This window comes from Mycoplasma todarodis (assembly GCF_004335995.1).
Taxonomy (GTDB): Bacteria; Bacillota_I; Bacilli_A; order Mycoplasmatales; family Metamycoplasmataceae; genus Mycoplasma_K; species Mycoplasma_K todarodis.
Window position 1 is genome coordinate 1 of record NZ_PSZP01000001.1, and the last position, 57,671, is coordinate 57,671.

A 57,671-nucleotide genomic window follows, 5' to 3' on the forward strand; every position below is an offset into this window, starting at 1 on the left:
ATAAAGGAACACTTGATGATAAGCTTAAAAACCTTAAAAAATGAGGTAATATTAATCTACCTTCAAAAATCGGTATAACAAATATCACAGGTATTAAGGCTATTGCCGACCCTAAAAAAGGAACAATTTCTCTTGAAGTTACAACCGATACTCCAGGCGCGACACCAAGCACTAAAATTCTTAAAGGAAGTTTAATTGGTAAATCCGATGACCAAATCGCAAAAGAAATTGCGACAAAAAAAGCGAATGACAACAATAATTCATTCAATACGTTAATTCAGAATAAAAAGATTGTTAATCAGGGGACTAACTCAGTTTCAACCATTGCTGATGAATTAAATAAAGGAACACTTGGTGATAAACTTAAAAGCTTTAAAAAATGAGGTAATATTAATCTACCTTCAAAAATTGGCATAACAAATATCACAGGTATTAAGGCTATTGCCGATCCTAAAAAAGGAACAATTTCTCTTGAGGTTACAACCAATACTCCAGGTGCGACACCAAGCACTAGAATTCTTAAAGGAAGTTTAATCGGTAAAGCTGATCTTAAATTGGAAAAATCAGGAGATAAAAAAACTCCCAAAACAAAGAATCTAAAAAATAATAACAATAAAGTTGCAGGGACAACAAATCCAAAGAGTAGGAATATCGCAATATTATTAATAGTAACTATAATTGCTGGTTTAACTGCTATAGGAGCTGGGATTGCTAACTTTATTAAGAAATAAAAAAAATACGCTTCAAATGGCGTTTTTTTATCACCGTCATAGTTCTTCATATTGAAACTAGCACTTTGAATCCATGTAAAAAAAGCACCTCGTGGAGCGCTTTTTATTTTTATATCTTTTGTATTATTTTAAAATGATGAAACCTAACATTATTGTTAATGCAACCACTATTGCAATTAAAGAAATTGCAAATATTCAAACTGTTGATATTGATTGAGATAAAAATCCCTTCGATTCCATTAATGAATTATCAATACCTCAATTAACTGTATATGAATATGTCTTAAACTGTGTTTTATCTTTAGGGACGTTTTCTTCACTCGCTCAAGTATAACCATCTCTTGGCTTAACTTTGACGCTAATGTTTTTCCCGTCTTTTAAGTTAGTTAGTTTTAAACCATATTCACTTGAATCATTAACAAAAGTTTGTTTTTTAGAATCATATAAAACAACAACTTCAAACTTATCCATTATTTCTTTTTTAACATAGAAATATTGTTGCTCAGTTTTATTAAACCCAAACTCAAAGAAGTCTGAAGGTTCAAAAGTAACTGTTTGCTCTTTTGTTTGAACACTTGATTGTTCTTGCATTCTTAGTGATGTACTTATTTGTGAATTTTTAATATCCGCAGAAGGAATATTTTTAAAATTAAAAATAAATAAATTGATAACAATAAAAGTTATTAGCGATAGAACTATTGCTGATATTTTCTTAATTTTCATTTTTCCTCCTCTATTATATTTTTATTTTATTATTCTGCAGATACTGCGACTGGTTTTTCAACGTTAGTGTTAACATCAATTTCCTTCGCTTGATTATTTTTTTCGTTATTATCATCTTCCAAATTTATGTTGAATATTTTTGAAGCGATAATACCAACTAAGAAATAAATCTTCTTGTCAAATTCTGTAAATTTTCTTTCTGAAAATTCCATCTCTTTAACTACAAAGTTTTTTTCTCCAATACTTATATCCTCTGTTATTACTTTCGATCTAATTTCAGGACTTAATATTTCTGATAATCAAAATCTCAATGAAGTATTATTCAATTGACTTTTTTGTTGTTTGTCATATGAAATAGCAATCATTGATTTCTTAGTTCATATTTTGTGACTTATACAAAAGTTTAAGTCATCTATCTTTACTGAAACTGTTTCTTCATGAATCAGTTTTTGTTGTTTGACATTGTTTTCTTTAAATAAAGTTGTCATTGTTGCAGCTTTTGAACTAGGTTCTTCATTTTCGTTTTCAGTATTTAATATCTTTAAATCTTTCAAGTCAACAACATGTGAAAAGATATTGATGTTCTTTTGTAAGATATTTTTTGATTTCTCTTTTGCTACTTGGAATTGAATTAAATAAGTATATAAATCAAAAAGAAGTTGTGCAACGAGAATTGATATAGGTAATCATTGGAATAAATAGAATATTGTTCCCCTCATAAAGATGTTAATAAGAACTATAGCAACGATACATGCTGCTTTTAAGCTTATATTAAGAGCAATATACTTAATTGTGAATCTTTTCACATTATTCATCTCTTTACCTGTGTAATTAGGGTTAATGGTTGTTATAAGTTGAATTATGTTGTTTTCATTCTTACGTGTACCACTATTCATTCAATCTTCTCTGTTTTGTTTAATTAATGACATCTTCATCGTTTCGAATAAAACAATTACTGAAGATAATAGAACTACGACATCGAAAGTTAATAGTAATATAACTTTCATTCAATTTTCATATCATAGTTTATTGAAATACATTGAGTTATAGTTTACTGCATCACCTTTAGAAATTATTACAAATCCCAATAAGTTAGGGATCATACCTAACAGTAATGACATTCAAAATAATAAGAATGCAATCTTTAAGGTTGACTTATATTTCAAAAGAATATTTTTACCTTTTAATATTGTTATCCATACCAAGAATGATGTAGCCAAAATTATGGATACAATATTACAAATCATTAAAGAAAGTATTAATGTATGCTCAGTTTTAAGTATGTTAATTGAACTAGCTAATATACTTAAAACAATTGTAGTAATCGCAATGAAGAAGAATGCTAACAATGCCATTATTAAGAATCTCTTTTTTAAGCTGAGTAATAATATATATTGATTTTGATTAGCTTTTAATTTCTTTTCATTTTTGTTGCTTTTATTCATTTATGTTTCCCATTCCTATAACAACAGTTTTAGTTAGACTGACATCAAGTTGAGCAATTTCATCAAGTGTTCCTTTATACATGAATAATGAAGGATCAAGATCATCGAATTCACCTGAAACGATTCTACTAAAGTCATCAACAACTCTTTCAATTGGAACTCTAACTCCTTTTACACCAGTAAATACTTGTGTAACGTTGAATGGTTGAGTAAGGAACGCTTTAATGATATTCCCTCTCTTAAATAGATTTCTTTCCTCAGGAGAAAGTGCATCAATACCCATCATGTCACAAATACTTTGTAAGTCTTCGTGTAATTTTAGGATTCTAATAACTTCATTAGCTGTGTTGTAATGTTTTTCACCAATATACTTTTTATCAAATAGTCTTGATGTAGAAGCTAGAGGGTTTATAGCAGGGTAATAACCTTGCGCCGCTTTATTTCTATCTAGGACAATCTTTGAATCAAGGTGTGTGAATATTGAAATTGCTGATGGGTCAGTAATATCATCCGCAGGTAAGAATACAGATTGGAATGATGTGATTGAACCATTTTTTGTTGAATTAATACGTGATTGAATAGAACCCATTTCTTTTGAAAGTGTTGGTTGATATCCACCTAATGATGCAGTTTTACCTAATTGACCAGATAATTCCATACCAGCTTGTACGAAACGGAAAATACTATCTATAAAGACAAATGAATTAACCTTATTAATATCCCTTACACATTCAGCCATTGTAATACCAACTTTAGCAATATTGAATCTTGCCCCTGGTAAATCTGACATTTGTGCAAATACTAATGCAGTCTTTTCTAGAACTCCAGTCATTTCCATCTCTTGAACTAGTTCTAGACCTTCTCTTGTTCTTTCTCCAACACCAATGAATATAGCTTGTTCTTCTTTTGGTGTGTTGTTAATCAATTCTTGAATAAGAACTGTTTTACCAACTCCAGCTCCACCGAATAATCCGGCTTTACCACCAGTTAATATAGGACAAATTAAGTCGATTATCTTAATTCCAGTTTCATGAAGTTTATATTCAGTATTTATAGCGTGTATATCTGATTCTTTTTTATCGATACTAATATATTTTGTTTTTGCTGGTAGTGCACCTTTACCGTCAACAGGAATACCCATTGCGTTAAATACACGTCCATTGAATGATGTTGTTGGAACTTTAATGTTTGAATTAGAAGTGTTAACAATATCATTTAATTCGATTGTTGTCATTGTATTTGCATAAACAACGAAAGCTAGAGCATTACCAGACTCATCGAATGAATCTATTTGTAAGAAGATCTGTTTGTTTTTGATGATTAAGATATCGTTCAATCCAGCTTTCGCTTTAGGATCAATCTTAATAGTACAAACATATCCATCAACCTTAATGATTGAACCTAACTTTTTAAATGTGTAACCATTAATGTCGAATTCTTCAGGCACAAAAATCTTTGCAAGTTTTGAAGCATGATTTTTAGATGTAGAGCTTGTTGGTCTTTTTGCTACAGTAGGTCTTACTGCGGGTCTTTTAGCCACGGGTCTTTTAGCTACAGGTTTTTTTGCTGCTGCTTTTTTAGTTGTTGCTTTTTTAGTTGTTGCTTTTTTAGCTACAGGTTTTTTTGCTGCTGCTTTTTTTGTCGTTGTTTTTTTAGCAGTTGTTTTTTTAGCCGCTGTTTTTTTAGTTGTACTATTTGCCATCTTCATCATCTCCTTTCTCTTTTATATATCCATTTTTGAAATCATTGAATATTGATTTAATTAGATATTCTATTGATAAGAAATCAACATCTTCTTGTGCTAACTTACCTTTTAATACTTCAGTTTCTTCACCTTTTAAAATAAAGTCTTTTAGTTTATCAACAAACTCAACTGTTTGTTGTTTTGAAATCCCTTCGAAATAATCACTTTCTAATAGGAAAACAATTATTGCAATTTCTTCTTTTGAATAAATTACTTCTTCTGGTTGTTTCATCATTAATTCTAAAATACCATTCTTGTGGAATAATACTTTATTTTCAGCAGATAAATCATCCTCACCCATGAATAGTAATTGTTTTTGTTTTTGTTTAAAGATTGAGTAATTAATCTTAACCTTCGAAACACCTAAATGCTTAAGTAACTCTGTTTGAGCTGCAGAACCAACCCTTGAAACAGATAGACCAATATTAATAGCTGGTTTAAGACCCTCTAAGAATAATTGATTTGATGTAATTATTTGACCATCTGTAATTGAAATTAAGTTAGTTGGAATATAACTTGAAACTTCTTCTTTTTGTGTTTCAACAATTGGTAAAGCAGTAATAGTTCAATCCACTCCATTTTTACTAAAACTACCAGCTCTTTCTAATAATCAAGAGTGAGCATAGAATACATCTTGTGGGTAAGCCTCCCTACCAGCTCTTTTACCTAATAATAATGAAAGTGATCTATATGCATCGGCATGTTTTGTTAAATCATCAAAGATAACTAATACATCATTACCGAATGAACCGATTAGTTCAGAAATTGAAATAGCTGTATATGGTGTTAGGTATTGAGTACCAATATAATCATCAGAATTTGAATGAACGATAACAACTTTGTCTTCTATTCCATTTTCACGGAATTTTTCCATAATTTTAAGTGCATTTGTTTCAGATTGACCTATTGATGCGTAAACAATCTTTACACCTTTCTTAGCTGCTGAAATAGCAGTTGAAAGAGCAATACTTGTTTTACCTGTTTGTCTATCTCCAACAATCAGTTCTCTTTGTCCCTTACCAATTGGAATCATTGTATCTATAGAGAAGATACCAGTTGATAAGTTTTTATTAACTGGTGTTCTATCGAATATAGGTAACGCAGGGTTGAATAATGGTAATTCAATTGCAGCTTCTTTTAATGATTTAGCTCCATCAATGATTACAGGTTTTTCTGTATCAAGGATTGTATCCCCGATAGGTGAGATGATTGTTCCTAATAGATTTTCTGGCAGCGTTATACTTGTTTGTTGCTTAACAACAGTTCCTTTAAGTCCTGGTGTTAGTTTAGGACCTGAAATAACATATGCCTTTATTGTGTTTTTGTCAAAACCAAAAACAATTAATCTTGTTTCTTCTTTTGCACTATTCTTAAAAGATAGTATTGAGTTTTGCGAAATCTTCCCTTTGTGGCTGATGTACGCAACATCCTCAGTTATTTTAATTACTTCCATTGTTACCCTCCAATATTTTTTTGAGATTCTTTATTTTTGAGAACTCAATTATTTTTTTATTTTCAATTGCTGATATATTTCATTCTGTTTTACCAAAGAATGAATCGTTATTCTTTTTAAGTTTCATTTTCTTAAGATCTTTTTTGTTCTTAATTTTTTCTAAGACTATTTCTTTATTAACTTCATTACCTGTAATCGTTATCTTCCCTTCTTCAGAGAAAATATCTAAATCAGATACTAATAATTGTTCTTCTGCCTTACTTTTGATTTTAAATATTAAAATTGCTACTTGACCAAATGAATAAATATTATTTGCTACTCTCATTACATCTATTTTTTGTTTCCTACGAATAACACGAATGTATTCAACGTTTTCTAAGGAAATATATTTAGTGCTTAATAGTAGTTCTATTGTTTTATTTTTCATAAATTAACGACATTTCTTGAAATTCTTTTTCACGTTTGTTACTTGATATCTTAATTTTTTCATTTGCAATTTCTTCTTTGATTTCATCAATCTTTTTTGTATATCTGAATATAGCTAATTTACATTCAACAATCTTACTTTCAAGCAAGAATGTTTTTAATTCCATTGAAATGTAAAGTTTGAATAATGAAGCCATTGACTTTTGTCAACTTCTTTCAAATCTTACTTTCCCAAATCTCTTTTTATATTTTTTAGCTTCTTGATATTCTTCTTTTGATTTAAACATAGGGAATACTGATATATTTTTAACTCCCGTTGCTGTCGAACCGAATAGGAATTTAATTTTTCCTATCTTTTCTTTATAAATAAGATTAATAATTGAGTTGGTCAATATCTCAATATCTATTAATGATTCCTCTGCGAATAATTCACTTGATATTGAATCATCATTAAATTTATTTATTTTAATACCGTTTTCTTTACAGTATTTTTCTAATTTTGCATTATCCCCAAATGAGATAACACTTCATTGCTTCCCGTATTCTGAAACAAATTTTTCATAGATTGAATAATTTCATGTTCTATCTTTTTCATTCTTTTCATTAAGGATAACAACGATGTTATTGCCTCTCTTATTATCATTAGAGTAAGCAAATCCTTTATTTAATAAGGAAGACTTAACTGATTCATGTACTTTATATCTTAAGAAGTTGTGGATATTCTCAACACCTTCTAAGAATTTTTTATACTTCATTAATTCACTGTGTATTTTCATTTTTTTCATATGAATAGTATTCAGTATCATTTGAAGTTGTTCTATTTTTTTCATTTAGTTCCTCCTTTTAATAAATTTCGAACGTTAAAGCTAATTTCTCGTTTTTTGAAGAATTCTCTATGAAGAATAAATTCAAGAAATTGATATTAACCTTCTCTTGTAATTTCTTTTCTATATATTCCATTAACTTAGTTCAATAATCACCAACAATTGGTTCTTCTTTTTCTCAAGTTAATGTTTTTGGTTTTAGAAGAAGTGTTTTCTTAACTTCTCTACCTTGGATTTTCACTCCGTTACCAAAGATGTTGATAGCTTTCTTTTTGATTAATAAGATCTTTTGTATTCTTTTAATAATTGAATAATGGATTTTGATAAAATCATCAACTCCATATTCTTTATCAGTTTCTTTTTTATTTTGTTTATATAACGAATAATAAAGCGCTGGAAAAATATCTAAATTTTCTTTCATATTAATCACCTACCTTTTCTTTTGGTTTATTTTGTTTAGCAAGTCACCTTAAATCAAGAACTGTTAATATAGTTACTATCAATGAAGTTGAAAAACCAAATATTATTGTAGTTATTAAATCAACGTTAATACCTATAGCTAAATAGATTTCTTGAGGTGTGTAGAATCCCAATACTAACACTAATACGAATAAGTGTATTCATACAAGTAATATAAGTAATAAAACTCTTTTCTGAATTGTTTTGTATGCAATCTTTGAGAAGTGTAAGAATAAGTAGAAAATCATGAATAAACTATATGCTATAAATTTGATTTTCTTAACTTCCAATATGTCACCATGTAAATAAAATATTATTAAACATATAAGTGGCATGAATATTAATGGAGAGAAACTTATTACCTGATTATATTTACCAAGTTTCTTAAAGATTAAAGTTGCTATTAGTGGAACAACAAATAATAGTAATACAAGAGTAATTCAAGAAGATGTTTTTGTATCTAAAAGATGTGATCATTTAAGTGGTACTTGTGTTTGTGCCCCAATTACACCAACCATTAATAAGATTGATAATTCTGTTCAAATATACCCCTCGTCATAAATGGTATTAGTTACAAAGAATTGCAACAATACGAATGCAAGAGAGATTATAAATAAAGGAATCATTGCATATTTAGAATTAAATAAGTTTGAGATTAATGATATTACAATTAAGAATCCAAGGTCAAGACCAATGAATACTGCACCTATTTTCTTCTTGTGAGTATTTATAAATGTAAATACCACTACTATTACTGTTTGGAATGAAAGGAATAATAGATTAAAGAAGTTGGACTTCTCCATATTCATTATTTTTTCAGCACCAATAAATAATTCAGTTATAGGAATAGCAGAGCCTAGTGTTGAGAGTATAACCACTCAAATAAATCTAGGGCTGTTATTGTATAAGAATTGCAGTCTAATTGTTAATCATAAAACAATAATTACCGAAGCATAGAAATTCATTTTATGAATTATTTCATTCGGATTTCTAAAGTAGGATAATCTCATAAAATGTGAGTTTATTACAATACTTATCATTCAAACAAGTAATGCAAATCCAACAGATAGTCTTCATTTAAGTGAAACCGTTAAAATGTTTTCATTTCTAGATTGTTCACTATATAAGTTCTTTTTAAACATTTGAATTATCCTTTCTTATTCTTTTTCCTCTTCTTGAATATTGTCAATCCAGCTCCAGCACCAAATAGAGTTATTAATCCTAGTGATACAGAAACACTGACTCATGGGAATTTACTATATTGTTCAGCTCCATCATCTTGTTTCAATCCTGAAATCTTCAATGATTTTGTAAATGTTTGTGCTGAATTAGATTTAAATTTATTTCCTTGTTTAAGAACTACTTCGACAGTGATGACATCACCATTTTTAATACCCTTGTAATTCTTAACGTTGTTTATAACTTTTCCATTAATACATACTTTTACGTATTTAATTTTTTCTTTGTTTATACCTAAAATAATATGCTTATTAATAATATGTTTTTCATTTCTTTCACCAACAATGATTAATTTAGAAAATGTTGGTTTATTTAAGAAGTCAATCTTATCTAAAAGGTTAACTTTGAAGATAGCATCATCATTTGCATCTGTTATAAAGAATTTATCCTTATCTGCTTTATTGATGTACCTTGGAACAAATTTATATTCGAATCCTGCTTCAAGTTTAATTTCTCTATTGAAATCAGATGGAAGAACTTCCATAACTTCTTCTCACTTACCATTCTTGTTGTTACGTCTCATAACTCCAATTTTGATAGTTGAATAAGGTTTCTTAGGATCATTAGATTTGAATACTTTTGATAAGTTAATTGTTCCAGTAGAAGTTTTCTTATTAAATCTAAGAGCTCCTTTTGTGCTATCTAGTTTTTCTTGATCTGGTGTATGTATATTTCCACCAAATACAAATTCACTTGAACTAGCTTCATCACCCAATACATTACCATTTGCATCAACTAATGCATCTGTTGTTTTGTTTATTGGAATTATTTTATATTTAATTTTTGCGATATCTGTTGGTGAAACATTACTATTTAATGCATCTAGGAATTCTTTCTTAGAATGGAATTCTTTAACTGTACCGTCATTCATTGTTGCAATGATTAATACATTACTTTTACTTGCAGATCCAATATTAACATCAACAATCTTTCCATTTTTCTTATGGAAGACTAAGTTTTTAGGGAATTTCGGAGCAATGATTGGTTGTTTCAATCCACTTATTTTAATTCTCTTAACTATTGTGTTTTTAATACTTTGTCCACTTCTAAAGACATTTCCATCTTTAGCGATAAGTTCAACTTGGATCACTTCATTATTCTTAAGAACAATTCCGTTTTCTCAGTTAAGAACTTCTTGTTTTTTCTCTTTACCGTTAATTGATACGATTTTATATACTTTAATATTAAATCTTTCTCTAACATCTTGAGATATACCTTTTAAGTCAATAGTTCCTTTTGCGAATCCACTAACTCCATTTTTAGGAGTTGCTATATTAACTTGTCCTTCATTAACTTTTACTAAGTGTTTTAATCCTCTAACAAAGAATTGTTTTGAGAAACTTTCCGTTGGGTCTTGGCCATCAATTGAGAAACTCTTAGAAATGTTTTGTCCAATATCAATTGAAACACCGATTGCATCTTTATTATTAAGACCTTTTCTATTAATTTCATCAACGAATTTCTTCCAGTCATTAACTGCAACAACTTTTGTTCCGTCCACTCTATTTATAATTAGTGAAACTGTTAGTCCATTTTTAACTGCTTTGTCAAAAATAGCTTTTATTTTCTGAAGAACTGCTGGATCTATTTTACCTTCACCATCAACACCTGTGATTCCTAAGTTTTCTGGAATTTTATCTATACCATTTATTAGAACTGGGTTTGTTTTTACAACATGGTGGAAAGCATTGATTTTAAATTCAATTGTTTTCTTAAGTAGGGTTGTACCTTTTTTAAGGAATGAAACACCCTTTTCTGCAACAACTCTAATTACGATTTCACTTTTTGATCTATCCCCAATAATTGATATTTTGCTATTTACATCAGCTAATGTATCACCATAATTAATTCTTACTGTGTGTTTCTTACCATCAGGACCTATGAATTCAACATCTATGTGTAGGTGTTGTTTCTCATCTGTGTTTAAAGGAATTAAATCAAATGGGTTTTGTGCAAATTTGAAGTGATTTCCATTTTTCTTATCAACAATAAAGTTGAATCCAAGTTTATTAAATATATCTTGTTTAAATTCATCAATAATTTGATCTGAATCTGGAACATTTACTTCAGCATTATCACCTCAGTTTGTAGCTCCACCAGATACTTCAGCAACGCCTGGTTGTCCATTACCATCGATAATGTCTTTGAAGATAACTCATGATGAACCATTTTGATTTAAGTATTTTTTCTTAACCAATACTCTTCAAGCTAATTTATCACCATTACTTAATTTCTTATTGTAGATATCATCACCATTAACAATTTCAGATGTACCATCCGCATGTATTATTTTTCATTCGAATGCTACTTTTTCTCTCTCTGAAGGAGGGAAGAAGTTTTCAAGTGGGTTATTCTTATCTAATATTTTATGTCCAGGAGAAGAAGAGAATGATTTTGATCAATCAAACGCTTTTGACTCAGCTAAGTTTGGAACTCTAATTGCATCTTTTAATGAATTTGCAACTACTTTTGAAATTATAACTTTTTCAAATAAGTTACCATGTGATGTTTCGAAAGCGAATCCATCATCTGCAACAAGTTTTAGGTATAACTTATCACCATTGTGTCATTTACGATTTTTATCCAATGAAGATATTTCTTTTCAACCTTTATCGTTAGCACTAGGAGCAGCCCCTGTGTTCTTAACCATGAAGTAAAGTTTTTGATGTGGTCTTGGTTTTCATAGATTAGTTAACTTATCATCTATGATTCCTTTTCCATTAAATCTATGGTTTACATTTTTGAATTTTAAATCTCTTGGTAAATCAGGTTGAGGTAATTTAGTCAATAGTTGTGGAACATCTTTGTGCTCATCACCATTTACTTCAACAACTTTTATTTTAAATTGCATTGTTTTACCGTGATGTTTTACGTTTTGATCATCAAAGTATTTAAACTCTCTTTTGTCTGTTGGTGGAATAACTACTTCTAATGAAATTTGATCCCCTACTTCTAAGTGACTACCTGCAACATTTGCATTCAATAAGTCACCTATTTTAACAAGAACATCTTCATTATCATTCATGATATCCATTGCTTTTAAAATGTCTAATTTTTTGTATTTTTGTTTTCCGTTTTTATCAGTAACAATTAAGTTTACAAGAGCATGTTCCGTTGGTAATACACCATTGTGTTCATCAAGGTATTTTTTATACATGTTACGGATCATTTTCTTAATGTTTTGAATATTAAGTTTTTGATGGTCAACAAAAGGAGAAGTTAATTTTGCTTTTGTATTATCCATTTCACTTCTTGGTACGTCAATAATTGGAATGATTTCTTTACCATTAACTTTTATATCTTTAATAGATACATCTTTGTAGTTTAGTTGTTCAACGAAATCTTCTTTTGTTGCTTTTGCATTGAATTGTTTTTCAACATTAAACGCATGGTTTGAAAGTATTCTTATACTTAATGTTAATGTATCATCAGAACTGTCTAGTTTATTTCTGTGAATTCTAACTTCTTTAATAGTTCCATCTTTGTTATAAACCACTTCTAGTGTTTCTTCAGATGTGATACCTTTTGCTTTATTGAATTTTTTCAATAGAAGTTCAAACTTAAAGTCTTTATGTTTTCTTATTATCTTATTAATAGCTTCTATAAATTTAGGTGCTACTTTTAATTCAACTTCATCAATGTAGTTCTTAGGATTTTTTGTTGTTTTAACAACTGTTAGACCTGTGTTGTTGAATTGTGGATTTGAATCTTTTAATAAACTTGGGTCAGGTGTTTCAACTTCTTTTTTAAGGTTTGAAACTTCTTGACCAATTACTATAAAGTCATCCGCTGGTTTTGGTTTACCAATCATATATAGTCTTTGACCATTTGGTGATTTGTAGTTTGGATCGATTGAAATCTTAGCAAGAACAAATTGTCCATTTTTAAAGTTAGTTGGTAATTTATCAACTCACCTTGCTGGATCTATATTTGGTTTAAGAACCTTAACCCCATTAACTTCTTCAAAGAAATCTTCATATTCTTTTTTAGAATTTGCTATTAGGTAACGTTTTATAACACGTTTATCATTTACTATTTTTGCGAATTCTCCTGTTGGAGAAAGAGTTCCTTTTCCATCAACACCAACAATTTCGATTTCTCTAACTTTAAACTCTGCTTCTTTAGCAAGAATTTTAGGGAAGTATTCAGGTTTTAATTCTAAGTTTTTGATTAGTTCTTTACTCTTTACAATAGTTTTTTGATTTTTCATGAACTGTGAATCTTTATCCGGCATAACTATGACCGAAATTGATGCACCAGGTTTAACATCATTCATAACTATGCTAGCACCCTTAATTAACTCTAAAAGAGATGCTTTAACTTGTTTACCGTTATACCTTGCGAAGAATTTAATCTTCTTCAATATCTCTTGTTGTTCTGGTGTTAATTTACTTATGTCTTTAATAACATCTGAAAGTGAAAGTTCTAAACTAAATTTCTGACTGTTTACATCATAATGAATAGCAGCTTTTAATTTTTTGATTAGTTTAGGTAAGTCAATGAAATCATCTGTAACTTTATCTACATCAATATCATCTAATTTATCTTTTAGGTTATCAATCTTTTTGTGGAATGAAACAGTTTGATTCTTCAATGGAATTCCATCTTGATCAAAGAATGCAAATCCTTTTTTAGGTGTAACTTCAACTAATAAATTATCTCCATTCTTTAAATTTGTTAATCCTGGATCAGTTGGGTCATTATACACTTTTCCATTTAGTGTTATTTTGACATTAATCTTAGATAAATCTCATAGAGAACCAACAATGAATCCACGACCATTAGTTCCACGAACAAACATTTTATCGGCTGTATTTGGGAAGTCAGTTAAAGGAACTTCTTTCATTAGTTCGCCAATTTTTTTCATTTGAACAAATCAACTTCTATCATTGATTGCTGTTCTCTTAGGATCTGCTGTTTCTGCAGCGATAGCAAGTCAATCCCCATTCTTCATACTTCTGAAGTTTCTATCGATAGCTCCGAATAATCATTTCTTTTGAATTATGAAATCATTGTCTAAGAAATCAAGTCTTATTAAACTACCCGGAGTTGAATACGCACCAACACCACTGATTAAATCTTTTTGATTGATTACAACTTTTTTCTTTTTAGTATCAGGAGTTAGGAAACTTGGGTGTTTACCATTTCTAGAAATTCATGAACTGGAATCTCAAACCATCATTTTGTCTCACTTCTCATTAAACACTTCTTCTTTATTTTTATCTTTTAAAGAAATTGTTAAGTTTGAAATTGCAAGAAGATCGTTGTATCCATTATCATTGTTCATTTCTATTCTTAAATTAATTTTTGGTTTACCTGAAGAAAAATCTAATTTGTTGATTTTAAATAAGAAACCTCAATGGTTATTAGTATTAAAGTTTTTCTTTAGTTTTTCTTTATCAGGGATATCCAAGTGCATTGAAGTTGCCATAGCTAAGAAGTCAGCTCATGTAAACATTGAATAATCAAATTTGTATTCTCAGAAACCATTCTTTTTCGCATTAATTGCATCTTTAATTTCTTGAATTGAAACATTTTCAAGTTTAGTTCCGAAATCTTTCATCAAGTTTTTCATTCTTTCATAACGACTTGCACTAGTAAATAACGCTTGTGCAACCGCTCCATATATCGAATCATCATGAACACCATTAAAGGCTTTAATTCCACCTTTTAATTGCATACTGAAAGCTCTACCTGTAATAGATAAGGTAGTTGCAGTCCTAAGTTTTGCTGGACTTATTCTATTTTTATGAATTAATTTTGAAGATATCTTGTCAGTTTTTTGAGCTCCAGCCACTCCTGGTTTAACTCTTACATTTTCTGCAGGTCCTGTTATTATATTTCTTCAATTGTTTTTTGTTCTTTCGTAAACTCTAATATTAGGGTTTGTAACGTCATGGTTTTCTCTTAATCCTTGAATCTGGAATGAATGTGTAATATCTGATGATGAACCATCACCTCATGCATATTTATTCTTATCTTGAATTTTTGTAATGATTTCAATTGAATCACCATTTTTTAGGTTTGTAGGTAACTCATTCTTTTTAAGTTTTTTACCATTAACCACAAATCAGAAATCTAAACCATTTTGATATAGTTGTCTCAATCATTTGTTCTCAAATGATAATTTAGCTTCTCCGTTTGTTCCTGATGTAATAATGTGCCCTGAAGGTGAATCAACTTTTGTAAGTGCCTTTTTGAAATTCATGTTCTTTCTTGAAACAGTAATAACTTTTGTAATTTCATTAGGGTTCGCATTACCTTTAAAGTAGAATCCATCTTTTGCAGTCATAATGAATTTAATGATGTCTCCATCTTTAAATTTGTGAGTCTCATAACTATTTGTAATGTCTTCAATATTGTTATCTTTACCTTGAGCAATAATCTTAACTGATGAATGAGAAAGCATATCCTTAATTTCTTGAATAGATTTTTTAGATAATGTAAATCCGTTTTTGTTTTTTTCTTCAACAAAATCGTTTGGCACAGTTGTATTTGTTATAGCTTTAGGAGTTGCTAAACCTTTAACTTCTTTCTTGAAAATAGTTTTCTTGAAATTATCTTTTGAACCATTGTTTTCAAAGTAGAATCCTTCTTTTGCAACGGCAATGATTTCTATAATGTCATCATTTCTAAAGTTAGTTGGCAGAACGTTAATACTAATTAATTTACGTTGTCCATTTCTTGTGATGTAGTAATAAGTGTCATAAGTACCACTTACTATTTGATCGTGTAAGTCATTTGAAAAATGCCCATGGAAATTTGAACCAGTGATTTTAAATCCATCACTAGGAATATTTTTCAAGTGAGTTAATTTAGCTTCTGCCAATGCAGAAACTTTACCTAATTTAACTTCGAAACTTTGGTTTGGAAGTGCATTACCAAGGCTATCTACGAATAGAATACCTGAACCAGCCTTTGGTGTTACCGTCATAATTACTTCATCACCATTACGTAATGAAACTGGTGCACTGTCGTAATCTTTTTTAGAACCTGATCTATAAACAGAATATTTAACGTCATATTTTTCTTTTAACGAATTAATTCCATTCAAAATACCCTTTCCGTTAGTTCCGGAAAAGTAAATTTTATCTTTAAGACGCATTTCAGTTGGGTCTACTTTTTGTTGTTTTGAAAGTCCAGTTATTTTTGTAAAGTTGAATCCGAATTCATTAGTATATTTTGAACCATCATCGAATAATTTTTCTCTTCAAATTTGTTTGTTGTTTTTAGTGAAAAGAACTTTTCTCCTGTGAGCTCTTAAGAAGATTTTTTTCTTGTAATTATGGAAAACATAGTTACTTAATTCTCTTCAAATTTGTTCACCCTCAAATCTAAACTCTCAAACTAATTTTTCAGATGAAGTTAAGTTTCTGATGTAATCGTTACCTCATACATTTTTAATAGGAGCAAGAGTTGCACCTGGTTTTGCAAACATTTCAACTCATTTATATTTTTTGGTTGTAGATAAGAATGCTGATGATAGGTTACCACTCTTAGATTTTCTAAATCATTCTTGACCTTTGATTAATTTAAAGATTCTATTATCTTTTGTTTTAATAATAAGATCCATAAGGTTACCATCTCTACCCTTATCTCATAATTCTCCTCAAATACCTATTGTAGATAATTGCATACCTGGCACCATATTTTGGTCGAAAACTGAAATATGTGTTGTTAAGAATGCTTGTGATACATCATGTCCACGATCATATCATCACAATGGTCATCAGTGATTATTAGCAGCTTTTGTACCATCTAACTCAGTATTGTTGTAAAGGATTCTTTCAGCTGCATCAATATTATTGTATTCATTAACTTTAGCTCATTTTGAAAGTTCTAGGTTACCCGTTAAGGCTTCAAAGTTATTAATCTTAAAGTGTGCTTTCCTGTCATCTAAATTAGGGTATAGTGCCTTTTTATTGAATTCTGATCATGATTCTTCAGGGTTAGCTTGAGAACCATAGTATTTTAGTTCTGTTAGAGTTAGACCAGCTTTCGCATAAGAAGGATAGAAATTCATTCACATATCTGTTATTTCTCCGAATGAATCTAAACCACCAGTTCTTTCGATAATTGATTCATCATTAACAACATCTCAGTTTATTTCAGAGTTACCAAACACTTGCATGTTTTCTTGTGCATTATAGTTTCCATTTTGGAATTTCTTAAGTTCATGCCCTGTCATGTTATTTGGTTTTGTATCTCTTTTTCAAACTCCACCACTTGCAATTTGAATAGCATTTGCTGTATATCTAATGTTATCTTCATTTTTAAGACTAATGTTAATAGGGTCTAATGAATCTCTGAATATTTGAATAGATGAAATACGTGTAGTATTTAAAAGCTTTAAAGTTAGTCCGAAATCTTTGTTGAAGTTTTTTGGATCTTGGTCAATTTGAATACTGTTCTTTCTATTTGAAGATTGAAGAATATATTCAGCTTCCGCTTTATCAACAGAACTTAAAGATCTGATTTCTTGGATTTGGTATGGAACTTCATGTTTAAATGCATCCAGCACTTTAATTCTTGAAATCTTTGTATGTTCACCTAATCCTAATCTATTTAATTTAATTTCACTAATCGCACCCATTGATTCAAGGTTAGTTTTTGTAGTGAAACGCGAAGTAAAGTGAGAAACGATATCTAATTTAATATCATCTCTATTGAATTTAGCATCAAGTTCTCTAATTTTGAATTCTTTAATGAATGAATCCATATTGTTGTTAAATAAATATCTTGGTTTTGGAGAAAGGTAAAGTTTAACATCGTCTTTACTGTTTAGACTGTCTATTTTGTCAATTTCTCTATAATAAACTTCTTTTGTTTTGCTTGAAGTTATTTCAGCAAATCCTTGTAGTCTTTTATCACTTATTTCAAGCTTACCAAATCCATCATTACCTTTGATTGATACATCAAGATTGTTCATTGCATCTTTGAAATCTATTTCATTGAATGACTTTGGAGAAACACTTGTTTTAGCAATATTTGTAACATCATTTTCAGTAAAGTCAGTTAATTTTTCTTGTGGCAAAATACCAGAAGTAACTTCTGTTATTTTTGTAGAATTAATTGATTCACGTGTTCTTCATTTTGAATTAACATCATCTTTATAAACCCTTACATATCCATCTTGAACAGCAGAATCATCCATGAATAAATCCCCAGATTGAACAACAGGTTTTCAATTTAAGTCACCTTTTGTCATTCTATTACTTTGTGTATTTTCAGAGAAGATTGATTCTTCTTTTGTTCATCTTGCACTTGTTTGATCTAACGCGAATGCATTACCATCTTCTGTCTTTAAAAGAATATCTCTATATTTATTTTCACCATCACCTTGGTCAATGACAACATCTTGAATAAAGTCAGCATTATCCAGTGATATTTCAACTTCTACTTTAGTGATCATACCTTTAATATCAACGTTTGTATTCTCGTGGAATAGAGCGTGTTTAGGAGTGATGTCAGAATAATCAATACTTTTATGTCAATTACCCATTTCACCGTTTTGAATTATCTTGTTAGCTTTAACAGCTTCATCAAATCCTGCGTCTACTTTAACTTCATTTACATAAAGTCCTTTGAAGTCATAAGAAACGAATTGGTTTAAACTATTCAATACATTTAATGTACGAATATCAAATGAAGCTTTTTGTCCGTTGTTACTACTTTGGAATGGTATTGAGAATCTCATTGTTTTGATTCTACCCATTGTATATAAATTATTGTGTGTTTTGAAACTTGTGGCGTATTTAGGCTTAGCGGCAGTATTTGAGGCATAAACATTACTTGCAGAACGACTTTTGTGCTTTAAGTAATTAGATAATGGACTTCCTTCTCAATTATTGTTTGCAATAACTGATTTGATGTCAGTGTTTTTACCTAGTAATTTCTTGCTCTTTAAAAAATCATTCAATTCACCAATTGAACTCTTTTTCATCTCGAAAATATTTGACTGTGATACTACGGCTGTAGCACCACCAACGGCTGCCGTAGCACCCATCAACATTAATATTTTTTTCTTTTTATTTGTTGCCATGTTTCTCTCCTATAATTCATACACTTGTTATGGTCTAGTGAGACCTTTTTGTTTTTTCTTCTATTTTTTCCTCTTGTTGTTAATAAATGCAGTTAATCTAATTAAGAATAGGATTACGAATATAGACCCTATTAATGAAATTGGATAAATCAATATTTTAAATTGTTCTTTTTTAGATTTAATTGTTAATTCTTTAAGAACGTTTAAGTTTGTTGCTTGTACATTTACTCTTGTTAATTTATTAAAGTTTTTTGAATATTTAAATGCAGTTTCCATATCAGTAAAGTATCTTTCACCGTCAAAGTACTTAATTGCTTTCACTGCATTGTAATCAGATCAAACTCAAGTTTTCTTTTTAGTTACTGGATCAATGTAATTAACGGCTAGTACATTAACATCTGTAATAACGCCATCAACTTTCTTTCTTATTATGACCATGTCTTTACTATTAGTTGGACTCTTAAGTTCATTTCAATGATCTTTTGGAGTCATTTTATAAAACTTAGAGGTATCCATATCAACTGAATATATAGAATCATTCTCATTTGCAAGATTGATTTCTTTATATTTCTGTGGGATTAATGCGTAATTTGTATAGTAATGGAATTCTTTTGTTTTCGAATCACGAACAACATATTGAATGTTTTCTAATTCTTTGAATAATACAACTTTTCCATCGTAGATGTTAAATGAATGTCTAACACCATCTATAACGATTCCTTTTTTAATTAAATCTACATTTTGTTTAAGAACATCATTATCTAAAAGATCTTTTTCAAATACTTTCTCACCAATGAATGGAGCGTTAGGTAGCTCTGGTTTATCATAAGAAGCCATACTTAATTGTTCAATATCAATTGTTGAACCAACAAGTTGGAATAGTCTTTCGATTGAAGAGTAGTACTTACCTTTGTATTTGTATTTAATTGGATGGTTTTTATCGATGTCGTAATACATCATTCCACCATGAATTCTTACTGGGTATTTCTTATCATCTAAAATTATTTCTTGGTATGCATTTGATGGTTCAATTTGCATATCCTCAGCAAATCTTTTTACTTCATGTTCATTATTTGCTTTAAGTGAAACACTCTTAATTGTGAATGTTGTATTTCTACCTTTAGTTGTTCTAACGAATTCATTTAATTTTCTAGGATCTGTAAAGAATACTGTGTGATACTTATTATCTTTTGTATCTCAATACTCAACAGCGTATTTTATAGTTTTGTATTCTTTAAACATGAATACACCATTTTTAACTAATCATTCTGTTTTCTTACCATCAATAAAGTTTTCTTGTTTAAGTGCAGCTTCAACTTGTTTTTGTGTCATCTTACCTTTTTGTTTAATTCAAGGGTTATATTTAATTGGAGCTTCTCTATCTAAAACAATAATGTCTTTATAGAACGTATTAACTTTACCCCTTATTTTTCCTGAGTCATCTTTATAACTTGTGAATAAGTGAGGGATTATTTTGTTCTTACCAACTTTTTCTTCTCAAACTCATTTGATTTTTGAAATATCTACCTTTGATTCGATTGATTTTCAATCTCAAACTTCTCTACCGTCATGGAAGAATTTTCCATCTAGGATTTTTCCATCAACTGTTACATAAGGAATTTCCACACCATCATAAGAAGGGCTTGGAACACTATAGTTAACAAAGTGTTTCTTTCATTCTTGTCATTCTTTTCTGTATTGTTGATTTGTTGTATTTGTTTTAATAACTTTTATTTCAGTTGAAATAGCAGTACGAAGTATTTCAGGACCTACTTTACCAATAAGTTTGTTAATTGAAGTGAAGTACTCGATTGTACCTTTGTTATTTGTGTAGTATTTGATTTTTGTTAAATCGTAATTTCAAACGGCATGACCATTAGCAATAACTGAACCGTATTTATGACCATCTATTTTAATTTGTTCATTTGAAGGGATTACAGCATAGTCAATTGGATCATTGATGTTTGTTATGTTAAAACTCTTTTGAGCTTCTGTTTTAATACCTTGAACTCTTATAAGCCCTCTATCATCTACTTCTTTTTGTTTGAAGTGAGTTGTAAAGAATTCTGTCATTTCTTTATTTGCATAATAGATATTTTTTGAATCTACATTTTGTGAAATAAAGTCATATCTTAATACACCATTAATAACGTTAGCTTCAATAACTACGCCATCTACTTTTATAGTTGAGATGTCGTATTGCTTTGTTTTCTTATTGAATTTAAGTTCAGGTATTGTCGGAACTGTAGCGTAAACACTTTTTACGAATGATAATAATTGATTGTGTGAATTTTTAATACTTAAATCTTCTTTGAATTTAAAGTCTTTAATGATTGAACTGTTTTGTCCGATGAATTTTGGAACAATAACTACAAAGTCTTTTCTAGCACTATTCATTCAAGTTGGGTTGCCTGTTGTGAATACTTGTGCTCACTGTTGTTTAGTTTGAAGTTCATCAAATGTAGAGATGTCAAGCGTTTTAAGTTCATGTGTTTTAATTGTTGCATCTTTTACTTTACCGAATACTTTAAGTGGTAAGTAATCTGAAGATTTATTGAATTCAAAGAATATGTGTTGTACACCATTAATTTTATTGAATGCATGTAGGTCTTTTGTATGGAAGTGGTGTGCATTTAATGTTTTAAGGTTTTCAGGTGTTATTTCACCACTTTCAAAATTATTCTTAATGTATAAATTGATTTGATCTAAGTTAATCCCATCTCTTCAACTTACAAATTTTAAGAATCCTAATGATGCGAAACTAACTGCTGATGTATCTTTCGTCTTTTTAACAAAACCAACTGAAAGTTTTCTTTGATTATGAACAATGTTATTGAAGAATTCTTCTTTGTTGAATGTGTTTATAAAATCTATTAAATCAAGATTTTTTGTTTTAGGTCTATTTGAATCAGAAATTTGAGTTATAACTTTCATTAATTCTGAATCTCTTGCAACTAATGCAAAGTCAAGATAGTTATATGATTGAACGTTTTCTGGTTCAATTATTAAGTTTTCTCATTTTGGTGCATCGTATATATTATCTTTTTCCACTTCTTTGTACTTCATAACGTAATTCATTAGAGGTGTTGGAACTGAATAAGCTTTTTCTGGTTGTGCTTGTGTAGTATATACAAAGTTAGTTAATTTAGTTGGTGCCTTAGGTATTGTTATAAAGGCATTCTTATCATCACCATAAATACTGTAGATACTTCATTTAATTGGAGCTTTATCTAGGTTTATAGTATTTGTTTTAGGATCTAAGAATTTCTTGATGTCAAGATTACTCTGACTTCTGTAAATTGTTTCTCCACTTTGGATATAGATTGAACCGATTGAAGATGTGAAGTTATTTCATCCAGCATCTTTATTATTTAGTGTAGCAAGTGATTTGCTATAGCTTGCAGGTAACTTAAGAGAAATACTCTCAATTGGTGCACGCATACTATTTTTTAATCCTAGAGATACATTTGCATAATCCTTTACATTTTTAGAAGTAATTGTTGTTTTATTAAAACTATCATGTGCAAATTTGTTTTCGTTATACTCAGCCGTAAATGAATTGTTTCTGATGTTTTTATCACCATTTGCATAAATTGTTTCTAGTGATAGTGTGTTAGTCTTTTCAACATCATTTGTATCTGTTATAGATATTTTTTCAATACCGAATGATTGAATCTTTTTATTTGAAGCATCTACTTCTTCATATGTTGGTAATCCAAAGAATTGGATTTTATCAACATTACCCAATGCTTTCATACCCTTGCTATTCTTAGTACCAGTTGTAATGATTTTATTATTTCTGTAAATTCTTTTAGTTGATATACCTTCTGCTTCATAACCATTTGCAGAAAGATTCAAGTTCATTGAATTTTGTCCAAGGTACTTATCAGCACCCCTTCTAAGAGGCTTTAAGTTTGAATTGAACATTAATAATATCGATGTTACAAACATTGCTACAAAAATTCATATTATTGCTATTTTTTGCTTTTTCATTTACCGCCTCTTTTCTTTGTTTAAATTATTTCTTTCTTTTTGATGTTAATCATCTTCATGCAAGTACTGCAATTGCAATTAAAGCAATACCTGTACCTGTAACGATAATCGCTATCTTTGTATTTCTTTTTTCATTAATTTTATTTTTAGATAAAACAACTCTTGATAAATCAGGATTTGATATCTTCTTGTGGTTATTATTTATCGAATGAAGTTTTCCTTGCTTAATTTTTTCTAATGGAGGTAATTGTGTAAAGTATTCAATTTCACCATTCTTGTTTTGGAATACATATTTGATTTTTTCAACTTTAAAGAAGTTTTCTCAATAATATTTACCAAAGACATTAATAGACTTAATCTCTTTACCATCTACCTTAATCATTTGTCCTAATTTTGTTGGGTCAACAACATCATATTTTTTATCTAGTTCGAAATTAGATAGTTTTGTTTTGTTTATAAATTTCTCAATGTTTGAGACTTTAGTATTTAGAAGAGTTCTTCACATTTGGTTTACATAATCATCCGTAAATAGATTTATAGATGATCCACCTTCAAAAATACTCTTAGTGTTGAATGAGTTGTTTTCAATATATCTTATTTCATCACCTAAAGTTTCTTTCTTATCGTTAACAAGAACAATTTTGTTATTAGAAATTTCAAAATGGAATTCTTCTTTGATAACGTTGTTTTGTTCATCTAGTTTGTTTACGATTACTTTTTTGTCCAGTATGCTTTGAGCTAATTTGTAGTTATCGATAATTGATACACCATGATGCTCAACGATTGATTTCATTAATTCGAAATCCTTCGGTTCTAATTCTTTAACTTTTTCAGTTTTATAGAAGTTCTCAACTGAGTAAACGTGATTACCAGGTTTATTGATAAGTTCTTTCCTATGTTTCTTAAAGTATTCTTCAGTAACATAGAATGGTTCCCCACTTAAACTTTCAACTATATAACCAATCTTAGATAAGTCTTCTCCATTGTTGTTTAGTCATTTAACTTGACCATCAACAAAGATTGATTTGAAGTGTTTTATCCCACCATCAGTTTTTAATGCGAAATGATCTTCTATAGTTGAAGGTTTTGAGAATTTTCTTCTGTCAAGAATAGCTTTTGTTAATGAGTTCTTAACACTTGAAAGACTATCTTTGAAATAACGATATCCATTTTCATCAATGAAATCATCATTACCCATAAGTAATTTAGTTAATGTTGAATTAAGAACTGTAAAGTATACTAATTCCTTCTTAGTTGGATCATTTAGTGAACTTCTTTCAACTTGGAAATGTATTTTAGACATTATTGTTGAAGAGAAGAAACTCTTATTATCAAACACCATTGATTTATATCTCTTGTCATCAATTACAACGTTTTGATCGAATTTATCATTCAGTATTGTATTGAATTCAGGAAGCTTAGGTAAGTCATAGTGTGTTTGTGAAATGATTTCAGTTATCTTAATACCTTTATCGAATGCTCTCTTCTTAGTTATTTCATGGAAGATGTCACCTTTGGTATCTTGGAATCTCATTTTTGAAAGATCTATTTTTGCTTTAGGAACATCTCAAATTAATTTACCTTTATAAATTCTTGTATAGTATCTTTCACCTGATAGAACTAGTTCACCATTTATAGCTGTTGGTTTTTGGAATATACTCTTTAAAGCTTTTTCCCTTTTTGTTTCTAAATCTTTGTTGTAATCAATACCTTCAGAGTTTGTTGAGTCGATATATTTGAAATATCTAAAATCATTCTTAGCTTCTTGTATTGAAGTAAAGAATATATTTTTACCTTTTACTTTGAATTTAAGTTTTGTCAAGTCATAGTTCGGAACAATTTTTGAAGCAATTAGAATTGGGTCGTATTGTTTACCGTCAATTATGAACTTTTCTTTATCAAAGTAAGTCTTATAGTTATTCTCATCAAGTTCTTTAAACTTAATATTATTTTTTGAAATAAGTTTTTGAATACTATTTTCATCGTGTAAAAATGGTTTTCCATCATTTAAAATTTTGTGTCTTAAGTTTTGAGGAGCTAGAGTAGCGCCTTTGTAGTCATTTGTGTAATAAGCATTATCTCCAACTCTATATGCCAGTTTCGCTCTGATGTTTTTATCATTTTTGAAATATAGATGTGCTTTCTCATCAATGATTTTAAAATCAACCCTTTGATCATTTATGGTGATTTTTTCAAAAGTAGACCTTAAGTTTAAGTCTGCTGTTAAAGGAATGTTCTTAGCTATATTCTTTTTGATTGTTATTAATGGAGCAAGTGAGTTATCTTCAATTAGATATTTAGAACGTGAAATAATATCTGCTTGTTTTTGGTTTTGCATGATAATTTTCAGTCCGAAAGGTATCTCTTTAAAGAAGTCATCTGTTGCTTGTACAAACTGTAAAAGGTTTGTTTTGTGAGCATCATTAATAATAAAGTGTGAAATGTCAACAGTTCTAATGTTTGAATCATTTAAGAATTTCAATTCACTAAAGTCTACATTGCTTAAACGACTTGTTATGTGGTTAGGTAATCCTGAATTAGTATTATCCACATAATTTAAAGTAAGTTTATTCAAAAAGGCTAATTGAGAGAATCAATTAATTTTCCCTAATGTTTCGGGTTGGAATGTCGATGATGTGTGACTGTTATATACCGTAGTAATTTCTAAAGAGTTTAAGTTCTTGAAGTTTCTCAAGAATCTTAGGTCTTTATCTAAGTCAGCATTGCTTCACTCATCAGTCTTTAATTTCAAGTTGATACTTTTTGAGTTTAGGTTGTACGTGTCGACAATTAATTTAAACGCTTCGATAATAAGAGCATTATCAAAAATGGTTTTACCACTACTTTGCGTTCTAAATCCATGGAATTTTTTAACAAACTTTGCTTTATCTGTTACACCAATTTGTGTAAGCACTTGGTTAACAACATTCTTAGAATCAGATTCTACAGAAAGATCATTAACTCAAAATTTGTCCAAGAAGAATTTCATATCATCAATTTCTTTTTCTCTCGAATTTTGTTTGATGGTGTATGCACTTATCCTTTTGTTGGCATATGCATTCATTTCATTGTTGGCTATTTGATGAAATCTGCTTGTTTCATGTTTTGGGGTCTGACGAACAACTGCTGACATTACTGGCATAGAGATAGCAAAAACTACTCCCACACTAATTAATGTTTTTTTCATAATAAAAATTATATCATTTTTTAGTTTTTTTGAGGTTAAATTTGCATCATTGTCAACAGTTAGTTTTTTTTCATAAATAACCTTATTTTTTTAATGCTACTGCTGTGTTTTTTTTATTTAAAACAGCGAATTTTGTTCTACATATAAATATTCGGTTATATTTTCTTTTTTATGAATTTCCCAAAATTAAACATTGTGTTATTATTGTTTTACCTATATACTAAAACATTCACTAAATACCCAATAAAGTCTTGCTCTGATTAAATGAAAAAATGTGTCTTATATCAGCATTTTTTAAATTGTCTGACTTTCTGGCTGGATATTTAGGGAAAAGAAAGAGAGAGAAAATGAAAACAAAAAATAAAAAAATAGTTAAATTTGCAGCCCTTTCTACTTTACCTTTAGCAGTAACCATTGGCGGAACTATTGCTATCGGTCAAACAACAGAGGAAAAAACCATCAATTTGCCCGAATTAGATTTACAAAGTAACTCATTGCATACTTATTCAGCACCAGCAGCAACAGCAACCCAAAAATATTATGTAGGAATTAAAGATGAAAAAACTTTAACAACTCCGGATGATCCAAATGCTAAAGATGTGAATCCCACTCCTACAAAAGAATACTCAAACGTTTATAAATGAAATGTTGATCAAGGCGCACACTTTAGTGAAACTTTTACAGGTGAGGAATGATTAGCACTTGGTCTTAATGGTATCCATGTTAAATGAAAAGGATTGCACTACGATGACTCCAACGGAAACGTGTTAACTTCTGATCTTAAATTTGTTAGACATAATACTAAAGAAGAGTTTAAATTAACGGGTGATAAAAAAAGCTTCCCAAGACAAGGTGGGGGAGATTGAATCGCTCGTTTTAAAGATGATGAATTCCTAAAAGTAAGTAGGCAATTTGCCTTACATCCAAAAGAAAAATTCACACTTAATGGCTACTATAAAGTTGACATCAATGATCAAAGACAATCAAACTCTTGAGTTGAGCTTTCAGTTAAATCAAGATACTCTTTAAACTTTTATGCGCCTAAGGCCGTTCAAAATGATAAATTCTTTGATGTAAATAGTCTAATTAGATTACCTTATAGAGAAACTGTTATTGTTCACAAAAGAGATACAAAAGCAACTGAAACTTTAAAATATGATAAAGATGGTTTTTATAAACCTTTAGATATAAGTAATGTTGCAAGTGTTGAAGTTTTTTATGAAAAAATAACAGGGAAAGACGGTAAGGGTAAAGTCATAACAGCAAAAGAATATTATGATCCTGCTTTCGCTGGTGTTGCAACCAAAAGAGAGAAAGTTACTTACAACTTTTATCGTGGTGTAACAAATGCAACTTTCGCATCAACTATCAAAAACCCAACAACAACTACATCAAAAGATGGACAAGTTACATTTGATGTTTCTAACTATGATCCACTTAAAATGAAAATAGAGTTAGCACCCGGTTCAAAAGGGACTCTTAAAATGGTTAACGATAAAGCTGTTGTTAGTGGATTAGCCAGTGGTGAATCTGCTCAAATTCAAGCAGTTTTAAAAACAGATCCTTATGATAATAGAATGAATACTTGAACTCCAGCTAAGAGTTGATCATCAAATGCATTGAAACCCCTTATCTCTAAAGCTGTTTCAGTATCACAAAAATCTATTGTAGGTTTAACAAAACCAACTATTAGTGGTTCAACTGAAAAGAAACCAACAAATAAAACTACAAAGGACGGAACAAGAACATTTAAGATAGCTGGTTTCGATCCTAAAAAGATGACAATTGCTCTTGCGAAGGGTTCTAAGGGAACACTTACAATAGATAAGAATGGTAATGCCGTTGTTACTGGATTAGCTAATGGAGATGAAGTTCAGATTGAAATCGAACCTAGAACAGGTGAAGTATGAGTTGATGGTACTACAACACCAATCAAGTCCAAAAAAGAAAAAACAATCCAAACTTTCTCGGGTCTAACTAAACCAACTTTCAAAGCTACCGTTAAACAACCAACTCTTGATACAACAAAAGATGGAGAAGTAACTTTTGATGTTTCTAACTATGATCCTAAAAAGATGAAAATCCAACTTACAAAAGGTTCTAACGGAACTCTAAAAGTAGTTAACGGGAAAGTTGTTGTTAGTGGATTAAAAAATGGAGATAAAGCACAAATTGAAGTTGTTCTTAATCCAGGTGAAAAATGAGATGATAAATCTACAACTCCTATTCAATCAACAGTTAAAGATATTGTACAAACTTACAAAGGATTAACTAAACCTACAATTAAAGCAACAATCAAGAAACCATCAACTAGTTCAACTAAAGATGGTGAAGCAACATTTGACATCACTAACTATGATCCTAAAAAGATGAAAATCAAACTTGCTAAAGGTTCACATGGAACTCTTAAAGTAGTTAATGGTAAAGCTATTGTTAGTGGATTAAAAAATGGTGAAACTGCTCAAATCGAAGTAGTTGCAAATAAAGGTTCAATTTTCTCTGATGGTTCAAAAACTGTTACTTCTAATAAAGAAGACATCAAACAAACCCATGTGGGACTTGATAAACCTTCTATTACACAAAAGATTAAGAAACCTTCTTCGAAGGATACCAAAGATGGTGAAGTAGAATTCGTCGTTAAAAACTTTGACCCTAAGAAGATGCATGTAAAACTTGCTAAGGGCGCAAAAGGTAAACTTAAAATTGTTGGTAATAAAATATTTGTTACTGGTTTAGGTGATGGAGATGAAACACAAATCGAAGTTATTCCAAACGACCATAAAGTATTAAAAGATGGAAGTCTTCACCCTATCAAATCACAAAAAGTTAATACAAAAGCAGATTCAAAAACTAATTGATGACTTACTCTTCTTTCTGGACTAGCTGGTATGAGTGTTATTGCTCTTATTATCACAGTAATCCGTAAGAGTAAAGATGACGAAGAAGATAATAAAAACAACGCATAATAATGCGTGTTTTTTTATTTCTGTTTTCTATTTTTTCTTTTAAATATGAAGATTATTCCACCTAACAATATAAGCCCTCCAAGAACTGAAGAAACTCCAATGATTATTCATTTTGTTTTATGTCCTTTTTTATGATTTTCTAAATCAGCAGTATGTCTAAGGTTACCTAAATTAGTGATAGGTACTTTTTTAATAACTGGTTTCTTTGTAACAACATCCTTTGTTACAGGTTTCTTAACTACAGGTTTCGCAACACTCTTACCATTAGTGTGTTGATTTGTTGATTTGGGAGTTGTTTTCTTTGCTGTGGGTTTCTTAACTACAGGTTTCTTTTTAACAACGGGTTTTGGAGCAGGTTTACCCACTAATATTGCTTCAACCACAGTTGTTATTGTTGCAGTTTGCAATTCTATATGAAGTGTTATCTTACTTGTTTTTAAATCTCCAACAGCACTTATCTTTGTAACTTCTGAATAGTTTAATCCTGGTGCAATTACACCTGTATATTGTCTTAGAGATAATCTATCTTTTATTTCACTTGCAATATCCACAACTGATTTTGTACCTTGATTTTGAATTGGTAAATTATCAAAAGATTTTTCCATGAATTCTTTATTCTTTTTAATCACTTCTGAGAAATCCAATTTCTTAATAGGTTGATCAAATGCACCAACGTATATTTCGCCATTAGCTTGTGTAATGAATCCACCCGCAACTTTAGTTCCATCAATTGGCTTTAGACCATCGTAATCTAATCTCATTAATCCATGTTCGTATGTACCAACAAACGTTGTTCCACTAATAGTTTTCATAAAACCATCAGTAACATCTTCAATATCGAAAGTATTTAGATTTTCACCTTTAAGTTTCATCAATCCACTACCATTTGTTCCAACAAATATATCTCCATCAGACTTACCAATAAACCCTTTCGATAAATCAGTTCCATCAATCTTTTTCATTATGTTTGTTTTAGGATCTAAAATCATCAATCCCGATGCAGCTCCAATATAGATTTTTCCATCAATCTTTTTTATGAATCCATCAGCCATATTTATTTGTTTATTAAATCTTAATCTACCTACATCTATCGGGTTAAGTTGACCAGTTTTTTCATCTAAAATCATTAATCCTTTATTTGTTGTTCCTACATAAACAACACCATCAATTTCTTCAATAAACCCTTTTTCAACATCAATAACTTTTCCATTTTTATTTACTGGTCTTAATATGTTTTGTTTGTCTAAAATCATCAATCCTTTTGATTGAGTTCCAACATAAATTGTTCCATTAATTTCTTTCATGAAACCATCACGCATACTTGTGGTTTTATCAAGAGAACCATTCTCATCATGAGCAAAATATTCTAAAGTATTTCCTTTCAATACTTTAAGACCTTGCATAAAAGTTCCTACATAAGTCTTGTTGTTGATAGACTCCATAAATCCATGTAAACCAAGTGCTCCAAATTGTTTTCCTTTTGGTTTGATAAATGCATTTACCAATTTAGGGTTTTCTGTTGGTATTGAGTTTAAATAATATGCATTTTTAAGAGAGTTAGTTTGTTGACTCTCAAATATATTTAATTTTGACCTTGCTCCATTTGATTGAGCAGTTGTTGCGATCATCGTTGTTGGAATAACAACAGATGACACAACACCTATAGACATGGCGATTCTTTTGGCTTTTTTCATTTCTCTATTCTCCTTGTTCAATGATTTTCCTCAAACCCATTTTGTTTTTTTAAAAACATTTGGCGTAAATGTATTTTGAAGATTAATTTAGCATCTTTATTTATAAAATTAATTACATTAAGATACCTTAAATCAATATTAACATAAAGACTAATTTTATTAAAAACCTTGATTTTATGCACCTTTTAGAGAGTTTTGCTTAACCCATTAATTTATTTTTACTATATTGAAATGTGTTGTTTTTACAATTGTTAATATTGGTTGGTATCGGTAAGTATTTTCACTGTTTAATGCATTTCATAATGACTGATTTACCTCTTATTCATATACTTAAATAACGTTCTATATCAAAAGGTTATTTTTTTCTAAACATCACTTTTTTATCAAAATTAGGTAATAAAAAATACCCACATAATTGTTGGTATTTACCTATTATTTACTTATTTTTGATACTTGTTTTTCTGCTTCTTTGATATGTTTTTCATCTTGATAAATCAATACTTTTGAATTACTTTCAATTAATGCCTTTGCATTTCAAACGTCAGCAATTCTTGAATTTTCTTTTAAAACATCAAAGACAAATATATCTTCTTTACTGTAATAATTAGAAGCTTCGAAAAGTAAAAATAATCCTTTTTGATATTCTTCCTCTTCTTTGTTTGGAACTTCTTTTTCTTCAATATATTCTTTTTGTTTTTGTTTGATTAATTCAGCATTTTTATAAATAGTTTCATTCTTTATTTTAGTAATATCATTTTCAAAGAATATAGAGTTTTCTTCTTTGTTTTGTTCTCCTGAAGTTGTAGCGTCTACAAAGAATAGAATTCCGATATTTGAAGCAATTGGCATGAATGTATATTTAGTAGAACCATTTTGATTTTTCTCTTTAAAATTTATTGATTCTTGAAGTAATAATTTTGGTTCATCAAATTTAAATATCAACATTCTCGTTTGGATAGTTTCTCAGACCTTCATAAGAGCTTGAGTTTTATCGGTAACATTTCTTTTTGTTCATTCATCTCATTCAGCATCATTCCCAGAAAGATCTTCAACCTTCATTTCAAAAGGATTGGGTTCCATTGAACCATAATAGTCTTTTTGGACGCTAATTGAGCCCGTTTTAGTAAATTGCTTGAAGTATTTCAATATAGATGTTAATTGAGCTTCTTGTGAGTCCTTTTTATCACTTGATTCAACTCCTAAAAGTAATGAGAAGAATTTTAACGTAACTGCTTCTTGTCTTGTTAGTTTAATCTTTTCATTCTCATTAGTTTCTTGAACTATTTTATTCACGACTTGAAGACCTTGTTGTTCTAGTGTAATTATGTCTTTTTTCACTTCTTGATTGTAAGCATCTAATCTACTTTCATCATTAATATCATTGATATCAAAAGTTCCACCTTCATTGGCTTGATATCTCTCTCATTTTATTGTGTTATTGATTGCAAAATTCTTAATGAATGAATTCTGTAATAAGTTATTATTTTTGTTATTTTTCATACATCAATTATATTGATTAATAGTTCGTATAAACTTTATTATTATCTAACATTGATATTTAAGTAAATAAAAAAACACCAATCAAAGAGGTGTTTTGTATAAGTATTATTTTTGTTCTTCAGAATTTTCATCTTGAGTGTTATTTTTGATTTGTTCTGCTAACTTTTCGTTTCGTTTTATTAGTCTCATTATTTTTGTTAGTGAAATTGCGTAGAATGCAATTACACCAGAGATAATAAGAGAGACCATAACTCATGCTGTAACTTTAGTTCTAGTAGAATGTATTGCCGCTTTTGCAATATCGCCACTATTTGTTTCACTAGCTACTCTTATTAATCCAAGAAGGAAGAATAAGGCGATAGCTCCAATGAAAATGGAAACAAAGATACATTGAATTTTTAAACCGTATCCCGGACTTAATTTATTTATAGAAACACATTCTACAATTATTAAGATAAGAAGAACTACTGAGGATGCATAGATTGCAAATATAAATAATCCAAGAACCATTCTTACATCTTCGTTTATTGGTGATCATATTGTTATTGTATTAATTACAAAGTAACTAGAAGCAATAACTAGCAATGCAATAAAGAAAGATTTTAACTTTGACAACTTTCTATTCATAAAATTAATTTGAAACATTTTTCTACCTCCAAGTGAATTATATTAACATTATATTCTTTTAATTGTGTTTGCCAAGTAAATGTCTTCACTCTTGTTCTTGTAAATTTTATTGTTCACATTAATCCAAACATACATTAAGGTGCTATAACTCTTCATTTTCTTCTTCAAGGATTTTTTCTATAAACTCAAAATATTTATTAGAAGCTTGTTTAAAAGTTTCTTTTTTAATCCCTAGTGGTTTAAGTTCCTCATAGAATTCTTCGAAAACTTCATGATTCTCCATTATCATTTGCGCTTCATAAAGGACGGCTTCATCTTGTAATTCTGAAACGGCATTTATAACAAAATCTGAAATAGTATTAATGTGATTATGCTCAATTGAATCTCAATGTTCAATAAACATATCCATTGAATTCAATCTCATTATTGAAGGAGGGATAAATTGAACATTCTTAGTTCAATACCTTTGCCCTTCCCCAATTAAAGTAAGTCCAGGAATTGTTTTCCTCACCCTTCATTCACTTGCTTGTTCAAAATCACCATTGTAGGTTATGGATGGACCATTATATTTAGTTTTAAAACTAATGGGCAATAGTGCCAATGTTCCCCTTTTCTTTTCTAATAAAAGATAAGTTCTCATTTTATGTTTTTTAGATAATTTTATTGTTCGCTTTATCATGAATGGCAATCCATTCATGAATGCTCAAAAACCGCTTTTATTTAAAAGTTCAACTCATTCATCAGTTTCAGTATTGTGTCCATATACAATTGCCCTCATATGAGACATTATACACTTTATAAAGAAGCTGAAATCAGCAATATACCAAAGTAAATAACGCTATTAATAAACGTTATATATCAACACTAAAGGTATCCTCTTCATTCGACTATCCTATGTTGATTTTTATTTTTAAAATTAAGAAAATAATAAAATGATAATCAGCAACACATTGGTAGTTGCACCAATTTCCCTTGTAATATCATGTAGTTCAACCAAAACAAAAATACTTAGATAAGAAAAGGGTATTGAACCTTCATAAAAAGAAATCAAAAAATAAGGTGAAAAACTTAACTCCAATTAACTTTGAAGATTATTTTATAGTTTTAAATACTCAATAAAAAAATACATTATTGGGTAAATGTGTGTGTTATTGCAAATTTCATTAATTGCCTCTTCTTATGCTTTGGAAGTGTTTTACTATAATTTGCCCCAATTGCAGGACTAAATACCAATGTAATCATTTCTATTATAGGAGTTAGTGCAGGGTTGATTCCATAGACAAGCTCATTATCATAAATATCGCTTCAACATTTTGAGGTTTTTCTTTTTTTATTGGAAAGGGTGTTACAAAATACTTTCATATCGAAAGTGGTTTTGGGCGATTACCTTATTGCCTTTAATTGGTCGCATGTGTGTATAATACATTAATTAAAAGGAGAGTAATTAGAATGAAATCAAAAATAAATTTTAAAGAATGAAAAGAGAAAAGGAAAAACTCTAAAAAAAATAAAAAAATAAAAAAGAGGGTTACTTTAAATTATGAATACCAAAATAATTTTTTAACCGAAAATAAACTATCGGAAAATATTGAAGGCGCTAAAGAAGAAATAACACAAAGAAAATTGGATGAAACAAAACTAAAAAATGTTGAAGATATTATAAAAGCGTTGAATAATAAAAAAAATATATTCATCATAGGTGAAAATGGAGTCGGAAAAAGCACGGTTGCCAAAATGGGAATCTCATGATCTGAAAGTTTTAGGAATTTTTCCACTAATTTTTTTCTATTATTACTGTTTCCAGCATATTACATTACACACTTCTTTTCAAGAAAAAATAGTGCAAAAATAAAAAATGCAATTTTATCCAGGAGACAAAAAACTATTAGACTAAATTTTTGAAATTTATTCTCTTTGAAAAATCTAGATGATTATCCATCAAATGAAAAAAATATTTTTACGGTGGGAATTGATGAGGATAAAAAAAGAAAAAAATACAGATCTTATGACAGCGAAGGTCAAATAACTCATTTGTATATCAAAAAAATGATTTGAGGCACCATTATCAATGCCTTAAAACCAAAAAGAAAACAAATTGATTTAGAAAGAATTCTAAGAGAAGAAAATTTCGAAGAAGGTTGCAAAACCTCTCACATGCTATCCAAAACAATTGGTTTTATATTGTTCGCCTCTTCTTTACTTTTAGCTATACCAGTCATCCTTTTTTATGCACTTAATGGATTTGATATGGATACAATTCAAGCAAGTAGTGATAAATCTAATTGAGTTAAAGCATTAATTTCAGGTGCAATAGATATACCCTTAACTATATTGATGTATTATTTCAAAAAGTGACTGGATGGCTCTAAAACTAAAAATATAAATGATTTTTTAGTTGACCAAAGTAATAATATTTTCATTGCCCATTCTTTGGAAAAGAAAAGTCGTTTTAAAGTGATAACTATACACTTAGAGGATTTAGATAGATTGAATGAGTGACTGAATAGTGATGGAGTTAAAAGAACAAATGTTATATTCTCAATTCTTGAAAATATCAACCTTCTTTACAACGCAAATAACGTAAGATTTGTAATAGAAATAGACCTTTTAATTTGAGGAATTCTAAATCAAGAATTGAAGAATAAAGACGGTGAATTAAAAGACAGAAATTCTTCTAAAGATTTCGGGACTAAATTAATACCAAATTCAACATTTATAAATAATGTAAATGCTAATTCTTTGCAAAACGCAATAAAACCTGGTTTGCGAGATAAAATAAAAACATACTGACCAGATGATTCAGAAAAGTTTTTTAGTGATGCAAACTTAAATTTTATCTTAAAAAATATTTCGGAAAAAACAATAAAAGAAGTTCACAACGATAGAGATTTAATAAAGGGTTGAAGACAGGTGAATAAAACCATCCCTGGCATCAAAGATTTTATTTGTGATTTCTTACCATTCTTAGTCAAAAATAACTTATCGACAATAAGTAATAATCAAGAAATAATAAGATATTATAGTTTTAAAAATAATGCAAGAGAATTTGAAGTGAAAAATCTACTAAGAAATAAAGTGGTAAGCTCTACCCCTCTTATATTAGAAGAATTAAAAATTCTAGTTTTAAATAATAAGTCTTCTCTAAGAGAGGTTGGTGATGATTTCACTAATTCAAGAACAGAAATAGAAACATTAACAATTAGGATGTTAGAAGATATTAGGCAAAATTTCCTTTCTTCATTTGAATTAACAAAATATATAATTATTTTAAAAATGTCAATTATATCAATATATAATAATTTTCTCTTCTTTTCAAAAAACAAACCATTTGTTAAATTGGAAACGAATGATAATAAAGATGTGTTACAAGAAGAACCTAAATTTCAAATTGAAGATGACAACACCTTCAACAATTCATTAGACACTTTCACCGAAACTATAAACGCCTCTATAGAATCCCTTGAAAAAGAGTCATCAAAAAATAAAGAACTTGATTCATACCAAAATAGAAATTTATCGCGAAAACTTAAACTATTAAAGGAATGAGAAGAAGCTTTGGACAAAATTAAAAAAGAACTAAATATTGTAACCTTCTTTAAAAGTGATAAAGATGGACTACGCGAACCCAAAATACAAGAAATACTTCTAATTAATAATGAAACTTTCATGGAAACTTCTTTCATCTCTAACATGCTCTTCTTTATTATTAACGACGCATCGGCCTTTAATGATTTATCCAACAATCCAATTACTAACTTTGTGAATGAAGTTAAAAAAATAAGTTCAAAATACCCATTAGAAATCGGCCCTTATAGAACAACTGCTTCAAACACTCATTACACAAAACTCCTTAGAAGTATTTATCATTCGTTAATTTGAAGTAACGACAGGGAAATAAGACGACAAGAAATTAAAGTGGAAAAACTGAATGAATGAATCAGTTTAAAACAAAATATTTTAGATCATGAAATTTCTGAAATTTATGAATTCATTAATTCAAATAATTGAGGCAATAGCATTGAACTTAAAAAGAATATTAAAAAGCAAAAAGATTTAATGAATGAATTTTTAGATAGTAAATCAGCATCAAATTTAAACACTATAGATCAAACTATTTTTAACCAAGGGAAAAAAGCGATTATTGAACATGCACTAATATTTTATTCTTTTGAATTCCCTACAATTGATTGATTAAAGTTGTACCACAAGGAAGCAAAAGAAGTGTTTAAAAATATCTTATTCCAAAGTGAGGAAATAAGGTACCGTTTAAAAAGAGATTTAGAAGAAAGTGGTTATGATTATGAAAAATCAAATAGTTTAGTTCGTTTATTTATGGATGATTTCAATGAAGGTTCAAAAAATTAAAGTTGCAATTACAAGTAATTTTAATTAGTTCTTACTAAATACATCATTCGAAAATCCATTCAAAATATATGTGCAAGGGCACTTATAAACATTGAAACATCGCCCCTCTTTATATAATTTATCAATGTTTGCAGTCATCAAGCAATAAGGTTACTAGCATTTCCCATTTTGACTTATACCTTCAAAAGTTTTATAATTTATATATGAGTGAACAAATAACAAAATTTAGAAAACTAACAAAAATCTTCCTTGGAGTTGAGATATTCTTATTAGTTCTTTTTCAGGTAATGATGATTGTTTTCATAGCTAAGGTTTTCCCAGGGATTAAGTTATGAATCGGGATCGCCATCGGAGTTACAGGTGTATATGTATTTGGATGAGGAATCTTCACATGTACTATGTTATTAAGAAAGGTCAAGGATGAAAACTTTGATCGTAAAATAATTAAACAGGTCAACATAATTGTTTGAATATCACTAAATAGATCAATGTGATATTTAGCACTTAAATTGAAGAAAATAAAACAAGGCTAGTTCCTTGTTTTATTTTCTTAGTTTCGCATATTATCTACGTGTTCTACTTCTTCATTCATCTCAAATTGTTGTATTGATTATTTTTCTAGCCTTATTAGCGTAAATCCCTATTTTCGCATCTATATCATCAACTTCCTCAAGTAATTTAGAATATGTGTCATTTCTAAGTTTTCAAAGTTCCAAGTTATCTCTTTTTAATTGTGCTTTTTTATATTTTTTTAAATATTTCTTATATTCTGAACTTTCCATTTTATCAATCAATGATAAACGAACATTTTTCAATTTGTCCAAAGTTTCACTCAATAAGGAACCATTACCTATTTCAAATTTGTATGATGAATTATTTGATCAATGGAAAGTTATACTTCTGATCCCAACTCTTTCATCCATCGCTTGTAAAAATGATTTTTCATATTCAGTGGCTCACTTAGTAATATCAAATTCAATTTTAATGTCCTGTGTTGTGCTTGCTATTTTAGCACTTTCAGTGTCTCTTAATCTTATAAATTCAACCAAACTAATGCTATGTTTGAACTTTCTTCTATCAAGTTCTGCCAGATTTCTTAGTGTACTATTGCTTCCACTTATTAAAATCGCTTGAACAACAGAACTTATATATTGCGAATCATTTCTTACTGTATCTGTTTCAAGATCTATATCTTTATCTCTTTTGACTTCCTTCACTTTTGTTTGAAGTTTGCTTATATCTCCACATGAAATAACTGTAGCAATTGGTAAAGCTACAATAGCAGCAGATGAAAGTGTTCCCAACGCTATCCTTTTTTTAGTTTTAGTTAACATCACATTATTCTCCTATGTCTTTATTTTTATTATGTCTATTAAAAAATGATACTAAATTGTTGTTGGAAAAATCAAAAAGTTTTTTTCAAATCTTTCTTCTTATGAATTGATGCGACAAAAACAAAATATGCCTTATTTACTTTTTATAGCACCCTTGATTTAAGGATAATAAAAAACACCTTGCATTATTGCAATGGTGTTTTTGAATTTAACTTTATCATTTGATTTTGTTATCTGAAAGGATTACACGTGTGTATTTGCTGCTACTAGCGAAAACGGCTTGAGCAACACTTAATGAAATTTCCATATTTTTATCTGAATATATTTCTGGAAAACTCATTGAGTGTTTACCTTCGTTGTATTTCTTCATTCGAGGTTCCATTATAAGACCCAATATATTCTTATCTCATAGTTTATATCTATTCATTATACTTTCATCATCTTTAACAACAGTGATACCATGGTCACTATCTTTAAGAGATTTTAAATATTCTTTGTCATATGTTGTGTAGTTATTATGTTTTAAATTAACATAAATCCCTTGATGTTTATATTTAAAATCTTTTAAAGGAGCTTCACCAGAAAGTTTATTATGACTAAGATCAAGTTTTACAATATTTCTAGGTAATCTTTTAAAATCAAATGAAGTTAATTCATTATTATTCAATATTAGTTTTATAGGGAATTCAAAGATTTTTCTATCTTGTTCAAATAAATTAAATACCTTTCATGGAAAAGAAGTTAATTTACTTCCAGAAAAATCATAAGTTATTTTCTGTCACACTTTTCCTTCTTTACCTTTAAACTTCTCAAGACCTTTTTCAATTCCTTCGTGGAATTTAGTGATGTCATCTAAAAAGCTTTTTGATAACTCTTTTGTTTTAGGGTCTATCAAATTACCTTTAGAAAAAACAAATTTCTTATCAGCTATACCTTGGTGAATCTCAAGATCTTCTGGATCTTTTTTTAATTGTTCATCTTCTCCACATGACACAGCAATAACTATTGGCAAGGCTATGGGTGCAACAGTTAATGTTTTTAATGTATTTTTAATTAATTTATTCATACAAGAATTATATACCTTCTTATTTTGGTGATTGTGTTTGATATTAATAAATAACCAAAGGATAAGTTCCATCTAATGTGGTATTAGGTCGTTATGATGATATTGCAATTTTTATCTTATATTGAACAAAGTAGGAAACACCTTTTGTCCAATGAGTATTTTATTAAGGTATTTAAACTTTGGGTTTTATCATATTTATCAATATATGATAAAAGTGATAATTTAAACCATATGATTAAGAAAGTCAAAGATAAGGAGTTTAATTCCAAGATAATTAAACATATCAATATCATTGTCTGAATATACTAAACATAACTGTGTGATATTTAGTTCTTAAACTTAAAAAGATAAAATAAGTCTAGGACTTTGTTTTCTTGTTATTTGTCAGCTATGTTCATAATATTTTTATTATAGTTATTTATTAAAAATTGGTTTTTATGTAATTTTAGTATATTTTCAATTGCGTATTTGGTATAATAATATTGATATCCCATTGCATATAGGTATCCTCTAATACTTAGAGGCCGGCATAGCGACCGGCATTTTTTTTATGCCTTTAAATAATCTTCGGAAGTAAAACCATTAAATTAAAATTAATATTAATGTAATAGTTATTGATTATAAATTTGCAATAAATATGTATCGGAACTTATCACCTTTATCCCCACCATATTTGCAATCACATTAAGCTTAATTCATTAAATATTTATTTAACATTCTTATTCAACACCTTAAAAACTCGTGTGTATAATACTTATAATGAAAACAAATGATCTGGACATTAAATTAAGACAAATGGAAGAAGCTTTTGATATTGTTGATCATCATTTAAAAAGATTATCAAACCTTGAGTCAAACCTCTATTCAAATAATGATAGATATAATGAACTTCAAAAAGCACACAATGTTCGTTTCATCACGAAATATGCACGAAATAAAGAAGTTGTACAAAAAGTTAGGCATTTCATGTCTAATAAAACCAACCATTTTGATCAAGAACTTTTCAACTTATTAAAATTTAAAGTCATGTTTAAAGGTGACAAATCAAAGAGTTATGCGGGACGAGCAAGTAATGAAGAATGAATGATCATCAATATGAAAAACGACCAAGTAGACCATTTCAATGATTGAAATTTTCTATTTAAAGTAACAGCCCATGAATTGGGACATATATGAAATTTCCAATTTGGTAAGTTGCTAGAAATGGATTATGATGAATTTGCATATGAGGTAGTTGTTGACTACTTACGTTTCCAAGGAGAAGTTATCCCTTTGGACAAAGAACGAAATTGAAAATTCTTAAAACCATTAGTTCGCGATAAGATTTCAAACTATTCTAAAAAGGATGTTATGGAATCTTTTGCAGAAATTTTTGCCTTCTCTTGCTTTTCAACCATAGTTTTAAATAAAGAAGTTGCAAAGTGAAGTTGAATACACTATTTTTTAACTACTGAAATGGTTAGAGGGGCACGTCATGCCATTGACAATTTAAACATAAGAATCAAGCAACACATACTTAAAATGTGTTTAACTAATTAAATATGTCATGCTTTTAACTTCAGAACAAGAAAAATACCAACATATTATTGTGTTGGTATTTTTTTATAAATTGTAAATAGCTCAAACAGGACAATGATTGGGGGTGGCTGATTCAATGTTTGTAAAGATTCTATTGTATGTATTTGCATACTTATCAACCTTTGTTCCTAAAGAAGTTGAATTAGTTAGATAGAATAATGTAGCACTCTGTAATGCTTTATAAAGAATAAAATTAAAGTATATGAAAATAGAAGAAAGCATCAAAACTAAAAAACGTGCCATTAAATTAAATAAAAAAATAGGTTTACACATAATAAGCTTACCAACAATTTTTTTGTTGGTATGATGCGTAGTTGTTATAGTACCTTTTTTCACTTACTTTTTCTTAAAAAAACCAGAAATAACTCAACCATGAATCTATAGTATTTTCGCTTTGATTGGGACAACCTTAATACATATTTCTCAAATTCTTTGATTATGTTTTAAGTATCTTTTTATTTATAAAAGAATAATCAAGGAATTGGGTGATAAGCCATCATATATTGAAATTATTTTACGTAATATGGGTTGACCTTCTTTGAAATTTAATGACAAAGAACTTAAGATGTGAATGAAAAAACCATTAATTAGATTGTGACCTTATATCCCTCCAATTGGTTTTTTATGATTTTTAATACTTGCCGCCTTCGCGTTTATCACTGGGGGTGATGGAACCTTCTTTTCCTCTTCCAAACTCTCAGACTTGAAAAAAAGAATCGAACAAGAAATACTTGATTATGAAACTTCAAATAAAAATGCTGATTAGTTATAAAGTTTACTTAAATGATAAGACTATAAACCAAATAAAGAAAAGACTATCTCTAGTCTTTTTATTTATAAGTTGTAAATAGCTCAAACTGGACAATGATCGGAGATGGCTGATCTTATTAAATTCTTATAATGCTTATTAGCATCTTGAGTTTCTTTTAATAAAGTTTGTTGATCAATAATATTGTCTTTAAAAACATTATATAGTTTATAGTAATCTCCAGAATTCGCTGAGGCAATGTTTGTGAAGATTTTATCGTATGTATTTGCATAATTATCAACCTTTGTTCCTAAAGAAGTTGAATTAGCACTTCCAAGTTTCAACATTGGTTTATAACCTTTATCAACTAAAGAATTGAAGGGTTCGTTTTTATATGTTGTATGAATATTTGTATCACCCATAAAGATCATATTTTTATTTGAACCATCATGTTGGTCAAATCAATCCATTACTGTAGGAAGATTTTTTGCTTCTCAAACCTCTTGAACACCATTTCCGTGTTGATCTTTTGTTTCTCCCTTACCTTTACCCGGACCATCTGCATGAATTATCGCAGCTGTAAATTCACTATTCTTAGTTTTGAACTTAACTCCGAAGGGAGGTCTTTTGTATTGCATTCCAGATAATTTTGGGTTTGCATATATTGCACCAGGTTCTGTAGTATTATCGAAGTTTTCAGGAGTATATAAATCTGATCTATATACAAATCCATAATGTTCGACAGTTGCACTCGAACCACCCGCAAGAGTTCCTGATTTATGTTTTGTATAAACTGCTTTTCAAGGGTTATTTGTATATTCTGATAAATAATCAGCAATTGTAGTAACAGCTTTTGTATCATCTACTTCAGCCAATCCAACCATTGTCATCTTGTTATATTTAATTACCTTAGCAATTGCAGAGTTCTTATACCCTTTGCCTTTACCATCGTTTAATATGTTTCAGAAACCTATTTTATATTCTCCAGTAGCTAAAGACTTTTCTGGTGTCTTGATTTCATCTTGTTTTGGTTTGTTAGAATCTGGCGCCTTAGTCTCATCTTTTTTTGAGTCATTAGGATTTGGTGTTTCAGTTTTATCTTTTTTCAGTCCACAAGAGATTGTTAATGCAATTGGCGTTGCAATCGCAAGTGGAGTTAAGGCATAAATAATTTTTCTTTTCATGTATTAATTATATTCATATATTTTAATTAGAATAAATTATTATTTCAATTCACCTACTTGCAACTATTGCATTAGCTTGGATTTATGATTTTGGGACAGCTAAGAGACTTAAAGATTCAAACTTTAAGTCTTTATCTAAAAAATGCACTTTAGAGCAAGGGCATACCTTCTATGTTGCATTAAGATATATTGGTGTTATTCACTTTATTATTAATAACTTCTTTATACTTATAAGCTTAATAGTTATCTTTATAGCATTCTTAATTTAGGCAGTAAAAAAACACCGCACATTATTGTGTTGGTGTTTTTAAAATTTATTATTTTCTTTAACCATTCTTTTCAACTTCTTTGACTTTTCAGGACTGAGGAATTTGATCATGTTGTTGATATCTTCCGGAAATAAAGAATATTTATAGTTTTTTTGTATTGGGACCAATTCAGCTTCTAATTGAGTATATAAAAAATTAGCAATTTTGTGTGTCATTCTTTTATTTATCATTCTAGTTATTGTTGAATATTCATCATTATTTAGGTGATTAGTTTTATTATTCACAAATAAATCAGAGAGTTTTTTTGAATATTTTTCAAAGCTACCTTCATCTATGTTTGATATAAAGTAAGCAACTTCTCATTTTGTTAATTCGATTTCCGAAAATGGTATTTCTTCCTTACAATTTTTGATCCACCTTCAAATATATCAATGTTTAATTTTCCTGATGAAGAACTCAAAAACATTTCTTTCTCCATTTTCTTTTTGAAGAAAATCAATTAATGTTTTAGGATCCTTTTCTTGTTGATTCACGAATAAGAAATAGATAATAGCCTCTGCATTTCATTGCTCTGTTTTTTTGTCGGTTAACTTATATAACTCAATAGCTTGATTAACAGTTGGCATCTTTGAGTTTCAGGTTGATTGATAACGTATATACAATTGTGCCCCTTCCCAAGTTTCATAACTCGAGTTATCAAGCACTTCTTTAAAATAACCAGGTTTCCATTTGTACACTTTTTCAAAAATCAAATCTAGCATTTCTTCGATATATTTATTGTTTCTTTCTTCTCTTTTATATATTTCCAATAATTTTGTTGTATCTTCATCGGCTCAAATAGAAAACCTGTCATAGTTTTGAATTTTTATTCGTTTTTTAAGCGTTTTAAAAATTTGTTGTTGTTTTGCATCAACCTCAAGAATATTTATTGAGTTTTGAATTTCTAACTTATTATCAAAGGCGGGTTTAATATCAAGATAGTCGTAAGAATAATATCTTTCATTTCCAAGGAGTCTATTACGCATTTCTAAAAAACAAATGTATTCTTCCAGTTCCATTTCTTTAATGCTGTTTTTTATATTGTTAACATAACAATGTTCTAATTCGGATATCCCATATAATATTTCAATATCCTTCAATGTATTATTTTCAGAAAGGAATTTTTGAAATGCATTTCAAAATTCTTTTTTGTTAAATTCTTTTTGTTCAACCATTTTATTAACTTGTTTTCAAGAATCTATATTAAGGATTTCTGTTTTACCATCAATTGGTTGACCATCATATTTAGAAAATGCGTCTCCCCCATCACTTCAAGAAGATATTCTATAATGATTTGTTTCAGGGAATGAAGAAAAATGGGTATTTTGTTTAGATATCTCTTTAATGAATTGTGTCTCATATTTTGTATTTAAAAATATTTGACAGAGTGTTCTGAGTAATAAAAATCTGTATGATTGGGCATATTGCATTTTTTCAACCATTTTTTCCATATTAGCAAAAGCCTCCGAGATATTTTCCACTTGTTCTAGGAAAGCATCTCTATATTTTTTTATTGAGAAAATAATTAAAACTATTTTTCTTATATTGTGATCGTTTTTTAAAGACATTATAAAATTAGGTAAAGATGTTATTCTTTTAGGAATTTCAATCCCATAGAAATCTTTTTTAAACTCCAGAGTCCTTTGTATTATTTTTGTTAAATTTCTTGAACCTTCCTCATAAAAAGTCGAATAAAGAAATCGTTCATTTTCTTCGTGATTTTCCAAGTCCAACAAAGTAAAATTTTTCACAACTTTATCAGCTAATGCTGTTCGTATATTTCTAGGTCTGGAAATGGCATTAATTATTAAATACTTTTGAATGTTTTTGTATTTATCAAAATCTATCTCTTTAAAATACTTCGTTATAAAAACGCTGGCACTAAAATCAAAACTATTATGGAAGTTATTATTTTGATATTTGATTGTTTTATCAAAAGTCTCCATAATTAATTCCAACTCTTTTTTATTCACTTCTTTTAATCAATGGAGGTTATTGATTGGAAGCGGATCGCAATTAAAAAAATATTTTTTCATCTCACCTTTTTTTATATATCCATCATTTTCCAACCAGTTTACAACACTTAAAAAATTAGGGGTCTGCAGTGGTTTTTTAAGCCCTATTTTCTTTTGAGCCTCTTCGAAAGTTAAGGCGCCTTTTTTTTCAAGTTTCAACTTACTTAAAAATATGTTGTATATGTCATTTGTTATATCATCACTAGTAAAGGCACTTCCCCCATCACTCTCTCCCGCTAGTATTTTCTTTAAATCGTCAGGAATATGAATAATAGATTTATTTAAAAGCTTCGTCATATACTCTCAAAGCTTTCTAAAATTTTTCTTGAAGCTAGATTCGTTATCGGTTTTTATATTAAGGATGTTTATATTCAATTCTTTATACATATCCCTTATTCTATTCTCTATAAATCTTTCAATAGGGAAATAACAAATTCAAAAAATCTCAACCATTCTATTCGGATCATTTTTAATTTTCGATAACGTTTGCAAAATATGTTCTTCACTTAATGAAGAACCGATTATAACTATAGTTTCATAACGAAATGCATCTCGCTTGTTATTTAAGAAATGTTCCAATACTTTTCTAACTCCAGATGTTTTTTTAACATAACTACCAAGTGAAAGTAATGTCTCCTTAGAATCTACATACCCTTCTTCATCCGCAAGACCATGAATATGATAGAGAAAATCATCATTACTCCTTGATGCTTCTGTTAAGTTAAAATTATCACTAATGGTGTTGATTGATTTTTTAAACAATACATCTTCTAGGACTCTATCGTAATTAAATGTCAAAGTTGAAATATTATTGTTCGAAGCAGCTTTTATTGTTTCATAACCTTTTTTGAATCATAAAACTTCAGACTGTGGCAAAGGTTTAATTTTCTTAATTGAAACTCTTTTTGAGAATGAAAGAGATAACTTGTTATTATTAAAATCATTTAAAAGCTGCTTCGCGAATGCTGATGAAATATTTTTAGATAATTCCGTTTCATCATTAACAAATTCCTCCAATGAATTTAATGCTAAATCACCTCAAGATTTAGCACCTTCAGCTATATTGTAATTAATTCCTGCACCAAACAAGAAAGTCACTTTTTTGTTTTTTATTGGAGCACCAATACGATTCGCAAGTATTGTAGCAGCAACTTTAATATTCTTTTTCATTTAACTCCTTTTTTATAAATTATATTGAAACTGCTGCATATTGTTGTAATTAGTTAAAAGTATTTATAATTAACCTATGAAAAATATAAAATTTACAAAAATAGAAAAACATAATTTAAAATCAATATTTGGTAATGAACCTCAATTTACCAAGTGATTTGAAGAAGAGGGTAAGAACTATATAGAAGAAACTCTTAGAATAGCACTTAAAGACATCCATACAGAACAACCAGTTGGAAATTACTACTTAGATGTATATGCAAAAATAGACGGCACAAATGATGGTGTAATCATCGAAAATCAATATGGAACTCAAGACCATAAACATTTAGGTCAATTATTAACTTATGCAGCCGGCTTAAGCACAAGTGAATCAAATGTTAAATATATCATTTGAATCGCTGAAAACAGCAGATCAGAAGCAGTTGCGGCGATTGATTGATTAAACAAGATATCTGGAGAACAAATAAACTTCATTGTTCTTGTACCTAATATTATTTCAATAGGCGAAGGAGAAAAGGCTTTCTACTTTGATATCGTTACCCAAGCTAATGACTTTGAAAAAGTTGCTTCTGCTTATCAATCAAAGGAACTTTCTGAAAGAAATAAAGAATACCTTGATTTCTGAACTAAGTTTGATAAATGAAATAAAAACAATGGATTAAATGTGGGCAAGGCAATCCCAGAGCAATATAGATATATTTATACACCAAATAATATAAGAAGATATATTGAACTTAGAGGCAGAGAAAATACCTTTGCAGTTAAGTTTGTTTCTTATACAAAAGAAGAACATATTTCATTACAAGATAATGTTGATAAAATATGTGAGCTTCTTGGTGTTGAAGAAAATCAAATTCAATTTGTTTCACTTAATAATAAAACAGAATGAGGATTTGCATTATTATCAAAATATCAATATCCAAAAGAAACAACTAAGGGATTTGAATTTTGAAAAGAGATGATTAATAAGATTGACTTGGTTAAAAAATGAGTTGACTCATTATAAAAAAACATGGCTTGCCATGTTTTATATTTTGTTATTGAACGTATTTATCCTTAAAATTTCTTTATTTTCGTCTATATTTTGGTAATCTTCACCAAATCTTTTCGCTATATAACTAAGTCTTCTCTGATCTTTTAAGAGATTAGCACGTATTTTTAGATTTGTTGGCCGAAGCTTAGTATCATAAAATATCCCATCTGGTTTTAGAATTAAATATCCCTTATCTCATAATTTGTGTGTGTTTGGATCTAAGAGTAAAGAATTCAGCGGATCGCTAATTGACTTATAATCTTCAACAGCTCTTGCTGAAGAGACTTCGTATATGTGCGCTCTTTCAAAAAAGGGGAAATGTATATCCTTTATTGATGTATAGTTTTCAATTGTTTTCATCATCTTTTTATAATATTCATCAACTTCATCAGAAAATTTTTGCCTTGCTTTTCTTGTTTCTAAATCATTTTGAGATATTTGATTATGCTTCTGATTAATTTGACTTTTAATTATTTCTTTTTCTTCTTGTTTTGAACCTTGGATAATATTATTATTTAATATATTTTTAATATAAAAGAAAGCTCCTTCAGTCCTATTATAACCACGTTCTTTTTCTAATTTGACAATTCCAGGAAAAGAGAGGCCCAATTTATTCATGAAAAATGTTTTTAATCCACTAGTAAGATATGCTTTTGTAGCATTATTAAAATAACCTCCAGCATTTAATAATATTTTCACATTATTTTTAGCTATATGTCCAACGTATAAGTTTTTATTTATATAAAAAGTTTTTTTGCCTAAAAACGGAGTTAATAATTTTGGTCCATAATTTATATTTACATCCTCCGGAGAAATAGCAAGGTTGCCCCCGAGTATTAAGCCCCATAAGTTTCATAAGACTGTACTGAATTTCTTATTATCAACAATTTTCTGAGTTCCAATAGTCATAGTATACAAATCTTTAGTTTTGGTTAATTTAAATTCGTATTCTGAATTTAATATATCTTTTTCTTTGATAAATTCCAATAATTTCTCTTTTACTTTTGAGGGATAATAATCGAACGATATTTGTTCTTCAATTTCGCCCTCAATCATTAGTATTTTCTTTAAATTTTTCGACATTTTTTTATAAATCTTTTGTGCGATTTCCTTTGATCTATCAAATTTAAAATACACTTCATCGAATTTATTCCCAATATATTTATCAAGCTCCGGTTCAAAGGAAGCATACTGTGATAACCTATATAAGCTTTTGCTATTTTTACCGGAAGATTTAAAAAATAGGGGTAAGAAATTTGAATTTAATTCATATGCATCGTTAAGCTCTTTGTTTATTCTTTCTGGATTCTTTATTAATTGAGTTGAAAATAAGTTGGTAATAAATATCCCATCTTGGAAATCATTTATTATTTCATTCTTGGAGATTCTTTCTCCTTTAAATCATTTATCAAAATTTTCTTTGAAGTCTTTTGTATTCTTTTCTCTATAAATAAATGAAATATTTTCAGAATTTTTATTCATTATTTGGCTTTTGATCGTTATTTCTCCAGTAAGTATTTCAAAAATACCAATAGCTAATGAAATGAATATCTTATCTCTTATCGTACCAAAAACCAGGTTCTCCCTATTTTTATTCTTATTGTTTATTCTTGATATTTCTTTTGAGAAATCAACTCCATTTTTAAAGAGTTTTACTAAATCACTATTATTTTTTGTTTCGACGAATTCCAAATGAATTATATCGCCTTCTTTGAATAGTTCTTCAAATAATTTAATTGTTGTTTTAGGTGTTAAACCTGGTTGTTGTAATGAATTGGGTTTTAAAATTATTTGTTTCATATTCTAAATACCTCATCAAAGATTGGCAATAAATTATTAACAACAATAGAATTGCCGGCCATTTCATAATAAGAACGAATTCCATAACCTAATTTTTTTATAGAAATTCAATCCTTGTCATCGAATCCCATTATTCTTAGGCATTCTCTAGCTGTGAGAAATCTATAGTAATAATTATAACCCTTGAAATCTGGCCTATATTCCTCAACTAACTTTAGAACGTTTTCAAATTCACTAACATTAATCGTCCCTGGTGATGGTGTCCTATCATGCTTTTTCGTTAATGTATTTGTGTGTGAAAATCGAGTTTCTAACAATTTAGGAACTTTTCTTCTCATACTTTCTCTTGAAGGTGTAGGTTTAACCATAGCCATAACTTGTTCAACCTCATATTTCTTTCTCTCAATTATTTGTTCTAAAGTTTTTGTTCTAAAGTTGTATTTTTCAAAATAAAGATCTATCAATTCTTTTTCTTCTTTAAATTCAGCTCCGCCTAAAACAGATAATGCAAAAACTCTTTTTCTTGATTGTGGAATGCCGAAATCAAGGGCGTTACATTGGTATGTTTTTGTGACATAACCCATTTCCCTTAAGGTTCCTATTCATTCATCATAACCTTTTTTAAACTCTTTGTTTTTAACCAATTGAGATACATTTTCCAATAAAAGAAACTTAGGCAATTTATTAGAATTTATTTTGTTTATACCTTTTATAAGTCTTTCAACCTCATACAGAAGACCTGATCTTTGACCTTTTAAGCCAGTTTTCATTTTTGTGAATTGTGCTCCAGTAGAGATATCCTGACAGGGAAAAGAATAAGTAATAAGATTCGCTTCTCTGTTAATAATTTCTTCGGGTTCTATATCTAAAATTGAGCCCATATTTTTTGTATTTTCATTAGCTCATAATAATTCCGAAAGAAATTCTTGAGATTTAGAATATAAACTTCTTTCCGTCACGGGAGTTTGACCATCATTAGAAAAAACCATCTTTCTCTCTTTGATTATTTTTAATAATTCTTCCTTAGTTTTTTTTGTAAATTTATTCATCCCCTTGTGGTGAATTTTATTATAAGCCAATATTGATTTTATTGCTCACTCAGAAGTGCCGACGATTTCGAAGTCATTACCATATGTTTTTTTTATTATGTCAAGAGCTTTGTGTTGCGCACCAATACCTGAAAAAAGCTCTATCACCTTAAGTTTATTGTTATTTTTCATATTAATATTTTAACAGTTTTTAACTATTTTGGAACTTTATAATACTACTTTCTTCGTGATAAGAGTTTAATTCTCATTTTCAAAAGACTTTAGTTGTATATTCAATGCGAAAACTCAAGATTATTCTTTCGGTTTTATAGATGCACACTGCTTTGTATTTGTACAAATGGCTTCCTATGTGCTTATCCATAAATATAATTTAATTGTTTTATTTAGCTAATTTTATACACATTGATACAAAGTGTTCGTATGCATGGTGTCAGATAAAGCAACTATTTTTATCATTTGAACAAAACTGAGTCTTAAACTAAGACTTCTTTACTGGGTAATTCTATTTCTTTATGCCCCTCATCTTTAAGGAGCTTATAATAACTTTTGATGGCCGATATCATAAACCTCTTTGTATTTATTAAATATTACACTAACTAATAACATGCTTTTATAATCTAATTTATACCTTTCCAATAACTCAGCATATTTTATATATATATATTTCAATTGTTCTATATGAATAGTTCTTTATTTTTTCTAAAAATTTTTATATGTCATATTTAAATAAAAAAAGACCACCTGGTCTTTATGTTATTCTTTGTTTCCTTTGTTTTTAATAATACTTTTATTTATATAATTTTCCTTGATATGAAGCGACACTAAATTCAACATCTCTCAATATTATTTCTGCCGGAATAATTCTAATATCCTTATTTTCTACGTAAAATATAACGAACCGCTTAAGATCATTTGACTTTAGCCGTTCCATTTCATTTGTAGAAATATGAAAACTTATCTTTTTAGATGATACTATACTTTTTATTTCAATTGTAGCGTATTCTTTATTATTTTTCTTTATCATCAAATCATAACCAGCTCTAACATTAGTTTTGAAAGTTTCCTCAATCTCTATCTTATCTTCTTTATTAATATCAAGTATTTCAAACACTTCGCGATCATATGAATTTATAGCATTCATCATTAATTTGTAAGTATCATTTTCAGCGATCCTACCATTCTCTTTCATTGTTTTACGATCTTTTTCTTCACTTGTAGAATCTTTTGAATATCCACTTCTTTTAGTTGGTGATTTCTTAGACGCTAAGTCTTTATATTTACTTGAAAAAATAGATGTTTTATTTTGAGGGGTTATTGTTTGATTTGTTGTGCCCAACAGTAAAGAAAAATGTTTTTCAAATAATTCAAAATTCTTCCAAACAATTCTAGCTGGGTTATTTGAGTTTGTTTTCTCACCATTTTCTTTCATAACTTCAACAACATCATTTTCATTTTTGCATGATTTTTCTTTAATAAAGTGAAAATTATAGATTATCGCTTCAAGCGTTTTCTTGAAAATTTTCCCTCCGTTGTTATAGACATTTTTTATATTTTTGAATACATTTTCATCTTTTTTAAAATATTCGTCCTTTTCATTTACTGAATTAATTTTTGTAAATTCAATTTCTTTATTTTGTAATTTTTGAGCAAAGCTTATCATTGTATTGCTTTGGAGTATTTCCTTTGACATGGGAATAAAACCCATTAGATACGCACTTAAATAATTATAGAAAAATGTATTTAGCGCGATTCTTCTTTCTTTATTATTGATCTTAATCTTGATTTTATCAGTTCCTGTTGATTCAATATTTTTAATATCATAAGTATTAAATTTATATTCCTTATTAAATTCAAATTGAAAAGCGACACTGTAAATTCCTTGAGATTTTTTAATTTTTTTCATAATATGCCTCTTTCGTATAATTAAATTATAAACTTAAGTTTTTAAAATACCCCAATACAAATAAAAAATCATTTCACTAACGCATAGTTCAATACTCCACTAGTATATTGCGGAGATAACGTTAAATAATAAAATAACCAACAATAGAAAGAAAGCATAAGTGAACAGTTTTGTATCTTAACATCTTTATTCTTAGAACTGAAAGGTCTTTAATAATAAATTAAAGATTCAACAATGCAAATGGAAAAAACCAAGAATAATCTTGGTTTTTATTTATACAAAGCACATACTGGTTTTGTATTTGCTAAGAAGACTTTCAACAAAGAATAATATAGATATGAATTTAATTATTCTTTATTATTAGAGTTAAATGATAATACTCATTATCAAGAACGTTTAGATAATAAAAAGGACTTATTATGTAAAGATAATGGAAGAACACTATTGAGAGTTAAAATGCAACTAATAAAAATTAGGGAGTTATTCTTGGTTGCTCGATTATAATTTAATTGATTTAAATATCAAGAATATGTACACGCAATTTATGAATGGAGAAGCCAGTTATGGGAAAAAATAAATTAATAATTTACTACGGAAGAAACGCCGCAGGTAAAACACGTTTTTTTAACAACAATAAACTTAATAAAGAGTTTATAACTATTGATAATATACACGAAGAATTAGAATTTAAATTACAGTATGGGCAAAAAGAATTAAATGAGATCGAGGCTGAGTTTCAAATTTTAATTAATAAAATTTTAGAAAATTGGTGAAATGATTCTTATGATTTTTCTATAAAGAATTTTTTAAAGAAATTCCCTTTCTTAAATTCGTTCCAAGAGTTTTACAAAGTTTATATAATGGAAGGTTCCAATCAAGACGAAATGTTTAATCCGTATTTTTATTTCTTTTTTGATTCATTAGTTAATCAATTAATACCTTTATTAAATGAAGATAGAACTTTATCTAAAAAAATAATTGATAATGTAATAATAAATCGTTTTAAAAAAGACATATCAAAATGAACTTCCGTCCAAGAGTTTTTGAATTGCGATCATTTAAACTTTGCGAATATCGAACCTTTGTCAAAAGAAGAAACAGAACATATTATTTTTAAAGAAATTAACAAGATACCCATCAAGAACATTAGAGATGTAAATTTTATACAAAAATTACAAGAAGAAGAGTACTATGTAAATTTTAAAACAAACAAAAATTTAATAGGGGATCTGTTTTCATTGGATAAGGGTCAAGAATTGAGCAAATTAATCCAAAGATATAAAAATGTTTCAAATTCAAATAACAAAAAGAATTTCCAAAAATGATTATCACCAATAATGAACTCTCCTTATTTCGAAGATATCGATAAACAAGAAGAAGATGGCGTTATTTTACTTTCTTCTAATAATAAGTTTTCTAGAGGTCAAATGTCTGTTTTTAACCTTATAAATGTATTGGGGATGGCTGAAATTAATAATAAAGAAATTATTATAGATGACATGTTCGAATCTTTGGACGCAATTAACTCGAGATATGTCTTTGAATTTCTATTAACTCAATGTAGTATCACCAAAAATATAAGCCTTTTAACTCACGACATAATAGATATTTATTTGAATGATTCTTTCAGAAAAAATAAAAATAACGCTAAATTGGAATATAAATTTATAAACTCCAACGGCGATGTAAAAGATGGAGGACCCTTAACTTATTCTTATGCTTGAGGTTGTGGAAACGCTAACAAAAAAGATGACGATCTTAAAAAAATTCTAGGAATAACATACAGGGTTATGAATAGACAACTCGGTAAATACCATAAATTCTTTACTTCAAAACGAAAATTAGCATTAGAGAAACATTATGACATCGGACAAACAATATTTGACCATATTTCAAATACATTTTTCCATAAAAGAAATAAAATTAATCCATATTTCTTTGGTCCCTATAAGAACTTTATAAAATCATTCCAATATTTAGATATTACAAGATTTTCTACAGAAATGATTCAAAGAATTGAAGCGATAGAAATTAAAAATAAGGGGAAAGTTAAATACAAGGTAGCCTATGATTTCTTAAAAGAATTTTGACAAGCTTTGATCGATAGATTAAACAACAAAAATGTGGAACTTAATTCTTCTATCTTACATGCTTCTGATTTGACGATAACGTTAGAGTAAACATTTAAAATAATCAACTATAAAAATAAAGATACAAATGCAATATATAACAAATAAGAAAATCAAGGAATTATCCTTGATTTTCTTATTTGTGAAGCAACATCTTAATATAGTTGTTAAGTCTTTTATCGCAATCTAGATTTTGATCCATGATTATAAAACTCAATTCCTTTAAGTTGAAACCTTCCATTTTCTTTCTGTACTTTCTTCTTATTTTTAGCGAATGTATAAAATCCACCTCATTAGCAATAATACATTTTAAATTCAATGCTTTAAAGAAGTTGGAAATAGGTTCGAAAGAACCTCCACTTTCAATTTCAGCATTTTTAAAATCAAACATTGATTTTATCTCATTTGGCAGAATCATGATATTTACACCCACAAAAACCATCTTATTATCCTTTAAAAATATCTTGATTTTTTTGTAACTATGATTAACTCAAATTCTCCCATTATATACAACACCTTCTTTGAATATATTTTCTTTTTGATTTTTTATAGCTCACAAACTAAGATAATCACAAAACTTTTTGTGATCAATTTGCATAAATGCATTATTGTTAAAATCATTTGTTAATATTTTGAATTCATCCCCAATATTTAAAGCGGAGATTCGGAAAGAGTCTTCGCCAATAACATCAATTCTCTTCTCAATTTTTATATCTTTTTTTAACAAATGAATTAATCTTCTTATTTCTGCATTTGTCATATCGAAAACAAAACCTCATTCATTCGGATTATTCACCTCACCAACAAACACATATTCTTTCATCCCTCCAAATATTTCGGTAAATACACGCTTCTCAAAAAGATCAAAAGGTATATATATTCAATCTCAGTTTTTATTTTCTACACTTTTTTCAAATCCGATATGCAAAGGCTTTCATAAATCGAATATTCTTCTTTCCGCAATTATAGAATTCATTTCTTCTTGATTTATCAAAGGATTCATTTTTAATATAGAGTTAATTTTAATTGCATGAGCAACAAAATAAGCTATCCCGAACGCAATTACCACATACATCGATCAAACCAATAAGTGCAAGGGAGAATTTTGCATATTTTCAAGCTGCAAAATTAATCAAATACCAGGAACGCCAATAATCAATAGGAAACCTAAAAATTTAGTGAACATTTTTATTCAGAATAAATCCCAATCCCCTTTATTGAATTTAAAGGAGATTATTTTTATCCTATGAAATCTTTTTAATTCATTATTTGTTTTAATATATATACCAAACATAAATATATTTCAAAATAAAATAGATGTGCCAACAATATAAAATATTCAATTGCCAGAAATTATCGTTGCTATCTTTTGATTTTCCCCGCCCCTCCACAAGGGAATACTCCAAAGCACCAAGCCGGATGCATAAAATAAATAATTTGCTATCATTCTTCCGGCCAACAACAAAAATTCTTTTGGTGATAAATCACCTTTTTTACTTCTTTTTATAAACTCTTTTAAAAACATACCAAATAGACCAGTAATAAAAATACTGAATATCGACATCATCACATTATTCATATGACCTCCCATTACAATTATAAATATTTGACGTCAATTCCAAAGAATCTTAATGGTTTAATTATTGTAAAATGTACACCAACTTTACATTTTTAACAAAGAATAATATAGATATGAATTTAATTATTCTTTGTTGTTAGAACTTGATAACAACACCATAATATGCATTGTGGAGAATGTTCATATAATAAAATGACGCTATTAAGAGTTGAAATATAGCAGCAAGAAAATGGGGAACACTTCCAAATACCATGCTTTTAATGGTGTGTGAATGTCAATTTATTCTTATACCACTCTTTTAAAGGTTTTTTGAAGTATACATCCACCCTGCGACTTGTTTTAAAAAGGCTATATTTTGTTATAGTTTCTTTTATGACAATAAAAATTAAAAAAATAAGTATGGGATTAGGCGCGTTGATTACAACTGCGATGATACCCATTGTAGTTACGGCTTGTAGCGAACAAAATAAAGGTGAAACAACTTACATAAACAAAACATTTAATTCAATTAGCGAAGCTCAACACGGTATCTGATTTGATTTTGCGCACCTAGCAACACACCACGGTTCTATTGTGTTTAATGAAAATCTAAATATTACAATTATTAATAATGGAGTTAATATTAATTTCAAATTTCAAAGAGGGGAAAATAGAGAGAATTTAACTAATTATTTACATAGTAGTTTGATTCAAGTTGCACAACAAGTAAAAAATGACGTAAATATTTTAAGCTTCTTAAATAGCGATTACTTATGGGATATGGCAGTCTTAAGTCGGACACCCAAAAATGGTTCATTGGATATAAATGATCCCAAAATTACAAAAGCACCTTATATTATTGCGGCTAACATTTCCAATTGAATGAATCCTTGAGATGTGTTGGTTGATTTTGAATTAAGTGATGGACAGATTTTATTCGGTGTTTATAACTTCACAAAAGGATTAGAAACACATATTTCTTTTTCAAATACCAAATGAAATAAACTCCCATGAACTCAACAACCTAATAACAAAACTAAATCAGTTGAAAATATCTTTATGGGTAAATAAAATTTTAAAAACCAAGAATAATCTTGGTTTTTATTTATACAAAACACATACTGGTTTTGTATTTACTAAGAAGACTTTCAACAAAGAATAATATAGATATGAATTTAATTATTCTTTGTTATTAGAACTTGATGATAATACTCACAATACATACTATAGAAATTTTTATACAGTGCATGATTTAAATATATAAAGGTGAATAAAAATATGCTATATGTTTTTAAAATTAAATTTAAAACATTTTATTAAAATGAGATAATAAATAAATGTCAAAACAAAAATTTTACGCTAAAATGAACGAGCA

At 28.6% G+C, this 57,671-nt stretch carries 33 protein-coding genes (1 of these 33 running past the window's edge); 10 read left to right on the forward strand and 23 right to left on the reverse strand.

The annotated features are described in order from the left end of the window. Positions 1-731 (forward strand): hypothetical protein (locus C4B25_RS04685; RefSeq protein ID WP_168380642.1); only part of this gene is annotated, 731 nt, incomplete at its 5' end. Between the two features lie 123 nt (positions 732-854). On the opposite strand, the gene C4B25_RS00005 is transcribed toward C4B25_RS04685, so the two are convergent. The 11 genes from C4B25_RS00005 to C4B25_RS00055 are packed head-to-tail and all read right to left on the reverse strand — an operon-like array spanning position 855 to position 26,266. After that, the gene (locus C4B25_RS00005) at positions 855-1,454 is read right to left on the reverse strand and encodes a hypothetical protein (RefSeq protein WP_131613017.1); all 600 of its coding nucleotides are present in this window, start codon (positions 1,452-1,454) and stop codon (positions 855-857) included. A gap of 29 nt (positions 1,455-1,483) precedes the next feature. Further along, positions 1,484-2,899: a hypothetical protein gene (locus tag C4B25_RS00010; RefSeq protein WP_131613018.1), complete on the reverse strand. Its 1,416-nt coding sequence runs from the start codon at positions 2,897-2,899 to the stop codon at positions 1,484-1,486. Continuing rightward, positions 2,892-4,601 carry a histone H1-like repetitive region-containing protein gene (locus tag C4B25_RS00015; RefSeq protein ID WP_168380643.1) on the reverse strand — a complete coding sequence of 570 codons (1,710 nt, stop codon included), beginning with the start codon at positions 4,599-4,601 and terminating at the stop codon, positions 2,892-2,894. Before C4B25_RS00015 ends, C4B25_RS00010 begins: the two co-directional genes overlap by 8 nt. Continuing rightward, a complete protein-coding gene (locus C4B25_RS00020) occupies positions 4,591-6,096 on the reverse strand; it encodes a F0F1 ATP synthase subunit alpha (protein ID WP_131613020.1) in 1,506 nt (501 codons plus the stop codon). The genes C4B25_RS00015 and C4B25_RS00020 overlap by 11 nt, the downstream gene beginning before the upstream one ends. Beyond that, positions 6,083-6,523 (reverse strand): hypothetical protein, encoded by a 441-nt coding sequence (locus C4B25_RS00025; protein ID WP_131613021.1) that lies wholly within the window; start codon positions 6,521-6,523, stop codon positions 6,083-6,085. The genes C4B25_RS00020 and C4B25_RS00025 overlap by 14 nt, the downstream gene beginning before the upstream one ends. Next, the gene (locus tag C4B25_RS00030) at positions 6,513-7,352 is read right to left on the reverse strand and encodes a hypothetical protein (RefSeq protein ID WP_131613022.1); all 840 of its coding nucleotides are present in this window, start codon (positions 7,350-7,352) and stop codon (positions 6,513-6,515) included. Before C4B25_RS00030 ends, C4B25_RS00025 begins: the two co-directional genes overlap by 11 nt. A gap of 13 nt (positions 7,353-7,365) precedes the next feature. Continuing rightward, positions 7,366-7,767 (reverse strand): hypothetical protein, encoded by a 402-nt coding sequence (locus tag C4B25_RS00035; RefSeq protein ID WP_131613023.1) that lies wholly within the window; start codon positions 7,765-7,767, stop codon positions 7,366-7,368. A gap of 1 nt (position 7,768) precedes the next feature. After that, on the reverse strand, positions 7,769-8,947 hold the full coding sequence (locus C4B25_RS00040) for an ABC transporter G family protein (protein WP_131613024.1): 1,179 nt from the start codon (positions 8,945-8,947) through the stop codon (positions 7,769-7,771). A 5-nt stretch (positions 8,948-8,952) separates the two neighbouring features. Beyond that, positions 8,953-19,086 carry a hypothetical protein gene (locus C4B25_RS00045; RefSeq protein WP_131613025.1) on the reverse strand — a complete coding sequence of 3,378 codons (10,134 nt, stop codon included), beginning with the start codon at positions 19,084-19,086 and terminating at the stop codon, positions 8,953-8,955. 60 nt (positions 19,087-19,146) lie between these two features. Next, positions 19,147-23,079, reverse strand: a complete 3,933-nt coding sequence (locus tag C4B25_RS00050) for a hypothetical protein (RefSeq protein ID WP_131613026.1) — start codon at positions 23,077-23,079, stop codon at positions 19,147-19,149. A gap of 25 nt (positions 23,080-23,104) precedes the next feature. Beyond that, positions 23,105-26,266: a hypothetical protein gene (locus C4B25_RS00055; protein ID WP_131613027.1), complete on the reverse strand. Its 3,162-nt coding sequence runs from the start codon at positions 26,264-26,266 to the stop codon at positions 23,105-23,107. A 347-nt stretch (positions 26,267-26,613) separates the two neighbouring features. Between C4B25_RS00055 and C4B25_RS00060 the strand changes: the two genes are divergently transcribed. Then, positions 26,614-29,232: a hypothetical protein gene (locus C4B25_RS00060; protein ID WP_131613028.1), complete on the forward strand. Its 2,619-nt coding sequence runs from the start codon at positions 26,614-26,616 to the stop codon at positions 29,230-29,232. 14 nt (positions 29,233-29,246) lie between these two features. Here C4B25_RS00060 and C4B25_RS00065 read toward each other — a convergent pair whose 3' ends face one another. From C4B25_RS00065 to C4B25_RS00080, 4 genes are all read right to left on the reverse strand, one after another. Next, complete coding sequence (locus C4B25_RS00065; RefSeq protein WP_131613029.1) at positions 29,247-30,926, reverse strand: ligand-binding sensor domain-containing protein; 1,680 nt, start codon at positions 30,924-30,926, stop codon at positions 29,247-29,249. A gap of 432 nt (positions 30,927-31,358) precedes the next feature. Next, complete coding sequence (locus C4B25_RS00070; protein WP_131613030.1) at positions 31,359-32,426, reverse strand: hypothetical protein; 1,068 nt, start codon at positions 32,424-32,426, stop codon at positions 31,359-31,361. Positions 32,427-32,531: 105 nt separating this feature from the next. Next, positions 32,532-33,071 (reverse strand): hypothetical protein, encoded by a 540-nt coding sequence (locus C4B25_RS00075; RefSeq protein ID WP_131613031.1) that lies wholly within the window; start codon positions 33,069-33,071, stop codon positions 32,532-32,534. 124 nt (positions 33,072-33,195) lie between these two features. Further along, entirely contained in the window at positions 33,196-33,831 is a 636-nt protein-coding gene (locus tag C4B25_RS00080; RefSeq protein WP_131613032.1) for a hypothetical protein, read from the reverse strand. A 671-nt stretch (positions 33,832-34,502) separates the two neighbouring features. Here C4B25_RS00080 and C4B25_RS00085 point away from each other — a divergent pair. Both C4B25_RS00085 and C4B25_RS00090 read left to right on the forward strand, forming a co-directional pair. Next, on the forward strand, positions 34,503-37,418 hold the full coding sequence (locus C4B25_RS00085) for a hypothetical protein (protein ID WP_131613033.1): 2,916 nt from the start codon (positions 34,503-34,505) through the stop codon (positions 37,416-37,418). Between the two features lie 203 nt (positions 37,419-37,621). After that, positions 37,622-37,951, forward strand: a complete 330-nt coding sequence (locus C4B25_RS00090; protein ID WP_131613034.1) for a hypothetical protein — start codon at positions 37,622-37,624, stop codon at positions 37,949-37,951. A gap of 30 nt (positions 37,952-37,981) precedes the next feature. On the opposite strand, the gene C4B25_RS00095 is transcribed toward C4B25_RS00090, so the two are convergent. Both C4B25_RS00095 and C4B25_RS00100 read right to left on the reverse strand, forming a co-directional pair. Further along, entirely contained in the window at positions 37,982-38,755 is a 774-nt protein-coding gene (locus C4B25_RS00095; RefSeq protein ID WP_131613035.1) for a hypothetical protein, read from the reverse strand. Between the two features lie 211 nt (positions 38,756-38,966). After that, positions 38,967-39,818, reverse strand: a complete 852-nt coding sequence (locus tag C4B25_RS00100) for a hypothetical protein (protein ID WP_131613036.1) — start codon at positions 39,816-39,818, stop codon at positions 38,967-38,969. Between the two features lie 759 nt (positions 39,819-40,577). Between C4B25_RS00100 and C4B25_RS00105 the strand changes: the two genes are divergently transcribed. Continuing rightward, positions 40,578-41,357: a hypothetical protein gene (locus C4B25_RS00105; RefSeq protein WP_131613037.1), complete on the forward strand. Its 780-nt coding sequence runs from the start codon at positions 40,578-40,580 to the stop codon at positions 41,355-41,357. A 241-nt stretch (positions 41,358-41,598) separates the two neighbouring features. Then, the gene (locus C4B25_RS00110; RefSeq protein ID WP_131613038.1) at positions 41,599-42,162 is read left to right on the forward strand and encodes a hypothetical protein; all 564 of its coding nucleotides are present in this window, start codon (positions 41,599-41,601) and stop codon (positions 42,160-42,162) included. Positions 42,163-42,230: 68 nt separating this feature from the next. Here the strand turns inward: C4B25_RS00110 and C4B25_RS00115 are convergent, their stop codons facing one another. Together C4B25_RS00115 and C4B25_RS00120 are read right to left on the reverse strand one after the other, a co-directional pair. Next, positions 42,231-43,328: an endonuclease/exonuclease/phosphatase family protein gene (locus C4B25_RS00115; RefSeq protein ID WP_131613039.1), complete on the reverse strand. Its 1,098-nt coding sequence runs from the start codon at positions 43,326-43,328 to the stop codon at positions 42,231-42,233. 307 nt (positions 43,329-43,635) lie between these two features. Further along, the gene (locus C4B25_RS00120) at positions 43,636-46,821 is read right to left on the reverse strand and encodes an SIR2 family protein (protein WP_131613040.1); all 3,186 of its coding nucleotides are present in this window, start codon (positions 46,819-46,821) and stop codon (positions 43,636-43,638) included. 76 nt (positions 46,822-46,897) lie between these two features. Here C4B25_RS00120 and C4B25_RS00125 point away from each other — a divergent pair, with 76 nt between their 5' ends. Beyond that, positions 46,898-47,830, forward strand: coding sequence for a hypothetical protein (locus C4B25_RS00125; protein WP_131613041.1), 933 nt, complete (start codon positions 46,898-46,900; stop codon positions 47,828-47,830). A gap of 21 nt (positions 47,831-47,851) precedes the next feature. Here C4B25_RS00125 and C4B25_RS00130 read toward each other — a convergent pair whose 3' ends face one another. The 3 genes from C4B25_RS00130 to C4B25_RS00140 all read right to left on the reverse strand — a co-directional run bounded on the left by C4B25_RS00130 (position 47,852) and on the right by C4B25_RS00140 (position 52,609). Beyond that, positions 47,852-49,657, reverse strand: a complete 1,806-nt coding sequence (locus C4B25_RS00130) for an HNH endonuclease signature motif containing protein (protein ID WP_131613042.1) — start codon at positions 49,655-49,657, stop codon at positions 47,852-47,854. Then, a complete protein-coding gene (dcm, locus tag C4B25_RS00135) occupies positions 49,645-50,877 on the reverse strand; it encodes a DNA (cytosine-5-)-methyltransferase (RefSeq protein WP_131613043.1) in 1,233 nt (410 codons plus the stop codon). The genes C4B25_RS00130 and dcm overlap by 13 nt, the downstream gene beginning before the upstream one ends. 616 nt (positions 50,878-51,493) lie before the next feature. After that, positions 51,494-52,609 (reverse strand): protein NO VEIN domain-containing protein, encoded by a 1,116-nt coding sequence (locus C4B25_RS00140; RefSeq protein WP_131613044.1) that lies wholly within the window; start codon positions 52,607-52,609, stop codon positions 51,494-51,496. A 563-nt stretch (positions 52,610-53,172) separates the two neighbouring features. On the opposite strand from C4B25_RS00140, the gene C4B25_RS00145 reads away from it, so the two are divergent. Continuing rightward, positions 53,173-54,789, forward strand: a complete 1,617-nt coding sequence (locus C4B25_RS00145; RefSeq protein ID WP_131613045.1) for a hypothetical protein — start codon at positions 53,173-53,175, stop codon at positions 54,787-54,789. A gap of 85 nt (positions 54,790-54,874) precedes the next feature. Here the strand turns inward: C4B25_RS00145 and C4B25_RS00150 are convergent, their stop codons facing one another. Next, a complete protein-coding gene (locus tag C4B25_RS00150) occupies positions 54,875-56,317 on the reverse strand; it encodes a hypothetical protein (protein ID WP_131613046.1) in 1,443 nt (480 codons plus the stop codon). A 372-nt stretch (positions 56,318-56,689) separates the two neighbouring features. On the opposite strand from C4B25_RS00150, the gene C4B25_RS00155 reads away from it, so the two are divergent. Both C4B25_RS00155 and C4B25_RS00160 read left to right on the forward strand, forming a co-directional pair. Further along, the gene (locus C4B25_RS00155; protein WP_131613047.1) at positions 56,690-57,367 is read left to right on the forward strand and encodes a hypothetical protein; all 678 of its coding nucleotides are present in this window, start codon (positions 56,690-56,692) and stop codon (positions 57,365-57,367) included. A gap of 266 nt (positions 57,368-57,633) precedes the next feature. Beyond that, on the forward strand, positions 57,634-57,671 hold the 5' portion of the coding sequence (locus tag C4B25_RS00160; protein WP_131613048.1) for a P-loop NTPase fold protein. It continues 2,125 nt past the right edge of the window; the window shows 38 of its 2,163 coding nt (coding positions 1-38); the start codon lies at positions 57,634-57,636; the stop codon falls past the right edge of the window.